At 67.6% G+C, this 56127-nt stretch carries 51 protein-coding genes and 1 other RNA gene (1 of these 52 only partly in view); 24 read left to right on the top strand and 28 right to left on the bottom strand.

Features of this window, described 5'->3' with window-relative positions; all coding sequences use genetic code 11:
* Window positions 1–283, top strand: partial view of a threonine ammonia-lyase, biosynthetic gene (gene ilvA / locus DOM67_RS00260; RefSeq protein WP_280951028.1) — the 3' portion only. Its footprint begins 1253 nt before the window's first position; only the last 283 of its 1536 coding nucleotides appear in the window; the start codon falls outside the window, past its left edge; it ends in the stop codon at window positions 281–283.
* Window positions 284–829: 546 nt separating this feature from the next.
* Here the strand turns inward: ilvA and DOM67_RS00255 are convergent.
* The 3 genes from DOM67_RS00255 to DOM67_RS00245 all read right to left on the bottom strand — a co-directional run bounded on the left by DOM67_RS00255 (window position 830) and on the right by DOM67_RS00245 (window position 2079).
* Complete coding sequence (locus DOM67_RS00255; protein WP_232825104.1) at window positions 830–1420, bottom strand: 5-formyltetrahydrofolate cyclo-ligase; 591 nt, start codon at window positions 1418–1420, stop codon at window positions 830–832.
* A 93-nt stretch (window positions 1421–1513) separates the two neighbouring features.
* Window positions 1514–1699: non-coding RNA, 6S RNA (ssrS, locus tag DOM67_RS00250), on the bottom strand.
* Window positions 1700–1761: 62 nt separating this feature from the next.
* Window positions 1762–2079: a cell division protein ZapA gene (locus DOM67_RS00245; protein ID WP_110673678.1), complete on the bottom strand. Its 318-nt coding sequence runs from the start codon at window positions 2077–2079 to the stop codon at window positions 1762–1764.
* A 224-nt stretch (window positions 2080–2303) separates the two neighbouring features.
* Between DOM67_RS00245 and DOM67_RS00240 the strand changes: the two genes are divergently transcribed.
* The 4 genes from DOM67_RS00240 to DOM67_RS00225 all read left to right on the top strand — a co-directional run bounded on the left by DOM67_RS00240 (window position 2304) and on the right by DOM67_RS00225 (window position 7045).
* Window positions 2304–2921 (top strand): UPF0149 family protein, encoded by a 618-nt coding sequence (locus DOM67_RS00240; RefSeq protein ID WP_110673677.1) that lies wholly within the window; start codon window positions 2304–2306, stop codon window positions 2919–2921.
* An 87-nt stretch (window positions 2922–3008) separates the two neighbouring features.
* Window positions 3009–4352: a Xaa-Pro aminopeptidase gene (pepP, locus tag DOM67_RS00235; RefSeq protein WP_232825078.1), complete on the top strand. Its 1344-nt coding sequence runs from the start codon at window positions 3009–3011 to the stop codon at window positions 4350–4352.
* A 46-nt stretch (window positions 4353–4398) separates the two neighbouring features.
* Complete coding sequence (gene ubiH / locus DOM67_RS00230; RefSeq protein WP_110673675.1) at window positions 4399–5628, top strand: 2-octaprenyl-6-methoxyphenyl hydroxylase; 1230 nt, start codon at window positions 4399–4401, stop codon at window positions 5626–5628.
* Window positions 5629–5800: 172 nt separating this feature from the next.
* Window positions 5801–7045, top strand: coding sequence for a UbiH/UbiF/VisC/COQ6 family ubiquinone biosynthesis hydroxylase (locus DOM67_RS00225; protein WP_110673674.1), 1245 nt, complete (start codon window positions 5801–5803; stop codon window positions 7043–7045).
* Between the two features lie 87 nt (window positions 7046–7132).
* Here DOM67_RS00225 and DOM67_RS00220 read toward each other — a convergent pair whose 3' ends face one another.
* The 3 genes from DOM67_RS00220 to gpmI all read right to left on the bottom strand — a co-directional run bounded on the left by DOM67_RS00220 (window position 7133) and on the right by gpmI (window position 11424).
* Window positions 7133–8491: a S41 family peptidase gene (locus DOM67_RS00220; RefSeq protein WP_110673673.1), complete on the bottom strand. Its 1359-nt coding sequence runs from the start codon at window positions 8489–8491 to the stop codon at window positions 7133–7135.
* 161 nt (window positions 8492–8652) lie between these two features.
* On the bottom strand, window positions 8653–9801 hold the full coding sequence (locus DOM67_RS00215) for a peptidoglycan DD-metalloendopeptidase family protein (protein ID WP_232825077.1): 1149 nt from the start codon (window positions 9799–9801) through the stop codon (window positions 8653–8655).
* A 48-nt stretch (window positions 9802–9849) separates the two neighbouring features.
* Window positions 9850–11424, bottom strand: coding sequence for a 2,3-bisphosphoglycerate-independent phosphoglycerate mutase (gpmI, locus tag DOM67_RS00210; RefSeq protein WP_110673672.1), 1575 nt, complete (start codon window positions 11422–11424; stop codon window positions 9850–9852).
* 469 nt (window positions 11425–11893) lie between these two features.
* Here gpmI and DOM67_RS00205 point away from each other — a divergent pair, with 469 nt between their 5' ends.
* The 3 genes from DOM67_RS00205 to DOM67_RS00195 all read left to right on the top strand — a co-directional run bounded on the left by DOM67_RS00205 (window position 11894) and on the right by DOM67_RS00195 (window position 13651).
* Window positions 11894–12316, top strand: a complete 423-nt coding sequence (locus DOM67_RS00205) for a rhodanese-like domain-containing protein (RefSeq protein ID WP_110673671.1) — start codon at window positions 11894–11896, stop codon at window positions 12314–12316.
* Between the two features lie 116 nt (window positions 12317–12432).
* Window positions 12433–12918, top strand: a complete 486-nt coding sequence (secB, locus tag DOM67_RS00200) for a protein-export chaperone SecB (protein WP_110673670.1) — start codon at window positions 12433–12435, stop codon at window positions 12916–12918.
* Window positions 12919–12925: 7 nt separating this feature from the next.
* A complete protein-coding gene (locus tag DOM67_RS00195) occupies window positions 12926–13651 on the top strand; it encodes a 16S rRNA (uracil(1498)-N(3))-methyltransferase (protein WP_110673669.1) in 726 nt (241 codons plus the stop codon).
* Window positions 13652–13737: 86 nt separating this feature from the next.
* Here the strand turns inward: DOM67_RS00195 and DOM67_RS00190 are convergent, their stop codons facing one another.
* The gene (locus DOM67_RS00190; protein ID WP_110673668.1) at window positions 13738–14646 is read right to left on the bottom strand and encodes an AraC family transcriptional regulator; all 909 of its coding nucleotides are present in this window, start codon (window positions 14644–14646) and stop codon (window positions 13738–13740) included.
* 195 nt (window positions 14647–14841) lie between these two features.
* On the opposite strand from DOM67_RS00190, the gene DOM67_RS00185 reads away from it, so the two are divergent.
* Window positions 14842–16335, top strand: a complete 1494-nt coding sequence (locus DOM67_RS00185; protein WP_110673667.1) for a CoA-acylating methylmalonate-semialdehyde dehydrogenase — start codon at window positions 14842–14844, stop codon at window positions 16333–16335.
* 128 nt (window positions 16336–16463) lie between these two features.
* Window positions 16464–17381 carry a 3-hydroxyisobutyrate dehydrogenase gene (gene mmsB, locus DOM67_RS00180; protein ID WP_110673666.1) on the top strand — a complete coding sequence of 306 codons (918 nt, stop codon included), beginning with the start codon at window positions 16464–16466 and terminating at the stop codon, window positions 17379–17381.
* A gap of 99 nt (window positions 17382–17480) precedes the next feature.
* Here mmsB and DOM67_RS00175 read toward each other — a convergent pair whose 3' ends face one another.
* Window positions 17481–18875 carry a GntP family permease gene (locus DOM67_RS00175; protein WP_232825076.1) on the bottom strand — a complete coding sequence of 465 codons (1395 nt, stop codon included), beginning with the start codon at window positions 18873–18875 and terminating at the stop codon, window positions 17481–17483.
* A gap of 263 nt (window positions 18876–19138) precedes the next feature.
* On the opposite strand from DOM67_RS00175, the gene DOM67_RS00170 reads away from it, so the two are divergent.
* From DOM67_RS00170 to ruvX, 5 genes are all read left to right on the top strand, one after another.
* Window positions 19139–20716 (top strand): FMN-binding glutamate synthase family protein, encoded by a 1578-nt coding sequence (locus DOM67_RS00170; protein ID WP_110673664.1) that lies wholly within the window; start codon window positions 19139–19141, stop codon window positions 20714–20716.
* A 172-nt stretch (window positions 20717–20888) separates the two neighbouring features.
* Complete coding sequence (locus DOM67_RS00165; protein ID WP_110673663.1) at window positions 20889–23039, top strand: prolyl oligopeptidase family serine peptidase; 2151 nt, start codon at window positions 20889–20891, stop codon at window positions 23037–23039.
* Window positions 23040–23143: 104 nt separating this feature from the next.
* Complete coding sequence (gshB, locus tag DOM67_RS00160; protein WP_110673662.1) at window positions 23144–24100, top strand: glutathione synthase; 957 nt, start codon at window positions 23144–23146, stop codon at window positions 24098–24100.
* Between the two features lie 190 nt (window positions 24101–24290).
* Complete coding sequence (locus DOM67_RS00155; protein ID WP_110673661.1) at window positions 24291–24848, top strand: YqgE/AlgH family protein; 558 nt, start codon at window positions 24291–24293, stop codon at window positions 24846–24848.
* The gene (ruvX, locus tag DOM67_RS00150; RefSeq protein WP_110673660.1) at window positions 24848–25303 is read left to right on the top strand and encodes a Holliday junction resolvase RuvX; all 456 of its coding nucleotides are present in this window, start codon (window positions 24848–24850) and stop codon (window positions 25301–25303) included. The genes DOM67_RS00155 and ruvX overlap by 1 nt, the downstream gene beginning before the upstream one ends.
* Window positions 25304–25501: 198 nt before the next feature.
* Here the strand turns inward: ruvX and pyrB are convergent, their stop codons facing one another.
* From pyrB to uraD, 3 genes are all read right to left on the bottom strand, one after another.
* Entirely contained in the window at window positions 25502–26542 is a 1041-nt protein-coding gene (gene pyrB, locus DOM67_RS00145) for an aspartate carbamoyltransferase (protein WP_110673659.1), read from the bottom strand.
* Window positions 26543–26653: 111 nt separating this feature from the next.
* The gene (locus DOM67_RS00140; RefSeq protein WP_232825075.1) at window positions 26654–27580 is read right to left on the bottom strand and encodes an IclR family transcriptional regulator; all 927 of its coding nucleotides are present in this window, start codon (window positions 27578–27580) and stop codon (window positions 26654–26656) included.
* A gap of 125 nt (window positions 27581–27705) precedes the next feature.
* Window positions 27706–28233 (bottom strand): 2-oxo-4-hydroxy-4-carboxy-5-ureidoimidazoline decarboxylase, encoded by a 528-nt coding sequence (gene uraD, locus DOM67_RS00135; RefSeq protein WP_110673657.1) that lies wholly within the window; start codon window positions 28231–28233, stop codon window positions 27706–27708.
* A gap of 220 nt (window positions 28234–28453) precedes the next feature.
* Between uraD and uraH the strand changes: the two genes are divergently transcribed.
* Both uraH and DOM67_RS00125 read left to right on the top strand, forming a co-directional pair.
* Complete coding sequence (gene uraH, locus DOM67_RS00130) at window positions 28454–28813, top strand: hydroxyisourate hydrolase (RefSeq protein WP_110673656.1); 360 nt, start codon at window positions 28454–28456, stop codon at window positions 28811–28813.
* A 95-nt stretch (window positions 28814–28908) separates the two neighbouring features.
* Window positions 28909–29643, top strand: a complete 735-nt coding sequence (locus tag DOM67_RS00125) for a GntR family transcriptional regulator (protein WP_110673985.1) — start codon at window positions 28909–28911, stop codon at window positions 29641–29643.
* Window positions 29644–29738: 95 nt separating this feature from the next.
* Here DOM67_RS00125 and DOM67_RS00120 read toward each other — a convergent pair whose 3' ends face one another.
* The 3 genes from DOM67_RS00120 to DOM67_RS00110 form a co-directional block, all read right to left on the bottom strand.
* Window positions 29739–31190: an NCS1 family nucleobase:cation symporter-1 gene (locus DOM67_RS00120; RefSeq protein WP_110673655.1), complete on the bottom strand. Its 1452-nt coding sequence runs from the start codon at window positions 31188–31190 to the stop codon at window positions 29739–29741.
* Window positions 31191–31297: 107 nt separating this feature from the next.
* On the bottom strand, window positions 31298–32662 hold the full coding sequence (locus DOM67_RS00115) for an NCS1 family transporter (protein ID WP_110673654.1): 1365 nt from the start codon (window positions 32660–32662) through the stop codon (window positions 31298–31300).
* 164 nt (window positions 32663–32826) lie between these two features.
* A complete protein-coding gene (locus tag DOM67_RS00110) occupies window positions 32827–33573 on the bottom strand; it encodes an aspartate/glutamate racemase family protein (RefSeq protein WP_110673653.1) in 747 nt (248 codons plus the stop codon).
* A 414-nt stretch (window positions 33574–33987) separates the two neighbouring features.
* Here DOM67_RS00110 and puuE point away from each other — a divergent pair, with 414 nt between their 5' ends.
* Both puuE and DOM67_RS00100 read left to right on the top strand, forming a co-directional pair.
* On the top strand, window positions 33988–34917 hold the full coding sequence (puuE, locus tag DOM67_RS00105) for an allantoinase PuuE (RefSeq protein WP_110673652.1): 930 nt from the start codon (window positions 33988–33990) through the stop codon (window positions 34915–34917).
* 89 nt (window positions 34918–35006) lie between these two features.
* Window positions 35007–35849, top strand: a complete 843-nt coding sequence (locus tag DOM67_RS00100) for a MurR/RpiR family transcriptional regulator (RefSeq protein WP_110673651.1) — start codon at window positions 35007–35009, stop codon at window positions 35847–35849.
* A 56-nt stretch (window positions 35850–35905) separates the two neighbouring features.
* On the opposite strand, the gene DOM67_RS00095 is transcribed toward DOM67_RS00100, so the two are convergent.
* Window positions 35906–37345, bottom strand: a complete 1440-nt coding sequence (locus DOM67_RS00095) for a TIGR00366 family protein (RefSeq protein ID WP_110673650.1) — start codon at window positions 37343–37345, stop codon at window positions 35906–35908.
* Between the two features lie 315 nt (window positions 37346–37660).
* On the opposite strand from DOM67_RS00095, the gene DOM67_RS00090 reads away from it, so the two are divergent.
* Complete coding sequence (locus DOM67_RS00090) at window positions 37661–38524, top strand: bifunctional allantoicase/(S)-ureidoglycine aminohydrolase (RefSeq protein WP_110673649.1); 864 nt, start codon at window positions 37661–37663, stop codon at window positions 38522–38524.
* A gap of 24 nt (window positions 38525–38548) precedes the next feature.
* Here the strand turns inward: DOM67_RS00090 and DOM67_RS00085 are convergent, their stop codons facing one another.
* The 3 genes from DOM67_RS00085 to DOM67_RS00075 form a co-directional block, all read right to left on the bottom strand.
* Window positions 38549–39886: an FAD-dependent oxidoreductase gene (locus DOM67_RS00085; protein WP_110673648.1), complete on the bottom strand. Its 1338-nt coding sequence runs from the start codon at window positions 39884–39886 to the stop codon at window positions 38549–38551.
* Window positions 39887–40116: 230 nt separating this feature from the next.
* On the bottom strand, window positions 40117–40779 hold the full coding sequence (locus DOM67_RS00080) for a GntR family transcriptional regulator (RefSeq protein WP_110673647.1): 663 nt from the start codon (window positions 40777–40779) through the stop codon (window positions 40117–40119).
* Between the two features lie 160 nt (window positions 40780–40939).
* A complete protein-coding gene (locus tag DOM67_RS00075) occupies window positions 40940–42112 on the bottom strand; it encodes an L-rhamnonate dehydratase (RefSeq protein WP_110673646.1) in 1173 nt (390 codons plus the stop codon).
* A gap of 265 nt (window positions 42113–42377) precedes the next feature.
* On the opposite strand from DOM67_RS00075, the gene DOM67_RS00070 reads away from it, so the two are divergent.
* Window positions 42378–43115 carry a FadR/GntR family transcriptional regulator gene (locus DOM67_RS00070; protein ID WP_110673645.1) on the top strand — a complete coding sequence of 246 codons (738 nt, stop codon included), beginning with the start codon at window positions 42378–42380 and terminating at the stop codon, window positions 43113–43115.
* A gap of 30 nt (window positions 43116–43145) precedes the next feature.
* Here DOM67_RS00070 and DOM67_RS00065 read toward each other — a convergent pair whose 3' ends face one another.
* On the bottom strand, window positions 43146–44093 hold the full coding sequence (locus DOM67_RS00065; RefSeq protein ID WP_110673644.1) for a dihydrodipicolinate synthase family protein: 948 nt from the start codon (window positions 44091–44093) through the stop codon (window positions 43146–43148).
* A 42-nt stretch (window positions 44094–44135) separates the two neighbouring features.
* The gene (locus DOM67_RS00060) at window positions 44136–45080 is read right to left on the bottom strand and encodes a 4-hydroxyproline epimerase (protein ID WP_110673643.1); all 945 of its coding nucleotides are present in this window, start codon (window positions 45078–45080) and stop codon (window positions 44136–44138) included.
* A gap of 312 nt (window positions 45081–45392) precedes the next feature.
* Here DOM67_RS00060 and DOM67_RS00055 point away from each other — a divergent pair, with 312 nt between their 5' ends.
* Complete coding sequence (locus tag DOM67_RS00055; protein ID WP_110673642.1) at window positions 45393–45878, top strand: ureidoglycolate lyase; 486 nt, start codon at window positions 45393–45395, stop codon at window positions 45876–45878.
* 65 nt (window positions 45879–45943) lie between these two features.
* Here the strand turns inward: DOM67_RS00055 and DOM67_RS00050 are convergent, their stop codons facing one another.
* From DOM67_RS00050 to DOM67_RS00015, 8 genes are all read right to left on the bottom strand, one after another.
* Window positions 45944–47434, bottom strand: a complete 1491-nt coding sequence (locus DOM67_RS00050) for a sodium:solute symporter family protein (protein WP_110673641.1) — start codon at window positions 47432–47434, stop codon at window positions 45944–45946.
* Between the two features lie 184 nt (window positions 47435–47618).
* On the bottom strand, window positions 47619–48011 hold the full coding sequence (locus DOM67_RS00045; protein WP_110650929.1) for a RidA family protein: 393 nt from the start codon (window positions 48009–48011) through the stop codon (window positions 47619–47621).
* Between the two features lie 61 nt (window positions 48012–48072).
* Window positions 48073–49551: a D-aminoacylase gene (locus tag DOM67_RS00040; RefSeq protein ID WP_110673640.1), complete on the bottom strand. Its 1479-nt coding sequence runs from the start codon at window positions 49549–49551 to the stop codon at window positions 48073–48075.
* Window positions 49552–49567: 16 nt separating this feature from the next.
* On the bottom strand, window positions 49568–50431 hold the full coding sequence (locus tag DOM67_RS00035; RefSeq protein ID WP_110673639.1) for a MurR/RpiR family transcriptional regulator: 864 nt from the start codon (window positions 50429–50431) through the stop codon (window positions 49568–49570).
* Between the two features lie 150 nt (window positions 50432–50581).
* The gene (locus DOM67_RS00030; RefSeq protein WP_110673638.1) at window positions 50582–51346 is read right to left on the bottom strand and encodes an amino acid ABC transporter ATP-binding protein; all 765 of its coding nucleotides are present in this window, start codon (window positions 51344–51346) and stop codon (window positions 50582–50584) included.
* Window positions 51343–52017, bottom strand: coding sequence for an amino acid ABC transporter permease (locus DOM67_RS00025; RefSeq protein ID WP_106420567.1), 675 nt, complete (start codon window positions 52015–52017; stop codon window positions 51343–51345). Before DOM67_RS00025 ends, DOM67_RS00030 begins: the two co-directional genes overlap by 4 nt.
* A gap of 1 nt (window position 52018) precedes the next feature.
* Complete coding sequence (locus DOM67_RS00020; protein ID WP_110673637.1) at window positions 52019–52684, bottom strand: amino acid ABC transporter permease; 666 nt, start codon at window positions 52682–52684, stop codon at window positions 52019–52021.
* 71 nt (window positions 52685–52755) lie between these two features.
* Window positions 52756–53592: a transporter substrate-binding domain-containing protein gene (locus tag DOM67_RS00015; RefSeq protein ID WP_110673636.1), complete on the bottom strand. Its 837-nt coding sequence runs from the start codon at window positions 53590–53592 to the stop codon at window positions 52756–52758.
* A 216-nt stretch (window positions 53593–53808) separates the two neighbouring features.
* Here DOM67_RS00015 and DOM67_RS00010 point away from each other — a divergent pair, with 216 nt between their 5' ends.
* Together DOM67_RS00010 and DOM67_RS00005 are read left to right on the top strand one after the other, a co-directional pair.
* On the top strand, window positions 53809–54567 hold the full coding sequence (locus DOM67_RS00010) for an IclR family transcriptional regulator (protein WP_110673635.1): 759 nt from the start codon (window positions 53809–53811) through the stop codon (window positions 54565–54567).
* Between the two features lie 70 nt (window positions 54568–54637).
* A complete protein-coding gene (locus tag DOM67_RS00005) occupies window positions 54638–55876 on the top strand; it encodes an amino acid deaminase (protein ID WP_110673634.1) in 1239 nt (412 codons plus the stop codon).
* Window positions 55877–56127: the final 251 nt, after the last annotated feature.

The raw sequence follows: 56127 nt of genomic DNA, 5'->3' as shown, positions 1-56127 counted from the left end.
CCTCGGCGGCGGCCGGCCCAAGGTCGATTTCTCGGAGGAGGTCTATCGCTTCGAGTTCCCCGAGCGTCCCGGTGCGCTGATGAACTTCCTGACCCATCTACCCGCCGACTGGAATATCTCGCTGTTCCACTACCGCAACCATGGCGCCGCCTACGGTCGCGTGCTGGTCGGGCTGCAGATGCCCAACGGTGACCGGGCCCACGCCGAGGAGCACTTCGATCGGATTGGCTACCGCTACTGGAAAGAGACCGACAATACCGCCTATCGGCTGTTCATGGCCTGAACGTCCCCGCGCGGTCCTGTTGCCTTCGCCATCTCTCACGCCGCGGGTCTCTGCATGAGGCCAGCGGCGTTTTCACGACGATGAAATAGCCTCTTTTTCGGGGTTAATTCGGGCTAAACCTTTTTCGGTAACAACCGATAATCTTCAGTAACGAAAAAGGGGGGTAGTCTGCCTGGCAAGCGTCTTGTCAAGCTTTTAGCCTAACCCTATAGTCGTGCGCGTCGCCGCGGGGGCGGAGACCGAACCGAATCTCTGGGAGTCGAAATGAAACGCAAGCCCGACCTGGTCATGGCACTGGTACTGATTTTCGGCGTGGGTGTGGTTGCGACGGGGTATGCGCAGACGCTGCTCGGCGCTTGAGGCTATATCAATACGGTAATACGGCAGGCACACCCGCGGGTCGTGCGCTCGCCGGTAGTGGCCGATAGTGGCCGGTAAGTAGATAGACCAGATCGACTCGATACGCCCGATCAGTGATCGCCCGCCGGAGGGCACTGATCGCACGACGGCCGGTAGCGACTTGCGCGCTACCGGCCGTCGCCGTTTCTACCCTTGGTGCGGCTGCGGGCGGAGCACCTCGCGGTCGCTGACGATCGCATTCAGCGGTACGTCCCAGGCGGCCACGGGCAGCGCCGTCACCCGCTGGCAGGCGTGGGCCAGGCCGATCAGTCGTGGCGCCGGGCGGCGCAGGCGGGTGAAGGCGAAGGTGCGGTCGTAGAAGCCGCCGCCCATGCCGATACGCTCACCGGCCCCATCGTATCCCACCAGTGGCATCAGCACGGTATCGAGCGCCCAGGCCGGCAGCCGTCGTTGGCGTCTGGCACCGAAGCGGGTGTGTGGCTCGGCGATGCCGAAGCGGTTGCGGCGCATGCGTGTGTCGCTGTCGTAGCGCACGAACCACAGTCGGTTCTCGACCAGCGGGCGCAGCACCGGCAGGTAGACCTCGGCGCCACGCCGTCGCAGCCAGGCGATCAGCGGGGTGGGGTCGATTTCACCATCGTTGGGCAGATAGAGCGCCACACGGCGGGCGCGCTGGAGCTCCGGCAGCCGGCGCAGGCGCCGACACAGCGCGCGCGAGGCGATGCGCTGCTGGTGCGGGCTCAGCGCCCGGCGCGCGCGGCGCAGGTCGCGCCGCAGGCGACGCCGATCGCCCGAGAGGGCAAGCGCGGTGGGTCCGTCAGCGGTGGACCCGTCATCGAGAGCGCTGGTGATCGACGTCGAAGACAAGAAGAGTTCCCCAGAGTGCCGCTGTCGTTCTGGCCCTTGAACCCATTGGTTCAAGGTGGGTGGCCGCAGGCAGGCCGTTAGGCTTTCCGTCGCGCGGACATGCACACGGGCCTGCCTAGCTATTGGCCCCCTGGGTACTGCGCATAGGCTCGAGGGACTTGTAACGACTGGCGCACACCCCAGGGAACGACTCTATCGTAGCAGAGGGGGCGGCGTTGCCCAATCGCAATCGCCGCCGGCGGGCTGGCGGCTCAACGGGAGGCGTTCGCCGTGTCGGTGCCGATACCGCTCAGGGCGCGCTCCAGGCGTTCACCCAGCTCGCTCAAGTTCTGCTCGCCGGCGCGGTTGGCATCCAGCGCGCTGAGCAGCTCGTGGGTGATGTTGAGCGCCGCCATGATTGCGATCTTCTCTGCGCCCAGCACCTTGCCGCGGGAGTGGATGCCATGCATGGCGCGATCGAGGTAGCGCGCGGCGCGCTTCAACTGCTCCTGCTCTTCCGGCGGGCAGGCGATCACGTAGGGTTTGCCCAAAAGGGTCACTTCGGTGGTCGGGCGAGACGTGTCGCTCATGGTTCGCTCCGGGGTGGGCCTTGAAGACCGATCGGGTAAAATGGGGGGATTCGCGGCGCCAGCGGCTATGCTGATGGCCGCCGGCGACGACGCTGGGGCTGCGGTCGCAGGCGCCGCTGGCCCTCGGCCGCCGCGATTGATCAGTCACTATAGAGAGCCGCCCACACCCGGTCAACGCGCTGCCGGCGCGGGCCGCAGGGCGGCCCGCCACCACGGATGCCGACATGTCGATCATCAACGAGCAACTCGATTTCTCCACCGTCGCCAATGTATTCCTGGCCCATGGCAGCCTGCAGTCACCGGCCTTCTTCGATGGTCGGCTGTGTGCCGAGCTGGCGCTCGAGGACCTGAGCGCCGAGCGCTGGCTGGAGGAGGTGAGCCTGGCGCTCAACGTCGAGCAGCCGGAGAGCCGCGAGGATGCCGACGTGCTGCTGGGCTGGCGGCGCCAGACTCTGGACGCGTTGGCTGCGGCAGAGCTCAACTTCGAGCCGCTGCTGCCCGACGAGTTGTTCTCGCTGGGCGAGCGTGCCCAGGGGCTCAAGGAGTGGGTGCAGGGCTTCACCGAAGTGGTCAACGAAGTCGATGGCGAGACCTACGAACGCTGGTCGAGCCCACTGCGAGAAGCGCTCGAGGATCTCGGCCAGCTGGCGGCGATCGAGGTCGAGATCGACGACGACCCGGAGAACGAGAACGATCTGTTCGCCCTCACCGAGCATGCGCGCATGGCAGCGATGCTGCTGTATACCGAGCAGCACCCCGGCCAGCCCCAGGTCGAGCAGAGCGAACAGGGCAGCTCGGCTGGCGCGGACACCACTGACGACGACACGCAGACGCTGCACTGAGCCGCCCGCACGATCGCCACCCTGTACGATCGCAACACCGCACATGGAGAGAGCATGCCGACAGCCGCTGGTTTGACACAAGATGCCGTGACGACAGAGGACCTGCGCCCCGGGCCCGCCCCGATCACCCAGGAGGAGTATGCCGCCCGGCGCGAGCGCCTGATGGCCGAGCTGCCGCAGGACTCGGCGGTGCTGTTGCCCGGCGCCGTGCTCAAGACCCGCAATCACGACAGCGACTACGCCTTCCGCCAGCACAGCGACTTCCACTACCTGTGCGGTTTTCCCGAGCCGGATGCCTTGCTGGTGCTGCTGCCCGGCCGCGAGGCCGGTGAGTCGCTGCTGTTCTGCCAGGAGAAGGACCCCGAGAAAGAGGCCTGGACCGGCATCCGTATCGGCCCCGAGGGTGCGGTGCGCGACTACGGCATGGATCAGGCCTTCGACAATGCCAGTCGCGGCGATCTGGCCGATCTGCTGGAGGGGCGGCGCACGCTCTACCTGCCGCTGGCGGATACCCATGCCATGGCCCTGGCCGACGGCATCCGCGCCCGGCTGCAGGCGCGCGCGCGGCGCGGCGCGGCGGCCCCGAGCGGCTTCGTCGATGTCAGTGCGCTGATCCACGAGCTGCGCCTGACCAAGAGCGAGAGTGAGCTGGCGCTGATGCGCCATGCCGCCGAGATCAGCGCCCAGGCCCACTGTCGCGCCATGCGCGACAGCCGCCCGGGGCGCTTCGAGTATCAGCTGCAGGCGTCGATCGAGCACGAGTTCGCCTGGCACGGCGCCCGCTCGCCCGCCTACGGCACCATCGTCGGCGGCGGCATCAACGCCTGTGTGCTGCACTATGTGGAGAATGACGCCCGGCTGGCCGACGGCGACCTGGTGTTGATCGATGCGGGTGCCGAGTTCGATCTCTACGCCGGCGACATCACCCGCACCTTTCCGGTCAACGGCCGCTTCAGCCAGGCCCAGCGCGCGCTCTACGACGTCGTCCTGGCGGCGGAGGCGCGCGCCGTGGCCGCGGTCGCACCGGGCACCACCCTGGACGCGATCCACGATGGCGTGGTGCGTGATCTCACCGCCGGGCTGCTGGCGCTGGGGCTGCTCGAGGGCGAACTCGACGCGTGCATCGAGACCAAGGCCTACCGACGCTTCTATCTCCACTCCACCTCGCACTGGCTGGGGCTGGATGTGCACGATGTCGGCAGCTACCGGGTCGACGGCGAGCCGCGCACACTCGAGCCGGGCATGGTGCTGACCATCGAGCCGGGGCTCTACATCCCCGACGCCGAGGATATCCCCGCGGCCTATCGCGGCATCGGCATCCGCATCGAGGATGACGTGGTGGTGACCGCCGACGGTGGCGAGGTACTGACCGCCGGCGTGCCCAAGGCGGCCGACGAGATCGAAGCGCTGATGGCGGCGGCCCGGGCGTGAACAAGATGCCGGGGATCATTGGCCGGTGCGGAGGAGACGAGTGCCCATGAGTGAAGCGACGCAACTGGCGCAGGTCGATGTGGCGATCATCGGCGGCGGCCTGGTCGGCGCCAGTCTGGCCTGCGCGCTGGGCGAGCTGGCCCGCGAGCAGGGGCTGCGCATCGCCATCGTCGAGGCCCAGCCGCTGCCCGCCACCGATGCGGATCGTCCGCAGCCGAGTTTCGACGTGCGTGCCAGCGCCATCGCCTATGGCTCACGGCGCCATTTCGAACGTCTGGCGCTGTGGTCGGCGGCGGAGGGTGAGGGCATGGCGGCGCAGGCCGCGCCGATCCGGCATATCCACATCAGCGAGCGTGGCCGGCTGGGGGTGACCCGGCTGCACGCCGAGGACGTCGGCGCCGAGGCCCTGGGCTATGTGATTCCCAACGCCTGGATGGGCCGGGTGCTGCACCGTCGGCTCGCCGAGCTGCCACTCGACTGGCACTGTCCGGCCCGGGTCGAGGCGCTCGATGCCACGTCCGCCGGCTATCGGCTGACCCTGGACGACGGTCAGGTGGTGGAAGCCGGGCTGACCGTACTCGCTGATGGTGGCCGCTCCGGCCTCAAGGAGCGCCTGGGGATCGAGAGCGAGCACCACGCCTATGGCCAGAGTGCGCTGATCGCCACTGTCGAGACCAGCCGAGCGCATCAGGGCTGGGCCTTCGAGCGCTTCAGTGCCGACGGGCCTATCGCGCTGCTGCCGCTGTCGGGGCGGCGCATGACACTGGTGTGGACCTTCGAGCAGGGCGCCGAGCAGGCCGCGCTGGCGCTCTCCGATGATGCCTTCCTGGCGCGTCTGCAGCACGCCTTCGGCGACCGGGCCGGGCGCTTCCAGCGGGTCGGCCAGCGCCACGCCTATCCGCTGTCGCTGGTCACCGCGCGCGAGACGATTCGCCCCGGCCTGGCGGTGCTCGGCAACGCCGCCCATGCGCTGCACCCGGTGGCAGGGCAGGGCTTCAACCTGGCCCTGCGCGGGGTGATGGACCTGGCTGCCGAGATCAACGATGCCCTGGCCGAAGGGCGCGCCCCGGGGGACGCCAGCGTGCTGGCGGCGTTCGAGGCGCGACGCAGCGCCGACTATCGCCAGATCGTGCGCTTCAGCGATGGTCTGATCCGGCTGTTCGGCCTGACACATCCGCTGATGGGCCAGGCGCGCGGGATCGGGCTCGGGGGGCTCAACGCCCTGGGGCCGCTCAAGCGGATGGTGGCTAGGCGGGCCATGGGCATAGAGCGATGACGACGAGCAAGGGAAACGCTGCATCAATGCCTGCGCTAGCGAATCGCTGTGTTGCGTGGTATTCGAGCACTCGCCTGACCCCCTGTCATGTTCCGTGCTCTGTGTTCCATGCGCCTTGCGCTTCATCTCGCGCGTCGATGTATTCAGCGTTTCCCAAGACGGGAGATCCGACATGACACAGCCAACCAACGACGTGTTGATCGTCGGCGGCGGGATGGTGGGCGCCACGCTGGCGCTGCTGCTGGGCGAGGCCGGCTGGCGGGTCGCGCTGTTCGATGCCGCGCCGGCCGTCGAACGGGCGACGCCGCCGGGCGAGGGCGCGCCGGCCCTGCGGGTGAGCGCGTTGACCGCCGCCTCCCAGCGCCTGTTGGCGTCGCTCGGCGTCTGGCCCTGGGTCGCCGCCCGGCGTGTCGCGCCCTATCGGCGTATGCAGGTGTGGGATGGCGAGGGCGGCGGCGAGATCCACTTCGATGCCGACGACGTCGGCGTCGAGGCGCTGGGACACATCGTCGAGAACGAACTGCTGGTCGCCGGGCTCGAGGCGCGGCTCGAAGCGCTGCCCCAGGTCACCTGCCTACGTGGCGTGCGCCTGACCGGCTACACCCGCGAGGCGGGGCAGGCGGTGGTCACGCTGGACACCGGCGAGCAGTGGCGCGCGCCGCTGGTGGTGGGGGCCGATGGGGCCCACTCGCCGCTGCGTAACCTGGCGGGTATCGCGCTGACCGCCCGCGACACCGGCCAGGCGGCGGTGGTCACCAGCGTGCGCTGCGCGCATGGTCATGCCGGCACCGCGCGTCAGGTCTTTCTGCCCAGCGGCCCGCTGGCATTTCTGCCGCTGGCGATCGAGGGGGGCGATGCTCACTGCTCGATCGTCTGGTCGACCACGCCGACGGAGGCGCGCCGGCTCACCGCTCTGGGTGAGCGCGAGGATGGGCGCGCGGCGCTGGCCGAGGCGCTCGAACGGGCCGTCGACGGGCGTCTGGGGCGGCTCGAGGTGATCGACGCCGCGCCTCATTTTCCCATCGTGCAGCGTCATGCCAGCGACTATGTCGCCGAGGGTCTGGCGCTGATCGGCGATGCCGCCCACACCCTGCATCCGCTGGCCGGGCAGGGGGTCAATCTGGGCCTGATGGACGCCGCGGTACTGGCCGAGGAGTGGGTGCGTGCGCGGCAGCGCGGGGCCGAGCCCGGCGATCCGCGCATTCTGGCGCGCTATGCGCGGCGTCGGCGGGGAGAGAACGCGGCGATGCTCGCCGCCATGCAGGGCTTTCAGCGGCTCTTCGGCAGCCGTCAGCCGGCGCTGCGGCTGGCGCGCAACTGGGGGCTCTCCGGGGTCGACCGGCTGCCGCTGCTCAAGCGGCTGTTGATCCGTCAGGCCCTGGGCGAGTATGGCGACGTGCCGCAGCGGTGCCGGTGAGCGGTCGCCGCCGCTCCGCTCGCGACTTGACGCTCCCCCTCGCCGCTCTTCTCGTACGCCCGGACCGCCGCTAGGCCGGCGGTCGGCTCATTTGGCGTTGCCGCTCTCGCTGCTGCCAGGCGTGGCCGGCACGCGGGCCGAGTGAACCACGTTGAGTGCCTTGAGCAGATTGAGCGCTTCGCTCAACTGGTAGTCGTTGGCGGCGATGGGCGTATCCGGAGCGTTGCGCTGTGCGCTCGGGTTGGCGTTCTGCAGATGGCCGCGCAGGTCGGATTCCCGCAGCTGGAAGCCCGGGGTGGCGTCGACCTCCAGCCGGCCGCGCACCACACGCACGTCCGGGGTGATGCCCTCGGCCTGGATCGAACGCCCGCTGGGGGTGTAGTAACGCGCGGTGGTCAGCTTGAGGCCGTCGCCGTTGCCCAGCGGCAGCACCTGCTGCACCGACCCCTTGCCGAAACTCTGGGTGCCCATCAGCACTGCCCGCTGCTGGTCCTGCAGCGCGCCGGCGACGATCTCCGCCGCCGAGGCGCTGCCGCCGTTGATCAGCACCACCAGCGGCACGTCCGGCGCCAGGGTGGCGGGGTGGGCGGTGAAGCGCATGTCGTCGTCGACCAGCCGGCCCTGGGTGTAGACGATCAGCCCGCTGGAGAGGAACTGGTCGGCGACCTCGGTGGCGCTGGAGAGTACGCCGCCGGGGTTGTTGCGCAGGTCCAGCACCAGCCCCCTGAGCGGGCCCTTGGCGGTGAGCGATTGGAGTGCCGCACGGGTCTGGTCGCCGGTTCGGCTCTGGAACTGGCTGATGCGTAAATAGCCGTAGCCGGGTTCGAGCTCGCGCTGAGTGACGCTCTCCGACTGGATCGCCTCGCGTTTCAAATCGAAGGTGCGTGGCGCCTGCTCGTTGTCGCGCAGGATGGTCAACTGGATCTGGCTGCCGGGCTCGCCGCGCATCAGGTCGACCGCCTCCTGCAGCGTCAGATTGTCGGTGGGCGTGCCGTCGATGGCGACGATACGGTCGCCGGGCTGGATCCCCGCCTTGGCCGCCGGGGTGTCGTCGAGGGGCGAGATCACCGTGAGCTGGTCATCGCGCAGCCCGACCTCGATGCCGACGCCGCTGAACTCGCCCTCGGTGGTTTCACGCAGCGCCTCGAAGGCGTCGGCATCCAGATACTCCGAGTGCGGATCGAGCTGGCTCAGCATGCCGTGCATGGCGTTGCGCAGCAGGGTCTTGTCGTCGACCTCCTCGACATAGGCGCGCTTGATGCGTTCGAAGACCTCGGCGAAGGTCTGCACGTCCTTGACCGGCAGGTCATCGTCGGCGGGCTGGCGTGTCGCGGCCGGCTCGGCGGCCAGCGTCGCCCCGGGCGTGGCGAAGGCCAGGCCCAGCGCGCAGGCGACAGGAGCGAGCCGCAGGCGACGGGCCAGGGTGTTCGGACGGGTGGGTGTCATGCGGTCTCCGCGACTCGAGCTGGATGAGGGGCCGCTGGCGCCGGCGGGGCCTGCCACCCGGCGCGACGTGGGTGCGGCTGGCCGGATGATGGAACGGCGTTTGATAACCCCAGCATAGCGTCTCCCGGGGCGGATGTTAACGCGCGTGAGCCGGGGTGGGCTCAGCGCTTGGCCATCCAGCGGTTGGGATTGATCGGGTCGCCGTTCTGGCGCACCTCGAAGTAGAGCGCGGGGCGGGCCTGGCCGCCGGTATCGCCCACCGCGCCCACGGTCTGGCCGTTGGCCACCTGCTGGCCGGGGTTGACCGTGAACTGCTGCAGATGGGCGTAGAGCGTGAGCACGCCATCGCCGTGGTCGAGGATCAGCAGGTTGCCGAAGCCGCGCATCCAGTTGGCGAACACCACGCGCCCGGCATGCACCGCCTTGACCGCACTGCCGGCGGCGGCACCGATCAGCACGCCGTTGCGATTGACCCCGTCGCCATCGCCATAGCCCGAGAGCAGGCGACCCTGCACCGGCCACGGCAGGTCGCCGCGGGTCTTGCGGATGGCGGTGGAGGGCGGCGGCTGCTTGAGCTTGGCCAGCTCCTCCTGCATGCGATCGAGCAGTCGCTCGACGTGGGCGCGATCCTGATTGAGATCCTCCAGCCGCGACTGCTCGCTGGCGTAGCGCGAGTCGAGCTTGTCGACCAGTGTCTGGCGCTCGCGCAGGCTGGCGGCCAGGCGTTCACGCTGCTGATCGAGATCGCGCTGCACCTGATCGAGCCGCTGGCGGCGCTGGTCGATCGCGGCGAGGTTCTGGTCGAGCTGATGGTTGAGATCGCGCAGTGTGTCGAGGCGTGCCTGGCGCGCCTGCGAGATGGCGTTGAGATAGTGCTGCAGACGGTCGACCTCGGCAGGGTCGTCCTGATTGAGCAGCAGCTTGAGCTGCGGTGTGGTGCCGAGGCGGTAGAGGGCATCGAACTGCTGGGCCAGGGCCTGGCGCTGGCGGTGGCGCTCGGCGTCCAGGGTCTGGCGCTGGGCGGTGAGCGTGGCGACCTGTTCGTCGAGGTCGTGGCGCTCGTCCTGAAGCGTGTCCATCCGCTGGTGGGTGGCGCCGATCGCGGTCTCCACCGTCTCCAGCTGGCTCTGGGCGTCGCCGCGCGCCGCCTGGGTCTGCTTGAGCTTGCCCTGCAGCGCCTCGATGTCGGTGGCCAGGCTATCGAGACGCGCGCGCGCCTCCTGCGGGTTGGCCTGCCCCCACACCTGGCCGGCCAGCAGCAGGCTGCCGGCCAGCAGGATCACCCCCAGCCGCTGACCACCGCGCGTCACGAGCGCCGGGGTCCTGCGGTGTCACGTCGCGCTGCCGCCATGCCCGCTTCAGGCCCCCTTGATCAGCACGTGGCCGGTCATCTCCTCGGGGACCGGCTGGCGCAAGAGATGCAGCAGCGTCGGTGCGAGGTCGCACAGGCGGCCATCCGCCTGCAGCTCGGCCGAGTCGTGATCCCGAGGCACGTAGACCAGCGGCACCATGAAGGTGGTGTGAGCGGTGTGCGGATTGCCGGTCTCGGGATCGGTCATCAGCTCGGCGTTACCGTGGTCGGCGGTGACCAGGCACTCGCCGCCGGCCTTCTGGATCGCCTCGACCACTCGGCCGAGACAGACGTCGACCGCTTCCACCGCCTTGGTGGCGGCGTCGAGATCGCCGGTGTGCCCGACCATGTCGCCGTTGGCGTAGTTGCAGATGATCAGGTCGTACTTGCCGCTCTCGATCGCGCCGACCAGGGTGTCGGTCAGTTCAAAGGCGCTCATCTCCGGCTTCTCGTCGTAGGTCCTGACATCCTTGGGCGAGGGGATCAGCTCGCGATCCTCGCCGTCGAACGGCTCCTCGCGGCCACCGGAGAAGAAGAAGGTGACGTGGGCGTACTTCTCGGTCTCGGCGATGCGCAGCTGCTTGAGCCCATGGCTTGCGGCCACTTCGCCCAGGGTGTTGACCAGATCCTTGGGCGGGAAGGCGACCGGGGTGTCGATGTCATCGGCGTACTGGGTCAGCATCACCAGCCCATCGCCCGCGAGGGTCAGCCGCTCGCCGCGGTCGAAACCATCGAAATCCGGATTGACGAAGGCGCGGGTCAGCTCGCGGGCGCGGTCGGCACGGAAGTTGAGGAACAGCGCGGCGTCGCCCTCGGCGATGGCGAGCTTGTCACCCTGCGGGCGCACGGCCGTGGCGCTGACGAATTCGTCGGTCTCGCCGCGGTCGTAGGCCGCTTTCAGACCCGCCTCGGCGCTCTCGGCGACCTGCTCGGCCTCGCCGAAGGCGATCAGGCGGTAGGCTTGTTCGACCCGATCCCAGCGGTTGTCGCGGTCCATGGCGTAGTAGCGGCCCACCAGTGAGGCGACGAAGCCGTTGTCGCTGCCGACCAGCTCGGCGAGCTTGGCGTTGGCGCGCTCGATCGAGGCACCGGCGCTCTTGGGCGCGGTGTCGCGGCCATCGGTGAAGGCGTGCAGGTAGATGCGCTTGGCGCCGCGGGCGGCGGCGAGCTCGGCCACCGCCAGCAGGTGATCTTCGTGGCTATGCACGCCACCCGGCGAGAGCAGGCCCATCAGGTGCACGGCACGGTCGTTGGCGACGGCGTCGTCGATCGGCGTGGTCAGGGCCGCGATCTGGCCCAGCTCGTCGTCCTCGATCGCCTTGGTGATCCGGGTGAAGTCCTGGTAGACGATGCGCCCGGCGCCGATGTTCATGTGGCCGACCTCGGAGTTGCCCATCTGCCCCTCGGGCAGACCGACATAGGGGCCATCGGTGTGGATCAGGGTGTTGGGGTAGTCGCGCTTGAGCCGATCCATTACCGGCGTCCTGGCCCTGGCGACCGCATTGGCGGTGCTATCGTCGTTCTGGCCATAGCCGTCGAGAATCAAGAGCGCCACGGGGCGCGGCGTGGATGTCTCTGTCATGACAAGCCTCGGTAAAATCGGATGAACGGAAAACACTCAGGGCGACGATACGCAGGGCGGCGGGCACGGCCACGCCCCGGCCTCGCAGCATAGCGCACCCGCGGCATCGGGTCAGCCTGCGTGCGCCTCGTCTCGGCTGCCGCCTCGTGTATAATGGCCGGCGCCCGAAAACGGGCCGTGAGGAAAGCGCTGAATAGATCGCCGAACCCGCGGAAAGGCACGGCGCACGGCACGCACAGAACGAGACATGGCACGGTGTCAGGCGAGTTCTCGCGTACCGCGCAGCGCAGCCATTCGCGCGTGCAGGCGTTTATGCAGTCATTTTTGAGTGTCAGCCAGCGTGGTGCTTTTGCCTGGGTTCAGGTGCCGCGCCAGCGCATGGCCACGCGCGCCGGGAGCCGCGCCGCCGCGTCTTGCGGCCCGGTGCTTCCGGCCCCAGCATTCCCGCTTTGAGAGTGTCGGCAGACCCATGATCGATCAGTTGTTCGAATTCGTTGAAAATCATCCGCTGCTGGTCAGCGCCTTCCTGGTCGTACTGCTCGCGTGGCTGGCGTTCGAGGCCAAGCGTGGCAGCGCCTCCGGCGTCTCCACCAGCGAAGCGACCACGCTGATCAACCGCGAAGATGGCGTCGTCATCGATATCCGCGACAGCGCCGAGTTCAAGGCCGGCCATATCGCCGGCGCCAAGAACGTGCCCCAGGCCCGGCTCAAGGAGCGCCTGGGCCAGTTGGAGAAGCACAAGGACCAACCCGTGGTGGTGGTCTGCAAGCATGGCCAGAGCTCGGCGGCCGCGGTCACCGAGCTGAGCCAGGCGGGCTTCTCGCGGGTCTACAAGCTCAAGGGCGGCATGGCCCAGTGGCAGGCCGACAGCCTGCCGGTGGTCAAGCGCTGAGCCGACCCGATACGCGCTCGTCGGCGGATGAGGGCGGCCCGTGCTAGCCAGCCGGGCCCGCTACCGACCGCGGGCCACACGCCAACCGCTCCGATCTAACCCAAAGGAAATGCACCATGGCGGAAGACAACAATCAGCAGGGCACGCAGGAACAGCCGCAGCTCCAGTTCTCCCTGCAGCGCATCTACGTGAAGGACATCTCGTTCGAGGCCCCGAACTCACCGCGCGTGTTCCAGCAGCCGTTCAAGCCCAAGGTCGGCCTCGATCTGGATACCACCAGCGAGTCGGTCGGTGAGGATCTCTACGAGGTCGTGGTCAAGGTGACGGCTCAGGTCTCCAACAACGAAGACGACGCCACCGCCTTCCTGGTCGAGGTCGAGCAGGCTGGCCTGTTCCGCATCTCGGGCCTCGACGGGGCGCAGCTCGACCACACCCTGGGCGCCTTCTGCCCCAACGTGCTCTTTCCCTATGCGCGGGAGTGCATCGATAGCCTGGTCGGGCGCGGCAGCTTCCCCCCGCTGATGCTGGCGCCGGTCAACTTCGAGGCGATGTACGCCCAGAAGCAGCAGCGCGCCGCCCAGGCCAGCGACACCACGCAGTAAGCGCGCCATGGCCATACCGCGCATTCATGTCGCCGCCGACTTCCGGGTCGGCGGCGACGTCGTTCTGCCCGAGGGCGCCGCGCGTCACGTGGCGCTGGTGCTGCGTCTGGGCGTGGGCGCCCCGCTCAAGCTTTTCGACGGTGCCGGGCTCGAGGCTCAGGCCAGCCTGATCGAAGCCGGGCGCAAGCGCGTCGTCGCGCGGATCGAGACGCTCGAACCCGGCCGCGGCGAGTCGCCGCTGGCGGTGCATCTGGGGCAGGCGATCTCCAAGGGCGACCGCATGGATTACGCGATCCAGAAAGCGGTGGAGCTGGGCGTGGCGGCGATCACCCCGCTCTACGTCGAGCGCGGCGACGTGCGCCTGAAGGGCGAACGCGAGGCCAAGAAGCTTGCCCACTGGCAGGGGGTGGCGGTCAGCGCCTGCGAACAGTGCGGGCGTGCCAGCGTACCGCCGGTGCACCCGCCGCAGCCGCTGGAGGCCTGGCTCGGTGCCCGCGACGAGCAGCTGCGCCTGGTGCTCCACCCCGCCACCGACGACAGCTGGCGCCAGACGGATGCGCTCGATAGCGCCGCGCTGCTGATCGGCCCCGAAGGCGGTCTCACCGACGCCGAGGTCGCGGCCGCACGCCATGCCGGCTTCCAGCCCCTCACCCTTGGTCCGCGCATCCTGCGCACCGAAACCGCCCCGGTGGTGGCACTGACGCTGCTGCAGCATTACTTCGGCGATCTCTAGATTCGGTCTGAACACTGGCCACCCGTGGGACAGTCGGCGGCTGGCGGTGACGCGCATCCAGGGAGCATCGCCCCGGGCCCGGAGGCTCAAGACGTGGCGTGCTCGCGGCGATAGTCCCGCGGTGCCACGCCCATCACTTTCTTGAACTGACGCGAAAAATAGTAGGGATCGTCGTAGCCCAGGTCGGCGGCGATCTGGCCCACGCTGAGCGTGGTGACATCGAGCAGGTAGCAGGCGCGGCTGATCTTGAAGTGCTGGAACGCCTGCATCGGCGTCTGCCCGGTCTGGCGCTTGTACTCGCGGATGAACTGGCAGCGCGACAGCTCGCTGGTGGCGTCGACCAGGGTGGCGAGCTCCACCCGGCGGTCGAGGTGCGCCTGCAGCCAGGTGTTGACCCGGGAGACGTCCAGCGCCGCGTGGCGTGCGTCGCGCTGGTGGCGCACCAGGGCGATGTAGGTCAGCAGCGCCTTGAGCTGATTGGCGGCGTGGATCAGCGGCAGTGTGCGAAAGCGTGTCACCACCGACAGCAGCAGCTCCCACTCGGCGACGATCCGCGGATGGTGGCCGATCTTGATGCACACCTCGTCCTGCGGCTCGGCGATGGCATCGAAATAGTCCGCCGCCGCCGTGCCGCCCAGGTGCACCCAATAGATCGTCCACGGATCGCGCGGGTTGGCACGATAGCGATGCGCCCGCTGCGGGCGCAGCAGCAGCACGTCGCCGGCGCGCACCGGAGAGAGCTTACCCGCGCACTCCACCATTCCCGAACCCGCTTCACAGTAGATCAGCAGATGATCGCGCGGTGCCGACCGCTGCATATGGTGGCCGGCCGCGTGGGGGTAGAAGCCGACCCCGTGGGGCAGGCACTCGCGGCACAGCGGGTGGGTCTCCAGCGCCGCGATCGCCGTCTGAGGGATCACCACCCGACGTCCACTCAGCGGCAGCGGCCAGGGCGAGGTCTGGGCCGACAATGGTGGCAGGGACTGGCGCAACATTGTCCATCTCCCGGCAATTTACGCCATCTTATGGCCGCCAGGGGCGTGTTACACCTTAGCCATTGATCGAAGATCCCCTGCGCGACGGGGCTCGAGATCGCCCTCGCAGACGGACCGAGCGGCGCCGGCGGTGACACGCATGCCCTCCACGCCCACCCGCGCCAGCGCGGTTCGCCAGCGCTTCAGGAGCGGACCATGACCCTACGACTACCCCAACTGATCGCGGGCGCCTTCGCCCAGAGCGACAGCGAACACTGGATGGCGGTCACCGACCCCGCCACACAGCAGGTGCTGTGCGAGGCGCCAGCGGCGACCCCGGACGAGATCGAGCGCGCCGTGACCTCGGCGCGGGCGGCCTTCGAGCGCTGGCGCGAGGTGCCGGTGAGCGAGCGGGCGCGCTTGATGATGCGCTACCAGGCGCTGCTCAAGGCCCATCAGGAGGAGATCGCCGTGGGGCTCTCGCGGGAGACCGGCAAGACCTTCGAGGATGCCAAGGGCGATGTGTGGCGCGGGATCGAGGTGGTCGAGCAGGCCGCCAACGTGCCGGCGCTGATGATGGGCGAGACGCTGGGAAATGTGGCCCGTGGCATCGATACCCATTCGTGGACCCAGCCGCTGGGCGTGTGCGCGGGGATCACCCCGTTCAACTTCCCGGCGATGATCCCGCTGTGGATGTTTCCGCTGGCGATCGCCTGCGGCAACGCCTTCGTGCTCAAGCCCTCGGAGCAGGACCCGATGACCCCCAACCGGCTGGCCGAGCTGTTTCTCGAAGCCGGCGCGCCGCCGGACCTGCTGCAGGTGATACACGGTGGCCGTGAGCAGGTCGATGCGCTGCTCACCCATCCGCAGATCGCAGCGGTCTCGTTCGTCGGCTCGGTGGCGGTGGGCCAGCACGTCTACCGCACCGCCACCGACCACCTCAAGCGCGCCCAGTGCTTCGCCGGGGCCAAGAACCATATGGTGGTGATGCCGGACGCCGACCCGAAGCAGGTGGTCAACGCGCTGGTGGGGGCCGCCTGCGGCGCCGCCGGTCAGCGCTGCATGGCGATCAGCGTGGCGGTGTTCGTCGGTAGCGCGCGGGAGTGCATCGAGCCGCTCACCGCCGCCTTCGCGGACCTGCGCCCCGGCGCCTGGGACGACCCCGACGCCGCCTATGGTCCACAGATCAGCCCCCAGGCCAAGGCGCGGATTCTCGACCTGATCGCCCGCGGCAAGGCGGAGGGCGCCACCTGCCGGCTCGATGGCAGCGACTGCCAGGTGGCCGGGCTGCCCGATGGCAACTGGGTGGGGCCGACGCTGTTCACCGAGGTCACCCCGAAGATGTCGATCTACCGCGAGGAGATCTTCGGCCCGGTGCTCTGCTGTCTCTGTGTCGACACCCTCGACGAGGCGATCGCGCTGGTCAACGAAAGTCCCTACGGCAACGGCACCTCGATATTCACCGCCAGTGGGGCGGCGGCGCGACGCTACCAGCAGCAGGTCGAGGTGGGCCAGGTGGGCGTCAACGTACCGATTCCGGTGCCGCTGCCCTTCTTCAGCTTCACCGGCTGGAAGGGGTCGTTCTATGGCGATCAGCACGCCTACGGCAAGCAGGCGGTGCGCTTCTACACCGAGACCAAGACGGTCACCAGCCGCTGGTTCGAGGAGGAAGCCGTGGCCGGGCCCAATCTTTCCATACAGCTGCAGTGAGACGTCGCCACAACGGATGAGCCCGGCCCGGGGCGGACAGGTCAGGGCCTGGGGCAGATACGTGAGAACGAGAGAGACGGGTAGGTCAGGACGAGAGACGAATACGCCATCTCAGGGGAGAGCGGACGATGAATATCGCATTTTTCGGTGTCGGCAACATGGGCGGGCCCATGGCCGCCAATCTGATCCAGGCGGGCCATACGGTACGCGTCTTCGACCTGCTGCCGGCGCTGGTCGAGGCGGCGGTGGCCAGCGGCGCGACGGCCGCGGCCTCGCCGCGTGAGGCGGTCACCGGGGCCGAGGTGGTGATCAGCATGCTGCCCTCGGCGGCGGCGGCCCAGGGGCTCTATCTGGGCGATGGCGCGGCTGATGCCGGTATTCTGGACGCGATCGACCCGGCGGCGCTGATCGTCGACTGCTCCACCATCGATGCCGCCACCTCGCGGGCGCTGGCGGCGCGTGCCGACGAACTGGGGCGGGTGCTGATCGATGCCCCGGTCTCCGGCGGCGTGGGTGGGGCCCGCGCCGGCACCCTGACCTTCATCTGCGGCGGCCCGGCGGAAGCGGTCGAGCGCGCCCGGCCGCTGCTGGAGACGATGGGGCGCAACGTCTTCCACGCCGGCGACAGCGGTGCCGGGCAGACCGCCAAGATCTGCAACAACATGCTGCTGGGCATTCTCATGGCGGGTACTGCCGAGGCGCTGCAGCTCGGTGTCGACAATGGTCTCGATCCCGCCGTGCTCTCGGCGATCATGGCCGAGAGTTCCGGCAGCAACTGGGCGCTCAAGGTCTACAACCCCTGGCCCGGGGTGATGCCCGAGGCGCCGGCCAGCCATGACTATCAGGGGGGATTCGGTGTGGCGCTGATGAACAAGGATCTACGTCTGGCCCAGGAGGCCGCGCTGAGAAGCCGCTCGACCACGCCGCTGGGGGCGCTGGCCAAGAGTCTCTACGGCTTTCACGCCGCCGCCGGTGGCGAGGGCTACGACTTCTCCAGCATTCAACGCTTCTACGCCCGCGGGCATGAGCCATCGGGCCAGGCGTGAGTCGTGCCGATATTCGCGACGATACGCAGACGCCCCGGCGCGTGGCCGGGGCGTCTGTAGGCTGCCCGTATCGGGCACTGATGATGCCTGCCGGCCGGATCAGAACAGCAGGTAGACGACGCCGGCCAGGAGGAAGCCGACCATCGACTCCAGCGCCTGCTGCACGGTCCAGGTCATCAGCGTGGTCTTGACGTCCATGCCCAACAGCCGCCCCACCAGCCAGAAGCCGGAGTCGTTGACGTGGCCGGCGAACACCGAGCCGGCGGCGGTGGCGAGGGTGATCGCGACCACCTGCATGGCGGAGAAGTCGCCGCTGGCCACCGCCGGCGCCATCAGCCCGGCGGCGGTGACCAGCGCCACCGTGGCCGAACCCTGGGCCAGGCGCATGACCACCGCGACCAGATAGGCGGCGACGATCACCGGCATGCCCAGGTTGCTCATCGAATCGGAGAGCGCATCGCCGATACCCGAGGCCTGCAGCACCCCGCCGAACATGCCGCCGGCGCCGGTGATCAGAATCACCGAGCAGATCGGCCCCAGCGAGGAGTCGACGATCTTCTCCAGCGCGCTGCCACCTTCACCGCGGCGGCTGCCCAGCACGTAGATCGCCACCAATACCGAGATCAGCAGCGCGATCGGCGTCTCACCCAGCGAGGAGAGGAACTGGAACCAGGTGGCGTCGCTGTCGGCTACGCCGGCGGCGCGGGCGAAATCGAGCCCGGTGTTGAGAAAGATCAGCGCCAGCGGCAGCAGCAGCAGCGCGATGACCGTGCCCACGCTGGGCGGATTCTCGATCGTGTCGTTGTCCTGGCCGCCGAACAGGCTGACTTCCAGCTTGAAGTCGAAGCGGCTGGCGGCGAAACGCCCCCACAGGTAACCCGAGAGGTACCACATCGGGAAGGCGATGAGGATCCCCACCAGCAGCACCAGGCCCAGGTTGGCGCCATAGAGCTCGGTGGCGGTGACCGGGCCGGGGTGGGGCGGCACGAACACGTGCATCACCGAGAAGGCCGCCGCCGCCGGCAGGGCGTAGAGCAGCACCGGGCCGCCGAGGCGCTTGGCCACCGCGAAGATGATCGGCAGCATCACGATCAGGCCGGCATCGAAGAAGATCGGAAAGCCCATGATCAGCGAGGCGATACCCAGCGCGAACGGCGCGCGGGACTCGCCGAACAGCGACACCATGCGTTCGGCCAGCACCTGGGCGCCGCCGGAGTGCTCCACCAGCTTGCCGAGCATGGCGCCGAAGCCGACCAGCAGCGCCACCGAGCCCAGCGTACCGGCGAAGCTGTCGGTCATGGTATCGACGATGGCGCCGGCGGGGATGCCGGTGGCAAAGGCGGTCAGCAGGCTGACCAGCACCAGGGTGGGGAAGGCGTGCAGATGAAAGCGAATGATCAGGACCAGTAGCAGGGCGATCGCGGCGGCGGCGATGCCGAGCAGCGGCCCGGCCGACAGGGTTTGCGTCCAGCCATCCATTAGAGATACCTCCATGATGTGAAGCTTCAAAGTGGCACGAAGCGGGCAAGGACGACAGTCGACGATGGTCTTTATGTCAGATATTGAGTGATTAATGTCGGACAAATGCGCGTATCGAAGGGCGAACACAGCGGTCGAGGATCGAACAGCGAAGGAGAAGGCGCCTCGGGTAGGCGGAGGGTGACGGACACACCGTGACGAATGCGAGGTTACCGATTTGAACAATCGGTCACCGCGACCAACACTGAAGGTCCGACTCCTCGGATGGACACCACGACATGTACCGTCGACTCTTTTACCTCCTCGTCCCCGTGACGCTGGCGCTGATTCTCGCCGTCGGCGTGGTCTGGCACCCCTGGCTCTGGCTGCTGCTGCTGTGGGTGCCGCTGGCGCTGATTGGCTGGCGCGATCTGCGCTCCACCGCCAACGTGCTCTACAACTACCCGCTGATCGGGCATCTGCGCTACATGCTCGAGTTCGTGCGCCCCGAGCTGCGGCAGTACTTCTTCGAATCCGAGACCAGCGGGCGGCCCTTCTCCCGCGAACAGCGCAACCTGATCAACGCCCGCGCCGATGGCACCGGCGATACCTCGCCCTTCGGCACCATCCGTGACGTCGATGCCGCCGGCTACAACTTCTCCTTCCACTCGATGGCGCCGCGCAAAGTGGCCGACGAGCAGCGCTTCATCACCATCGGCGGCCCCCATTGCACGCGGCCCTACCGCTCGTCGCGCCTCAACATCTCGGCGATGAGCTTCGGCTCGCTCTCGGGCAACGCCATCGAGGCGATGAACCTGGGGGCCAAGCAGGGCGGCTTTGCCCACGATACCGGGGAGGGGGCGATCAGCCCCTACCATGAGAAGCACGGCGGCGACCTGATCTGGGAGCTGGGGACCGCCTACTTCGGCTGCCGCCACAAGAATGGCCGCTTCGATGCCGAGACCTTCCGCGACAAGGCGCGCCTCGAGCAGGTCAAGATGGTCGAGATCAAGATCTCCCAGGGGGCCAAGCCCTCTCACGGTGGGCTGCTGCCGGGGGCCAAGGTCAATCAGGAGATCGCCAGCACCCGCCAGATCGAGGCCGGCCAGGATTGTGCCTCGCCCCCCGGGCATCCGGAGTTCTCCAACCCGCGTGAACTGATGGCGTTCGTCGCCCAGCTGCGCGAGCTCTGCGATGGCAAGCCGGTGGGCATCAAACTGTGTCTCGGCGTGCGCCACGAGTTTCTGGGTATCTGCAAGGCGATGATCGAGACCGGCACGCTGGTCGATTTCATCGTCATCGATGGCGCCGAGGGCGGCACCGGTGCGGCGCCCCAGGAGTTCTCGGACCGCCTCGGTGTCTTCATCGACGAGGCGTTGCCGTTCGTCGACAACGCCCTGCGCGGCGCCGGGCTGCGTGACAAGATCCGCCTCGTCGCCAGCGGTAAGGTCGCCCTGGGCTACGACATGGTGGTCAAGACCGCGCTCGGCGCCGATATGTGCAACGCCGCGCGCCCGTTCATGTTTGCGGTCGGCTGTATCCAGGCCCGGCGCTGCCACACCAACAAGTGCCCCACGGGCGTGGCAACCCAGGACCCCAAGCGGGCGCGGGCGATCAACGTGCCGGAGAAGGCGGAGCGGGTGGCGCGCTACCACCGCGCAACCCTGGATGGCTTCGCCGCGATCACCGGTGCCATGGGGCTCGAGCGCTTCGATGCGCTGACTCCGGACCATATCCGCCACCGCAGCAGCTATGCGCCAGCGCGTGGCTATGCGGCGTTCGAGCTGCCGCGGCTGCAAGATGGCCAACTGCTGGGGGATGAGATTCCCGAGGCGTGGCAGGCCGACTGGCGCGCCGCCGCCGTCGACCACTTCTGAGCCAGCGTCACGGTAAGCACGTGGGGGCTATTGTGAAGGTCTCGGCGCGCAGGTCCTGGTGAACGGATCCTGGTGAGAAAGTTCTTGGCGCGAAGATCGGTACTCGGTGGAACTCTGGCTGTGGCGTAGGCTCTGAGGCTCGACCCCCACGATGACAAGCAGGAGACTCTCGATGCGGCGCTTTCCCGGATTTGCCTATCTTGCCGAGACGCCCGATGCAGCGGGCGCAGGCTCGAGCGCCGAGGCCGACGCGCACCGCTGGCTGGAGGCGATCGACGACCCCGAGGCGCTGGCCTGGGTCGAGGCGCACAATCGCGATACCCTCGACGCCCTGGGCGGCCCTGAGCTCGATCACCTGACCGCCGAGCTGCGCGAGATCCTCGATGCCGACGATCGTATCCCCTTCGTGGTCAAGCGCGGCGAGCACTACTACAACTTCTGGCAGGATGCCGATCACCCCCGCGGGGTGTGGCGGCGGACCCACTGGACCTCCTACTGCCAGGCCAAGCCCGAGTGGGAAGTGCTGATCGATGTCGACGCCCTCAACGCTGCCGAGGGCGAGAGCTGGGTGTGGCATGGCGCGCGCTGCCTCGAGCCCGAGGCGCCGGCGGGCGTCTGGGAACGGGCGCTGGTGGCGCTCTCCCCGGGTGGCACCGATGCCGACGTGACCCGCGAGTTCGATCTCATCAACAAGCGCTGGGTCGAGGAGGGTTTTCAGCGGCCCGCGGCCAAGGGCGGTCTGAGCTGGATCGACCGTGACAGTGTCTACGTCTATACCGATTTCGGCCCCGATGCCGCGGGGCAGAGCGCGCTCACCAGCTCGGGGTATCCGCGCCGCGTCAAACGCTGGCGGCGGGGGCAGCCGCTGGCCGAGGCGGAGACGCTGTTCGAGGCGGCGGAGAGTGATCTGATGGCGGTCGCCTTTCGCGATCGCACCCGCGGCTTCGAGCGCGACTTCATCCACCACGCCCTGGCGTTCTACGAGCAGCGCTTGATCGAGCGGCTGCCCGATGGCACCCAGGTCCCGCTCGACCTGCCGCTTTCGGCCCAGGCCAGCGTGCACCGCGAGTGGCTGCTGGTGCTGCTGCGCGATGACTGGGCCCCGGCGGCGACGTGCTATCCCGGCGGGGCGCTGCTGGCGATCGACTACGCCGCGTTCAAGGCCGGTGCCCGTGATTTCCGCGTGCTCTTCACGCCGGATGCCCGGCGCTCGCTGGAGGGGTTCGAGTGGACCCGGCACTATCTGGTGCTGGATATTCTCGAAGACGTCAAACACCGCTTCGTGCGCCTCGAGCCTCGCGCCGGGGCTGCGTGGGCAGGCCTGGCGCTCGACACCCTACCGCCCACTGGCGAGGTGGGGCTCTCGGCGTTGGACGACGAGACCAGCGACGAGGTTTTCGTCGTGGTCACCGACTATCTGACGCCGACCACGCTGTCGCGCCTCGACCTGGCCCAGGCCGAGACTGCCACCGCGGGACCCAGCCCGATCAAGCAGGCACCGGCCCTCTTCGACGCCAGCGGCATGCGGGTCGAGCAGCGTTTCGCCACCAGCGCCGATGGTACCCGCGTGCCCTATTTCCTGGTGCTGCCGGCGGGCATCGACGACGTTTCACGTGAAACAGCGCTGCCCACGCTGCTCTACGGCTATGGCGGGTTCGAGATTTCGCTCACGCCGCACTATGCCCCCGATGTGGGGCGCTGCTGGCTCGCCCGTGGCGGTGCCTATGCGGTGGCCAACATCCGGGGCGGCGGTGAATATGGCCCGCGCTGGCACCGTGCCGCGCTCAAGGCGGATCGCCACAAGGCGTTCGAGGATTTCGCCGCGGTGGCCGCGGACCTGGTCGCCAGCGGCGTGACCACACCGCGCCAGCTGGGCATCCAAGGCGGCTCCAACGGCGGCCTGCTGGTGGGCAACATGATCACCCGCTACCCGGATCACTTCGCCGCCGCGGTATGTGAAGTGCCGCTGCTCGACATGCGCCGCTACCACCAGCTGCTCGCCGGCGCTTCATGGATGGCCGAGTACGGCGATCCGGATAGCGACGACTGGGAACGCTTCCTGAAGGACTACTCGCCCTATCACAACCTGCGCGAGGGCGTGGACTACCCGGCGGTACTATTCACCACCTCGACCCGCGACGACCGCGTGCACCCCGGGCATGCGCGCAAGATGATGGCGAAGATGGAAGCGATGAACGTAGGCGATATCCACTACTACGAGAACACCGAAGGCGGCCACGGTGGCGCTGCGGACAGCGCCCAACGGGCGCGGTTGAGCGCGCTGGCCTGGCGTTTTCTGTGGCAGCGGCTGGGGGCGGACTAGGGCGCCGGTGTCTTGGTGCTGCGCGTGGCGCTCGGGCATACTGAGCGCCACGCTTCTCCCGTCCGGCCTGCCGGCGGGACACACCGACATGGAAGACCTCACCGATGAGTCAGAACACCGTCAAGCTGGGCGTGGTGATGGATCCCATCGCCGATATCGCCTACAAGAAGGACACCACCCTGGCACTGCTGTGGGCGGCGAAGGCCAAGGGCTGGTCGCTCTACTATCTCGAGCAGGAGGATCTCTACCTCTACGAGGGGCGCGCCATGGGCAGCGTGCGCACGCTCGATGTGCACCACGATCCGGATCACTGGTTCGACCTCGGCGAGCGCGAGGCGATGCCGCTGGGTGAGCTCGACGTGATCCTGATGCGCAAGGATCCGCCGGTGGACGGACACTTCCTCAACGCCGTGCACCTGCTGGCGTTCGCCGAGCGCGAGGGAACCCTGGTGGTCAACCCGACCCGGGCGCTGTTCGAGTGCAACGAGAAGCTGTTCGCCCAGCAGTTCACCCACTGCATCCCGCCCAGTGTGGTCTCCGCCAATGCGGCGGTGCTGCGGGCCTTCCAGGCCGAGCATGGCGATACCATCTTCAAGCCGCTCGACGGCATGGGGGGCACCGGGATCTTTCATATCGGCCCCGAGGGGCGCAACCTCGGCGCGGTGATCGAGCAGCTCACCGAGCGCGGCCAGCGCCAGATCATGGCCCAGCGCTATCTGCCGGAGATCAAGGACGGCGACACCCGCATTCTGCTGGTCGACGGCGAGCCGGTGCCCTTTGGCCTGGCGCGCATTCCGAGTGCCGGCGAGACCCGCGGCAACCTGGCCGCCGGCGGTCGCGGGGTCTCCCGCGAGCTGACCGAGCGCGACTACTGGCTGGTGGAGCAGGTCAAGCCGGCGATCCGCGAGCGCGGGCTGCTGTTCGTCGGGCTCGACGTGATCGGCGACTACATCACCGAGATCAATGTCACCAGCCCGACCTGCGTCCGCGAGATCGACGACCAGCGCGGTACCGACATCCCCGGGCTGCTGATGGCCGCGATCGAGAAGCGTCTGGCTTGATTCCGCCGCGACACGACCCCATCTCGGCGTGTCCTGTCACGCCGCGTGGCCGCGAGCGACGCGCGGCTCCCGGTGCCGCTGCGACATCCGTCGCCCCGACGACAACGTCGGGATACGCGGGTGTTACACTGCAAGCTGACCTCAGGCGTGCCGGCAGGCCGGCGGCGCGCTGCGATTTCGACGGAGTCTCATGCAAAGCCTGAAACACTACTTCCTGATGGCGATGCCGCACCTGGAAGATCCCAATTTCGCCGGCACCCTGACCTATCTGTGCGATCACGATGACGATGGCACCCTGGGGGTGATCGTCAACCGGCCCTCCGAACTCACCCTCCAGGGGCTGTTCGAGCAGCTCGACATCGAGTCCGAGCCGGGGCCGCACAACGAGATCCTGGTCTACGACGGTGGCCCGACCTATCGCGACCGCGGGTTCATCCTGCATCGCGGCAGCGCCGACGAGTGGGACTCCAGCATCCAGGTGGCCGAGGACATCGCTCTGACGACCTCGATGGACATGCTCCAGGCGATCGCCCAGCGGCGTGGCCCCGAGCACTATCTGGTCACCCTGGGCTGCGCCGGCTGGAAGGCTGGCCAGCTCGAGGACGAGCTCAAGCAGAACACCTGGCTGACGGTCGAAGGCGACGGCGACATCCTGTTCCGGCAACCGCCGGAGCAGCGCCTGGCGGCTGCCGCCGGGCGTCTCGGGGTCGACCTCAACCTGATGACCCGCGACGCCGGACATGCCTGATGACCTGCCTCGGCGGTAGCGCCAGCGACAAGCTCGGCCAACGTCTGGTGATGGCCTTCGACTACGGTACCCGGCGGATCGGTGTGGCGGTGGGCAACGAGATGCTGGGCTCGGCGAGCGGGCTCGACCCGCTGCCGGCGCGGGACGGCATTCCCGACTGGGCGCAGATCGAGCGACTGCTGGCGGAGTGGCAGCCGGACCTGCTGGTGGTGGGGCTACCGATCCATGACGACGGCAGCGAGTCCGAGATGAGCGTGCGGGCGCGCAAGTTCGGCAACCGCCTGCACGGGCGCTTCGGCAAGCCGGTGGCGATGTTCGACGAGCGTGGCACCACCCAGGCGGCCAAGCAGATCGCTGCCCAGGGTGGCCACCGCGGCAACTACCGCGACCGCGGTGTCGACGGCATCGCCGCGCAGCTCATCCTGGAGAACTGGTTCACCCGCGGGCAGGCGTGACACTGCATCCGGGTGTCACGCCTGCCGCTCGATCCCGCCTGTCTTAGAAGACCTTTCACAACCGCCAGACCACGTGGGCAGGGCGTCGCGAGGGCGCTGTGCCCCCCTCCCTGGGCGCTACCTTTGCCATCCCTGGCAAAGGACCCTCGCTTTGTCCTGCCCCCGGCGCCCAGTGTCGGAAGGTTTGGACATGCGCTCTTATTGGGCCTTCAGCGTGCGATCGTCGACGCCGAAGGTCTCCGGCACGAACCAGCGCACTTCGCGCAGGTCGCGGGCGATCTCCTCTTCCACCTTGAGCAGATGGGCGAAGATTGCCATGCGCATGGGGATGCCGTTGTCGGTCTGGCGAAAGATCGCCAGGCGCGGGTCGCCATTGAGATCGGTGGAGAGGTCGTTGGCACCGGGGCGGCTGTCCCGCGGCAGCGGGTGCATGACCACGGTGGTGGGGGAGCAGCGGCGGTCGAGGAAGCCGCGGTCGACCACGAAGTCGGCGGTCAGCTCGGTGAAGCTCTCGGTCATCTCGGCGGTGAAGCGCTCGCGCTGGATGCGCGTGGCGTAGATCACGTCGACATCGGCGAAATCCTCGGCCAGGCTGGGCCGGGTCTCGATCCGGTGCCCGCGGGAAGCCACCAGGTCGACCAGATGCTGCGGCATCTCCAGCCCCGGCGGCGACACCAGGGTGATGCGCAGGGGGGCGTAGAGAGAGAGCAGCTTGATCAGCGAGTGCACCGTGCGCCCATACTTGAGATCCCCGGTCAGCAGCAGATGCGCCCCCGCCAGCGGCTTGCCCAGCCGCGCGAACTCCTTGCTGATGGTATAGACGTCGAGCAGCGCCTGGCTGGGGTGCTCGCCGGGGCCGTCGCCACCGTTGATCACCGGCACCCGGGTCGCCTCGGCGAATTCCGCCACCGAGCCCTGCTCCGGGTGGCGCATGACGATGGCATCGACATAGCCGCCCATCACCCGGCTGGTGTCGTAGAGCGACTCGCCCTTGGCCATCGAGGAGAAGGTGAAGCCGGTGGTGTCGCAGACGCTGCCGCCGAGGCGACAGAAGGCGGCGTTGAAGCTGATTCGCGTGCGCGTGCTGGCCTCGAAGAAGAGGTTGCCGAGCACCGCCCCCTCCAGCACCCGCGTCACCTGGCGCCGCTGAGCGATCGGTTCCATGCGCTCGGCGAGGCGGATCAGATGATCCACGGCGTCGCGATTGAGAGAGTCGACGGAGAGCAGGTGCGGGGACATGGCGGACCTCACTGGCGGGTGGCGGTATCGGGGCCGGTCTGGCCGGGCGATAGTGTAGCGCCGAGGCTCTCCGGGATCATCCGTCGCGCGTCGCGGTGCCCGCCCCGCGCCTCAGGCCGGTGGTTCGCTGGGCGTCTTGCCGCCGAGTCTGGCGGTGATCTCGCGGGCGGTATCGGCGACCAGCGCGGCCAGCTCGGGCAGGCGCGAGTCGTCGATCCGTGCCACCGGGCCGGAGACCGAGATCGCCGCCAGCGGCAGGCCGCTCTCGTCGTGCAGGGTGGCGGCGACACAGTTGAGACCGATGGCGTGCTCCTCGCGGTCGACCGCATAGCCCTGGCGCCGGATCGTCTCCAACTGGGCGCGCAGCGTCTCCAGATCGGTGAGGGTGTTGGGGGTCTCGCCTTCGAGGACGCGCCCCCCCATGACGCGCTCGAACTCCTGCTCGGGCATCCACGCCAGCAGCGCCTTGCCCACGCCCGAGGCGTGTAGCGGCGCGCGCGAGCCCAGGCGGGTGATCATGCGCATCATCTGTTGCGACTCGCTCTGGGCCAGATAGACCACCATGCCGTCGTCACGAATGCCCAGGTTGGCGGTCTCGCCGCTGAGTGCGGTGAGCCGGCGCAGGAAGGGGCGTGCGGTGGCGACGAAATCGCGCGCCTCGAGGAAGCTGTTGCCGATACGGAAGGTCTTGACGTCGATCCGCCACAGGCCGTTGGTGCCATCCTGGGTGATGAAGCCCTGCTGGTGCAGCGCCTGCAGCAGCCGGTGGGCGGTGGAAGGGGCGAGGCCGAGGGCATCGGCGACCTCCGAGAGCGCGAGCCCGTTGGGCGCGGCGGCCAGCGCTTCGAGGATGGTCAGACCGCGCACCAGCGACTGGCTGTGGCCGCCGGCGCTCTTGCCACCGGCGGCCGGGCGGCCGACCGCCCGGCGCTTCTCGCCGCTGCCGCCGGTAGCCCGTCGCTGGGCTGTCTCCGGCTCCTGCTGCTGGGTCGTGTCTTGCGCCGTGTCGCTCGCCCGCTGCCGCTTTTGTTCCGTCACCCGCTGCCGCTCTCGTGGTTGAGATTCGTGGTTGAGAAAGAGACCCGGCGCGTGCCATGGGGCAGCGCCGGGCATTGTTCAGGATAACCCGATCGATGGTGAGCTGTCTTTGCCGGCGGCTGGCGTCATGCGCTGATGCTGCGTGCCTCCAGGCGCAGCAGGGCGATCCGGTGGATCTGTGCGATGGCGGTATGGCGCTCCGCTTCCGGGGTCTGTTCCAGGCGCTGTGCGAAGGCGTCGAGAATGGCGTGGCGGTCGAGACCGCGTACGGCGATCACGAAGGGAAAGCCGAAGCGCTCGCGATAGGCGGCGTTGAGCTGCTCGAAGCGGGCAAACTCCTCCGGGGTACACTGGTCGAGCCCGGCACCGGCCTGTTCGCGGCGGGAATCCGCGGTCAGGGTCGCGGCTACGGCGGCCTTGGCGGCCAGATCCGGGTGGGCCCGGATCAGTGCCAGCTGGGCCTCGGGGGAGGCGGCGTCGACCGGCTCGCGCAGCCGCGCGGCGAGTCCCGCGGGAGTGTCGTGGCGGTCATCGAGGCCGCTGTCCCAGGCGGCGGCGGCGATCCACGCCGAGTGTTCGTAGATATCGCCGTAGGTGGCGATGAAATCCTCGCGCGTGAGCTGGCTCGGGCGCGGGTGCAGACGATCCGGCATATGGGCTTTCCCTTGAATCTTGTATACGAACCGCTTTGAATGAAGTCACTGACAACGGGGCATATTCTGGTGGTCGTCTGACACGTCGACGAGCGCCGTACGGGTCAGATAGTGCCAAAGCTACCGCCAAGTGTCCGCGTCGATCCAGCCTTTCCCCTGCGATGGGCGGTGGGCGCGCGCTGGTGGCTCCCTTTTCTCCGCTCCCGATCGCGAGGCGTGCATGAGCGATACCGACTCTGGTTACCTGACCACCCACGTGCTGGACACCGCCCGTGGCTGCCCGGCCGCCGATCTGTGCATCGAGCTCTACCGACTCGAGGGCGAGCGTCGCACCCGGCTGGCCAGGCTGAGGACCAATGCCGATGGGCGCAGTGATGCGCCCCTGCTGGCCGGCGCCGAGTTCCGCGCCGGCTGCTACGAGCTGATCTTCCAGGCCGGCGACTATCTCGCCGCCAGCGGTGCGCCCGGAGGCTTTCTCGGCGATATCCCGATCCGCTTCACGGTCGATGCCCCCGACGAGCACTATCACGTGCCGCTGCTGCTGTCGCCGTTCGGCTACTCGACCTACCGCGGCAGCTGAGTAGCCGCGACGTGGGCATCCCACCGCCCGGCCGATACAATCGCAAGGACGCACTCAGGGAGTCTGACAGCATGGGGAAACGCGCCGATGCCACCATGGCGGCGGGCCAGCCGCCTGCGGCCACGCCTGCGCGTCGTCGCAGGGCGGGCAAGGACGGCGATGGCGCGGAGCGCCACGAGGTCATCTACCAGTCGATCAGCGACGCCATCATCGAGCATCGCCTGAGGCCGGGGGCCCGACTCCGGGAGGATGCCCTGGCCGATGTCTTCGACATCAGCCGTACCGGTATCCGCAAGATTCTGCAGCGTCTCGCCCTCGAGGAGCTGGTGACCCTGACGCCGCGTCGCGGGGCCAGCGTGACGCGCCCCTCCGCCGATGAGGCCAAGGACGTCTTCGATGCCCGGCAGATGATCGAGTGCGGCCTGATGCCCGAGATCACCCGGCGTATCACCCGCGAGGATATCCGGGCCCTGCGCGACATGGCGACCCGCGAGCGCGAGGCGCTGCGCGCCGGCGAACAGAGTACGGCCATCAAGCTCTCGGCGGCCTTTCATGGCCATCTGGCGCGCCTGTCCGGCAATGCCACCCTGGCGGCTTTCGTCGAGCGCCTGTGCTCACGCTCTTCGCTGATTCTCGCCGTCTATGGCAATGCGGGCCATCTGGGCTGCGAGTCCCATGATCACGATGATCTGGTGGGCTATCTGGAAAAGGGTAACGGCGAACGCGCCCAGGCCTTCATGGGGCGCCACCTCAAGGCTATCGAGGCTTCGCTCTCCCTCCATGGCGAAGAGGATGAGACGCCGGATCTCTACACGATATTTTCGCGCTGACAGGCGATCTGCCGAGAGCGTCATCAACACGCCTCAAGATGCACAGCCCCCGCCGATGGCGGGGGCTTTTTTGTGGCGGGGGAGAGATGGTCCGGTCAGGTGGTGACCGCGTTCCGGTCGCTCTGTTTCCTCATCAGCAGATAGTAGATGCCTCCGCCCAGGGCGGCGCCAATCAGCCAGGCGTAGCCGCCCAGTACGTCCAGCGCCGGTACCCACACCGAGGAAATGGAGAACAGCGCGGCCAGGCCAAACGCCACCAGGGCTCGCCGGTTCCAGCCCTTCACATAATGATAGGCGCCGTCGGGGTCGCTGGAGAACATGTCCTGAATATCCAGCCGCTGGTGTCTCACCAGGTAGTAGTCGGCCACGATGATGCCGTAGAAGGGGGCGATCACCGCGCCGAGGGCATTGACGAAGCCGGGGATGCCGATATGGCTGATCACGGCGATCCACAGAGCGCCGACGAAGAAGGCGATCACTGCGGTGATCAGCCCGCCGATGCGAAAGCTGATCCGTCGGGGGAAGAGGTTGGCCAGGTCATAGGCCGGCGGAATGAAGTTGGCCACCAGGTTGATGCCAATGGTCGCGGCGAAGAAGGTGACCGCGGCCAGCAGCGTCAGCGGCAGCGAGTCGACCTGCTCGATGATCGCAGAGGGGTTGGTCAGCGGCTCGCCGAACAGCACCAGGGTGCCGGCGGTGATGATCAGGGCGATGAAGGAGAAGATGGCCACATTGAGCGGCAGGCCCAGCAGGTTGCCCAGCTTCATGTCGCGCTCGCTTTTGACGAAGCGCGAGAAGTCGCCGAAGTTGATCACTACCGCGGCGAAGTAGGCGATCATGGTGCCGGTGATGGTCAGGAAGGCGCCGATTGCGCTGCCCTGATAGTCGCTGCTGGTGCTGAAGACAGTGCTGATGGCGGGCAGCAGGTCGCTACCGGCTTGATACCAGACGATGATCATCAGCAGGACCATGACGGCATAGACCAGCGGTCCTGCCCAGTTGAGGAAGTGCTTGATCTTGTCGACACCCTGCCAGAACAGGGCGATCTGAAAGAGCCAGACGACCACGAACGATAGCCAGCCGATGGCCGACATGCCCAGCCATTGGCCACCCGGGTCGCCGAACAGCGCCGTCAGCAGCAGGGTCAGCGCCGTCGAGGCGAAGTAGGTCTGCACCCCGTACCAGAAGATGCCGATGATGGCGCGCAGCATGGCCGGCAGGTTGGCACCTCGGACGCCCATGCTGGCGCGGATCATCACCGGAAAGGGGATGCCGTATTTGACGCTGGGTCTGCCGCTCAGGTTGACCAGCCACATCACCACGAAGCCGGACAGAATGATCGCCGCCATCACGGCCCAGCCGTTGAGGCCATAGGAGATGAACAGCGAGGCGGCCAGGGTATAGCCGAACAGACTCTGGATGTCGTTCGCCCAGACATTGAAGATCTCGAACCAGCCCCAGCTGCGCCTGCTCTTCGCCAGGGGGGCCAGGTCGTCGTTGTATAGCGTCCGGTCGATATGCCGGATGTTCAATTCTTGATCGGTCATGATGAAGGCCCGTTGTCATTGTGATTCATGCCAGGCCCTGCGTTGCGGCGAGCCCGCTCCAGGAGGGCAACCTCACCCTCCCTGTCTTTAACCTTGATGTCGTGGCCTCAGCTGCAGAAGCGCTGGCATGGAGACCAGTACTTCATCAGCAGGAAGTAGGTCAGCCCAGCCGGAATCAGGCTGGCGTACCAGGAGACGGTGGAGAGACTGAAGGCCGCGATCACGCCTACCAGGGTAGCGATCACCGCTCCGAGGTTGACGCCGCGGTAGGGCCCGCTTTCGTCGTACAACTTGCCGAGATCCAGGGTGCGGCGGCGGATCAGATAGTAGTCGACCACCAGGATGGCGAAGATAGGGCCGAGAAAGGCGGAGTAGGTCTGCACGAACACCTGCAGGCCGGCGGCGGACTCATCCTTGACCAGTTCCCAGGGGAAAGTGGCAAAGGCCAGCAGACCGACGACCACCGTGGCCGTGCGGTACTTCAGCTTGAAGGTATCCATCAGCACATAGGTCGGCGGCACCACGTTGTTGAGCACGTTGGTGGTGACCTGGGCGAAGGCGATGAACAGCAGGGTGGTCATCAAAAGCGGCGTGTTGTCGACCGCATTGGCGAACACCTTGATGGGATCGGCGACGCCGGTGGCTTCGGAGACCATATAGCCGATCAGCCCCATGAACAGGGTGCAGGGCAGGATCGACATGGCGTAGAGGGTGGTCAGAAGGCCCGGGCCGCTACCCTCCTTGTGCTCGCGGGAGTAGTCGCTGACGTTGAGCATCATGGTGCTGTAGATGCCCAGGAACAGCATGGTGGCACCCCAGAACGGCATGCCCCAGGAGCCGTCCATGGTCAGCATGCTGGTCGAGAGCTGGTCGCCGTAGCGCTGCACGGTGCTGTAGAACATGTAGACCAGCGAGGCCAGGATGAAGGCGCTGCCGATGTTCTCCAGCCATTTGATGCCCTGGAAGCCCGTCACCGACAGGGCGATCTGCAGGAACTGGAAGGCGATGAAGTAGAAGATCAGGTTGTCGAAGCCGAACAGGGTCGCCGAGACCATGTTCAGGGCGCCGGCACCGATCCAGCTCTGGAAGCCGTACCAGACGATGGCGGGCACGGCGCGTACCAGCCCCGGTAGCCGGGTGCCACTGAAGCCGAAGGCGCTGCGTGCCTGGACCATGAAGGGAATGCCGTACTTGTAACCGGCGGCACCGTTCAACGCCAGGGCGATGCCGATCACGAAGCAGCCGATGGCGATGGCCAGCGTCGCCTGCACCAGGTTCAGCGTGCCGACCACGCTGGAGCCCATGGTGAAGGTACCGATCGACACGCAGCCGCCGAACCAGGCCAGCAGATAGGAGGTACGACCCATGATGCGGGTCTGCTGTGGGGCCAGCGATTCCTGGCCGGCGGCCTTGGTGGCCGTGTCGGATAGCCCGGCCGATAGAGTCTGGGCCGGGTTGGGGTCATGGCTCATGCTGTCGTCCTCGCAAGAAGGGGATCACTGTTGTTGTTGTCCCGGTCGGGAGCCGGGAGGACTCTTGCGGCGTGCTACTCGGGTTTTAGTTTTTGCTGTGGCGCTATTTTTCGTGCTGACGGTGCGGCCCGGGGCGCGTTATGGATCGGCCCTCATGGCGTGTGTCACTCGCTCGGGGTCATGTGAGACAGGTGCTCGAAGCGCCCGGTGAAGGCCTTGGAGCGCGGAAAGGCCAGGTCACCGAACTTGCTGGTGCCGAGCCCGAGTCCCACCAGGGCCTCGCTGAGCTTGACCGCAGCGGTCACGCCCTCGACCACCGGCAGGCCGACGGCGTCGCTGATCTCAGCGGTCAGGTCGGCCATGCCGCCGCAGCCCAGTACGATAGCGCCGATACCATCTTCGTCACGGGCGCGGCGACACTCCGTGATGATGCGGTTGAGCGCCGCCTCGCCGTCATGCTCCAGGTCCAGCACCGGGATCTCGGCCGCGCGCACGCGGCGACAGTGGTGACGAAAGCCATACTGGTCGAGCAGGTGCTCGGCGATGATGCCGGTGCGGCCCAGGGTGGTGACGATGGAAAAGCGGGTGCTGATCAGCGAGGCCATGTGAAAGGCCGCCTCGGCGATGCCGATGACCGGTGCTCGGGTCAGCTCGCGGGCGGCCAGCAGGCCCGGGTCGCCGAAACAGGCGATGATGTAGGCATCCACGCCCTCGCGCTCGCCGGCCATCACCTCCTCCAGCACGCCGACGGCGCTGATGGCCTCATCGAAGTGGCTCTCGATGGAGACCGGGCCACTCTTGGGGGTCGTCGCCACGATCTCGCTGCCCGGCGAAGCGATACGCGAAGCCGCTTCGCCGATGGTCGTGGTCATGCTGGCCGTGGTGTTGGGATTGATGACGCGAATCCGCATCGTGGCGTGACTCCTGAACGGGGCTCGACGGAGCAGCAGGGCATCGAGGCCTGGCGCATGGGCGGCAAGCTATAGTCTTTGTATACAAAAAATCTATGGGAGATTTTTTCGGAATGCAAGCAGGATAGGCTCGCCAATGGGTGCTAACGACACCTCTGTGGCGCCGAAAAGACTGTTTTTTAGGCCATGTCAGCAGGTTGGCGTTGTACTACAGACGATGCCCGGATGGTTTTTTCGTATACAGCGCCTGATGCAGTATCTGACAGCGAGGCAACAGGTTCGCATCAGTGCCTCATGGAGCAGGCTTGCAGAGTGAATGGATACAATTCATGTTGTTATTGTATTCATGGATATTCGTGTCGCCGACCACGCACCGGCATTGGACACGGGCACGAGAACAACAGGAATCCTGCAATGAATTCTCCCGCGCATGATGGCTATCCCCGCGATCTGATCGGCTACGGCCGCAACCCGCCCCAGGCCAACTGGCCCGGCCAGGCCCGCGTCGCGGTGCAGTTCGTGCTCAACTACGAAGAGGGCGCGGAGAACTGCGTGCTGCACGGCGATGCGCACTCCGAGCAGTTCCTCTCCGAGATCGCCGGGGCCGAGGCCTATCCCGATCGCCACCTGAGCATGGAGTCGATCTACGAGTACGGCTCTCGGGCCGGCGTATGGCGGGTGCTCAAGGAGTTCGAACGCCGCGGTCTGCCGCTGACGGTGTTCGGCGTGGCGATGGCGCTGGAGCGCAATCCGGAAGCCGCCCAGGCGTTCCGCGAGCTGGGCCACGAGGTGGCCTGCCACGGCTATCGCTGGATCCACTACCAGCATGTGCCGGAGGCAGTGGAGCGGGCGCACCTGCAGCGCGCGCTGGCGATCTTCGAGTCGCTCTACGGCGAGCGCCCGCTGGGCTGGTACACCGGCCGCGATAGCCCCAATACCCGGCGGCTGCTGGTGGACGAGGGTGGCTTCCTCTACGACAGCGACTACTACGGCGACGATCTACCGTTCTGGAGCGATGTCGACGACAGCCAGGGGCGCAGCCAGCGCCATCTGATCGTGCCCTACACCCTGGACAGCAACGACATGCGCTTCGCCTCGCCCACCGGCTTCGATCACGGCGAGCCGTTCTTCCAGTATCTGCGTGACGCCTTCGACGTGCTCTATGCGGAGGGGGCCGAGACGCCCAAGATGCTCTCGATCGGCCTGCACTGCCGACTGATCGGGCGTCCCGGGCGCTTCCGCGCGCTGCAGCGCTTCCTCGATCATCTCGAGGCCCACGACCGGGTGTGGATAACCCGACGTGTGGATATCGCCCGCCACTGGGCCAGCCACCACCCGGCCTGAGCGCAGAGCGGGAGAGATCGTCGAGGGCAGCGTCTGGGGCGCTGGCATCGGTGATAGAGTGGCCGCAGCCATCGTCAGGGAACGCATGTATGCAGGGCCATATCGGGCGTCAGCTCCAGCAGCGCTTCGGCGAGCTGGCGCCGCAGGAGCGGCGCGTCGCCAGCTTCATTCTGGATCACTTCGAGGATCTCGCGATCTACAGCGCCGCCGACCTGGCGCGCCTCTCGGGGGTCTCCAAGGCCACCGTGACGCGGCTGTTCCGGCGTCTGGGCTACGCCGACTTCAAGGCGGTCAAGGCCCACGCCCGCGAGCTGCGCCATTTCGGTGTGCCGCTGGCAGCGGGCAGCGATGCCCTGGGTGAGGGTGCCGAGCGCTGTGCCCGGCACCTGGCCCGCGAGCAGGAGAATCTACAGCACTGCTTCGAGGGGCTCTCGGCGGCCAGCTTCGAAGCGGTGATCGGTGCGCTCGACAGCGCGCCGCGGCTGGCGGTGGTGGGGTATCGCAACAGCTATCCGCTGGCGCTGCATCTGCGCCAGCAGCTGCTGCAGTGCCGCCCCGGTGTGGCGCTGTGGCCGGCGCCCAACCAGTCGCTGGCCGAGGAGCTCGCCGAGCTCGATGCCGATGCGCTGGTGGTACTGTTCGGCTTTCGTCGCCGGCCGCGGGTGTTCGACGCCCTGGTCGAGACCCTGGCGGCGCGCGGACAACCCTGCCTGCTGATCGGCGATGCCACCACCGCGCGCTACGCCGAGCGTGTCACCTGGCGGTTGGCGTGTCCGCTGGACAGCGTCTCGGCCTTCGACAGCTACGCCGCGCCGATGAGCCTGATCTGCCTGCTGGCCAACGCCCTGCTGCACCGCCGGCTGGCATCGGGGCGGGCGCGGATCGATGGCATCACCGACCTCTATGAGTCACTCGACGAGCTGGCCCCCTGAAGGGCTGCCCGAACCCTGCGCCCGACTCACGAGCGCAGGCCGCTCTCGTATAGCGCCTAGCCCTGCCAGCCGGTGGCCTGGGCAAACAGCAGCAGGGCCACGGCGATCGCCACCCAGGCACCGAACAGCGGCAGGAAGAAGCGCACCCAGCGCTGCCACGGCACGCCGGCCAGCGCCAGGGTGGCCATGAAGTAGCCGGAGGTGGGGTAGAGAATGTTGCCGATACCGTCACCCAACTGATAGGCGAGGACCGCGGTCTGGCGGGTCACCCCGAGGAGATCCGAGAGCGGCGCCATGATCGGCATGGTCACCAGCGCCTGGCCGCTGCCGGAGGGCACCACGAAGTTGAAGCCGAGCTGGGCGAGATACATGCCCAGCGCCGAGAACAGCGTGGGCAGGCCGCCCACCGCGACCCCGAGGCCGTGGACCATGGTGTCGAGCACCTGGCCATCTTCCAGCACCACGGCCACGGCGCGCGCGATACCGGCGATCATGGCGCCGACCATGACGTCGCGGAAGCCCTCGTTGAAGCCTTCGCAGATGGCGTCGACCTTGAGCCCGGCGATCAGGCCGACGGCGATCCCCATGATGATGAACAGCCCCGCCATCTCGAGCATGAACCAGCCCTGCCCGAGCACGCCGTAGACCAGGATGGCGAAGAAGCCGAAGGCGGCCAGGATGGCGGCTTTCTGACGCCCGCTGGCGCGCGGCTTGTCGGCCTCCAGCGCGTGCTGGTAGTGGTGACGTTTGTCGTGCTCGCCGGTGTCGTCAGCGAGCAGACTGGCGCTGGCATCGTCACGCACCCGGCGGGCGTAGCGCAGCACCCACACCACGGCCACCGCGAGCATGGCGATGAGCGCCACCAGGCGCAGACCGAAGCCCGAATAGAGCGGCAGGTGGGAGAGCTGCTGGCCGAGCCCGGTGTTGATCGGATTGAGCACCCCGGCGGTGAAGCCGACAGTGGTGGCACATAGCGCGACCGCGGCAGCCACTACCGAGTCGAAGCGCAGCGCGATCATCAGCGGCAGGATCACCGGCACATAGACCAGCGACAGCTCCTGGGTGCCGATCAGCGTGGCGATGACGGCGAACAGGGTCATCAGCACCGGAATCACCCACAGGCTGCGGCCGGCAAAGTGGCGCGTCAGGTTATCCACACCCAGTTCGATGATGCCGGTACGCCGCAGCACCGCGAACATGCCACCGATGATCAGGGTGAAGAACACCACCTGACCGGCACTCATCAGGCCGTTGGGGATCGCCAGCAGAAAATCGGTCAGCCCGGTCGGCGTGGCGGGCACGTAGTGGAACGAGGCCGGGTCGATGGTGGTGCGTCCCGCTGGCCCCGGCACGCGCTCGTAGACGCCGGCGGGGATCAGGTAGGTGGCGATGGCCGCGAGGACGATGAAGAGGAAAAGGATGGCGTAGATATGCGGGATGTGAAACGATCGTTTCTTGTGCGAACGGTCAAGATCCGCCTCGGATGATGGGCTCATGGACGCTTCGTCTTCTCTGTCGTGTTGATGTTGTGATTGCCGGCCGAGCCGGCGGAGAGCGCGTGTCTGCGGGGTGTGATGCCGTCCCCGTATTATCCTTGTGGTGATCCCTTGGGCCTGCGTGGGTCGCGGAGGCGCTCGGGTTCGATCGATAGTTTCACAACTCGATGACCGCGAAAAGCCCTCTTCCGTTACGCTGGTTTCATTGCCGTTTCATCCGCGTTTCATTGATGTTTCATTGGCGTGTGCTGGCCCGGGTATCGCGCCCGAGCGCGACCCATTCGGGCGGCGCCGTGACTTCACCGAGGAGAACCCATGTCGCAACCTGACGCCCCCCGCAGCGCCCAGCCGCCACGCCGCTACTACGCCCCCCATGGCGGCTTGCCGCCGCAGAGCCAGCTGATCCATGACCGCGCGGTGTTCACCGAGGCCTATGCGGTGATCCCCAAGGGGGTGATGAGCGATATCGTCGTGAGCTACCTGCCGCATTGGGAGAAGACCCGCCTGTGGGTGTTGGCACGCCCGCTCTCCGGCTTCGCCGAAACCTTCTCCCAGAGCATCATGGAGGTCGCCCCCGGCGGCGGCAGCCAGCGCCCCGAGCTGGACCCGGAGGCCGAGGGGGTGCTGTTCGTGGTCGAAGGGGAGATGACCCTGACCCTGGCCGGCCAGGCGCATGTCATGACGCCGGGGGGCTACGCCTACCTGCCGCCGGGGTGCGACTGGCAGCTTCACAACCACGCCGCCGAGGCGGTGCGCTTTCACTGGATCCGCAAGGCCTACGAGGTGGTCGAGGGAATCGAGGTGCCGCCGGCCTTCGTCACCAACGAGCAGGAGATCGCACCGACGCCGATGCCGGATACCGACGGCCGCTGGGCGACCACGCGTTTCGTCGACCCCGCCGATCTGCGCCACGACATGCACGTCACCATCGTCACCTTCCAGCCGGGCGGGGTGATTCCGTTCGATGAGACCCATGTGATGGAGCACGGCCTCTACGTGCTGGAGGGGCGTGCGGTCTATCACCTCAATCAGGAGTGGGTCGAGGTCGAGGCCGGCGACTTCATGTGGCTACGCGCCTTCTGCCCGCAGTCCTGCTACGCCGGCGGGCCGGGGCCGTTCCGCTATCTGCTCTACAAGGACGTCAATCGGCAGATGCCGCTGCGGCTATCGCGCCGCTGAGCCCAAGGCCCGGCGTCCATCACTTCAGCGCTCGCGGCCGAAGCGCGTCAGGCGGTAGGGCGCGAACGCCGGCAGGTCGTGCGCGGGTGATGCGGCGCTCGAGCTCGAGGTGGCGCTGGTGTCATCGCCTGAGCGTGCCAGGGCGGCGATCATCTCGGCGCTGATCGCCGCCTGGGTCAGCCCCAGGTGCTGGTGGCCGAACGCCAGCAGCACACGACCGCCGCGGGCGCGATCGATGATCGGCAGGGAGTCCGGCAGCGAGGGGCGAAAGCCCATCCAGGCGCTGGCATCGGTGATGTCGAGTTGATGCGTGAACAGCCCCTTGCTGAGGCGGTGTAGCTGCCAGGCACGCTCCAGGTTGGGCGGGCGTTCGAGCCCGGCGAACTCCACCGTGCCGGCCAGGCGCAGGCCGTCGGGCAGCGGTGTCATGATGAAGCGGCGCTCGAAGGCGGTGACCGCGAACGGCAGCTGCGCCTGCTCGCGGGGTAGCATCAGATGGTAGCCGCGCTCGGTGTCCAGCGGCACGCGGATGCCGGTCAGTGCCGCGGTGAGCGGCGCCGAGTGGGCGCCGCAGGCGATCAGCACGCGGGCGACCCGCAGCGTGCGCTGCGTGGTGGTCAGCGTCACGCCCTCCGTTGTGGTGTGGCCGTCGCTCACCCGCTCGCGGAGAAAACGCACGCCTTCGCGCCGGGCCGCCTCGGCCAGGGTTTCCACCACCCGCAGCGGATTGAGGAAGTGTCCGGTGGCGGGAAAGAAGAGCCCGCCCCGCAGGCGCGGCGAGAGCTCCGGTGCGGCGGCGTGAAGCGCAGCGGCATCCCAGCTCTCCACCGGCACCCCCTGGGCTCGGGTGCGCTTGGCCAGCGCCTCCAGCAGCGGCAGCGATGCCGGCTTCTCGTAGGCCAGGACCGACCCCTGCTGGTGCAGCAGCGTGCCGGCATCCACCGAGGCCAGCAGGCGCTGCCAGGCGTCCAGGCTGGCGCCGTTGAGCGCGCTCAGTCCGGCCACGCTGGCGCGGTAGGGGGCCGGACGCAGGTTCCACAGCAGGCGCGCAAACCACGGCAGCCCGCGCGGCAGGTGGCGCCAGTCCAGGCGCAGCGGCCCCAGCGGGTCGAGCAGCATGCATGGCAGGCGCTTGAGGATGCTGGCATCGGCGATGGGGAAGACCTGCTCGGTGGCCAGGTGACCGGCGTTGCCGAAGGAGGCGCCCATGCCCGGCGGCTGGGGGTCGAGCACCAGCACACGCTGGCCCTGGCGCGCCAGGGCCAGCGCACAGCAGACGCCGACGACGCCCGCGCCGATCACGGCGATATCGGCATCCGACGATACCGGGGCATCCAGCGAGTCGGAGGCGGTAGTGGGCATGGGCAGGCTTCTCGCGGTGGGTAGTTCGCCGACGGCTCGTCCTGGCGAGCATCACGATGATGGTTTTGTAGATTGTATAAAATCAATATGCCCGACGTCTCGGCGCTTGTCGATCTCTCCCGCTGGGCATGGGTAAGCTAGCGCCCAGGGCCGCGGAAGGCGGGTGGCAGCGGGCGGTTGCCGGGAAAATGACGTCGCAGGGCACAGCCCGGTGTCCTGGCGTTAGGCGTTCATGCCTGGCTGGCCAGATTGCGCTCCAGCACCGCCACGATACCCTCGCAGGCGTCGAGGATATGCCGTTCGAGTACGCGACAGGCGCCCTTGACGTCACCCTGGCGGGCGAGATCGAGCAGCGCGTGGTGCTCGCGCTCGGCCTTTTCGATCTGGCGGGTGTAGAGCAGCTGCATGCGGATGTAGCGATCCGACTTGGTATTGAGCTGGCCGATCATCGCCAGCGCCTCGGGCAGCTCGGCGGGGGCGTAGAGGGCGCGATGAAAGGCGAAGTTGAAATCGCTCCAGTTGTCGATCTGGCTTCCGGCGTCCAGGGCGGCGTCGTAGTCGCTCAGGATCGCCTCGGCCTGGGCCAGGTCCGCCGGGGTCAGCCGCGGGATGGCGCGCTCGAGCACGTAGCCCTCGACCAGTACGCGCAGATCGAACAGCTCGCGGATCTTGGCCACCGAGAGCTCGGTGGTGAAGGCGCCGCGGTGGGCGTGGAACTCGACCAGCCCCTCCGCTTCCAGGGTCAGCAGCGCCTCGCGCACCGGAATCCGGCTGACGCCGTAATCCTTGGCCAGGCCATCCTGCCGCAGCTGGGTACCGCCGGTGAACTCGCCGCCGAGAATGCGTCGCCGCAGGTCGTCGGCGACGTACTGGGCCCGGGTCTTGAATGGCATGATGTGAGGACTGTGTGGGGATTTTGCATATTGTGTACAAATGCCCCGATGGCGTCCATCCGCCGGCGGCGCTCGGGGGCGAAGGCCCGCGCTAGCGCGGGCCAAGGGGGCGGTCAGAGAGGGCCTTGGCACGGCAGATGATCGCGCCGTTCGCTCGAACTCACTCGATGATATGGAACTGCTCGAGATAGTGCTGATTGAGTGTCAGCCCCAGGCCAGGGGTGGCGTCGTCCAGATCGAGCAGGCCATCGACCGGTGCCGGGTCGCCCTCGAACAGGTAGTAGAACAGCTCGTTGCCGATCTCGACATCGTGGACCGGGAAGAACTCCGCCATCGGTGAGGCCAGCGAGGCCATGGTCAGGTGATAGTTGTGCATCTGGCCGGCGTGGGGGATGACCGGCACGCAGAACGCCTCGGCCAGGGCGTTGATCTTGCGCGCCGCGGTGATGCCACCGACCCGGTTGGTGTCGTACTGGATTACCGCCACTGCGCGCTTCTCCAGCAGCTGGCGGAAGCCGTAGTGGGTGAATTCGTGCTCGCCGCCGGAGATCGGGATGCTGGTGAGCCGATTGAGTTCGGCGTAGCCGTCGATATCGTCGGCGATCACCGGCTCTTCGACCCAGCGTGGCTGGAAGCGCTCGAGCCGCGGCAGCATGCGCTTGGCGTAGTCCAGGTTCCAGCCCATGTAGCAGTCGATCATCAGATCGACCTCCTCGCCGATCACCTCGCGCACCGCGGCTACCCGGTCGAGATTGGCGCGCATGCCCTCGGGGCCGTCGTTGGGGCCGTAGCCGCAGCGCATCTTCATCGCCTTGAAACCCTGGTCCAGATAGGACTGCGCCTCCTGCTGCATGCTGGCGAGATCGCGGCTGTAGAGCTTGGAGGCGTAGCAGGGGATCTTCTCCTTGGTACGCCCGCCGAGCAGTTTGAACACCGGCTGACCGCTCGCCTTGCCCATCAGGTCCCAGAGCGCGATATCGACCCCGGAGATCGCCGCCATGCCGATGCCCTTGCGCCCCCAGGCGAGGGTGGCGCGGTACATGCGCTGCCACAGGTACTCGTAGTCGAACGGGTCCTGGCCGATCACCAGCGGCGCCAGATAGTGATCGATGATCGTCTTGGCCACCCTGGGTGCCAGAGCGACGTTGCCCAGCCCCACCAGGCCGCTGTCGGTCTCCACCTCCACCGCGGTCCAGCCGTGGAAGCGGAAGGTGTCCATGGAGTCGCCCTTGTCCCACAGCTCGTCCATGGCGTTGGTGCAGAAGTGCGGCATGGGCGGCACGGTCTCGCCTTTCCATTCGAAGACGCGGGCGCGGACACGGGTGATTTTCATGGCGGCTCCTTAGGGGATGTCGAAAGGGGGTGTCGACAGGGGATGTCGAATATCTGGTACGCTGGTAGGCTTTCCAGACCAGTAGGGCGACAGTAAGCCGTGTTGCTGGGCCGCATCAAGCGCCGGCACGATGGTGCTAGACCTATGTCTAGTCCGTCCGGGCTCAGGCTATGCCGGGGCGGGCCCGATGCAGACACGGCCTGGAGCGGTGCAAGGCCGTGAGGCGTCGCGCTACGATGTCACGCCTGTTTCAGAGACGAGTTCGATGCCCAACCCCGCTTTCGCCCATGAGAAGACGCTTCAGAGCAAGACCAAGAAAGCGCTCCTCGCCGACAAGCTGATCGACATGATCCTCACCGGATTGCTGCGGGATGGCGACGAGCTGCCCGGGGAGCGCGCGCTGTCGCAGCTATTCGGGGTCAGTCGCGAGACGGTGCGCGGCGCCATGGCGCGGCTCGAGGCCGTCGGGCTGATCGCCGTCGCCCATGGCAGCAAGACGCGGATCGTTGCCGGCGAGGCAGAGCTCGCGCGCTTTCGTGACGCGGCCCCGGCACAGCGTGCGGGCGAGTTCGACCCGCTCGACCTCGACAGCGTGTTCGAGAGCCGGGCGGTGGTGGAAGCGGCGATCGCCCGGCTGGCGGCGCGCCATATCGATGCCGAGGGTGTTGCCCTGCTCCGGCGGCTGCTCGAAGCGCAGCGTGAACTGTTCGCCTCGCCGGTGCACTTCCAGCTCTCGGATCAGCGCTTCCACAAGCTGATCTCGGCGCAGGCCCGCAACCCGATCCTGGCGCGCTACGCCGAAGAGCTCTACGCTTTCGGCCTGCCCCTGCGGCGTCAGGTGATGAACGAGCCGGCGGCCATTGCCCAGAGCTATCGCGAACACGGCGCGATCGTCGCGGCGCTCGCCGAAGGCGACCCCGAGGCGGCCGAGCGCGCCATGCTCACCCATCTGGAGAGCGTGCACCGCACCACGCGGGAGCAGCTCTCCGGCCGCCGCGACTGAGCCGTGCCGGCCCGGCGCCGGTTCAGTGCTTCAGGCGGTGCCCAGGGCAGCCGACCAGCGTGCATACCAGGCACGGAACTGGGCGTACTGGGTCTCGGCGTAGCGCTGCTGGGCCGGGGTGAGGGCGTCGCTCTCATTGAAGTGCAGGCGGTACTCGCTATCGCCGTTGAGCACCATCAGATGCTTGTAGTAGAGCACCAGATCGGCGCCCTCGTCGAACGAGGAGAGCACGGCCAGCGCGCGCTCCAGCTCCAGTGCCAGGCGCCGCGCCTCGGGGTCACCGGTGGCGGCCTGGCGGCTGAGCTCGACCAGCTTGAGAACCTCCCGTGGCAGCGCGTTGCCGACCCCGGTGATGGCGCCGCTGGCGTTGCAGTCGACGAAGCCGTGCACTACCTGGGTGTCGACCCCCACCATCAGGCTGACGTCATCGTCCTGGGAGGTGATGTGCTCGGCGGCGTAACGCAGGTCCTCGGCGCCGCCGAACTCCTTGAAGCCGACCAGGTTGGGAAACGCCTCGCGCAGCGCGAAGAACAGCTCGGCGCGGGTGGCGAAGCCGTAGTAGGGGCTGTTGTAGATCACCGCCGGCAGCTCGGGGGCGGCGGCCAGGATCGCCGAGAAGTGCGCGCGCTGGGCGCTGCTGGAGGTGCCGCGGGAGAGCACCCGGGGAATCACCATCAACCCTTGCGCACCGACCTTGGCCGCATGCGCGGCGTGGGAGACCGCCTCCTTCGAATTGACCGCGCCGGTGCCGACGATGACGGGCACGCCGGCGGCGACCAGCCGCGCCACGCCCTCCTGGCGCTGGGCCTCGCTGAGCAGCGGCCAGTCGCCCATGGAGCCGCAGTAGACCACCGCGCGCATGCCGAGATCGACCAGCTCGCGCCCCTTGGCGACCAGGGCGTCATAGTCGGGTGTGCGCTGTGCGGTGCACGGGGTCATCAGCGCGGGGATGCAGCCGCTGAAAATGGAATCGCTCATGGTTGTCCTCTGGGATGTCGGTCAGGGGTGGTGCGTGGGCACCTAGGAGGCGGTGATGCCCCAGGCGAACGGATCGCTATCGTCGATCAGCAGGGTGGCATCGGCGGTGACATAGGCGTTGCCGGTGATGAAGGGCAGGATGCGATCGCCCCGCCATTCGTAGCGCCCTTCGAAGCGGCTGCCGGTGATGCTGGCCTGGACCCAGGTCTCGCCGGGGGCCAGCTTGCCGTCCGCCGCCAGGCAGGCCAGCTTGGCGCTGGTCCCGGTACCGCATGGGGAGCGGTCGTAGGCCTTGCCGGGGCAGAGCACGAAGTTGCGGCTGTCGGCCGGCGGGTTGCCGTGGGTGTCCGCGGCGAACAGCTCGATATGGTCGATGTGGCCACCGTTCTCGCCGGTGATGGCCTGTGCGTCCAGCGCCTGGCGGATCGCCCAGGTAAAGGCCGTCAGCGCCTCCTCGTTGGCCAGCGTCAGCGCCTGGTCGTGCTCCCCCACCAGGAAGAACCAGTTGCCGCCCCAGGCGATATCGCCATGCACCACGCCGTAGCCCGGCACCTCGACCGGTACGCGCTGGCGATAGCGGTAGGCGGGCACGTTGCCCACGGTGACCGCACCGTCGTCGTGGAGGATGGCGCTGACCTGCCCCACTGGGGTATCGATGCGACGGGTGCCCGGACTCAGCTTGCCGAGATGGTAAAGCGACGCCACCAGCCCGATGGTGCCGTGGCCGCACATGCCCAGGTAGCCTGTGTTGTTGAAGAAGATCACCCCGCAGCTGGCCTCCGGCGAGACCGGCTCGCAGTAGAGCGCCCCCACCAGCACGTCGTTGCCCCGCGGTTCGAGTAGACAGGCCCGCCGCCATTGATCGTGGTGCTCGCGCAGCAGATCGCGCTGGGCGGCCATGTCGCCGGTCAGCGCCGGGAAGCCCGACATCACCAGCCGGGTCGGCTCGCCGCCGGTGTGGGAGTCGATGACGTGGATACGCTGCATGGGGGCTCCCGTGCCGAGAGGGCGGTGGTGGATGGGGCAAGGTCTGGATGATTTTATATTTTATACAATCCTCGGGAAGATAAGGGAAGGGGATGGTAGCTCTAGGTCGTCAGGTCGTGGCAAGAACCGGCGGGGAGCCAGGCGCCGAGATGGGATCGGGAGGCGACTGCCATCGTCGGTAACGTGTCCCGGTGGCACGCTCAGAGGGTGTTGCTTTAGACGATAACTTGGGAAACCGGCGCGACGCGCGCGGCCTCATGGGGTAAAACCGGAGGCGGAACACGATCGTGAGTGATGACAGGAGCAGAGCAGATGCAGGAACTCAACGCGCAGCCGCTGACCGCGGCGGCCTTCGCGCCCTTCGGTGAGGTGATCGATGCCCGCGTCGGCGAGTCGTTCGCGATCAACGGGGGGCGTACCCAGCGCCACCATGCGCTGGCCAAGGTCGATATTCGTGACGCTGCGACGCCGCCGCTGATCAGTATCTTCGTCAGCCAGCCAGTGACGCTGCCGCTGGAGGTCGCACTGCTCGAGCGTCATCCGCTGGGCAGCCAGGCGTTCATGCCGCTGCACGAGGAGCGCTTCGTGGTCGTGGTGGCGCCACCGGGCGATGATATCGATCCGAGCGCGATTCGCGCCTTTGTCACCGACGGCCGCCAGGGGGTCAACTATCGGGCTGGCACCTGGCATGCGATCCACTCGGTGCTGGAGCGCGAAGGGGAGTTTCTGGTCGTCGATCGTGGCGGCGCCGACAATCTCGACGAGCGGGAGATGAACATTCGGGTCGTGGTGCCGTGACGAGTCGGTCGCAGGCGATGAGCTAGGGTGCCCGTCAGGGGCACCCCAGCGCGTTGGCGTTGGCGTCAGACCGGTTTGCCGCCAACCGCCTTGGCCGGCATGTCGTCCTGCTCCATGCGTTCGCGTTCGTCGTCGATGATCTTGAGCGCCTGTTCCGGTGTCACCTTCGAGGCGGGCGTGACCAGGCTGACGACGACACCCACGATCAGCGCGACCAGCACGGCGGGGATGCTGGGATTGCCCCAGAACGCCGTCCAGCTGTCGACATTGATCACCGACAGCGAGGTCGCCGAGGCCGCCACCAGGGTAGCGATGGCCCCCTGCCAGGTGTAGCGCGGCCAGAAGCGTCCGAGCACGCCGCAGACGAACATCCCCGCCATCACCGTGGCGATCATGCTGGTGATATAGCTGATGACGTTGTTGGAGGTGAGCGCGAACAGCAGCGCCAGGCCGATGGTGACGACCAGCGCCAGCCGGGAGAGCCCCACGACCTTGCGCGCCGACGGCGTGTGGCCGGTGAACAGCACGTAGATATCGCGCAGCAGGATCGAGACCCCGGCGATGGCATCGGAGCTGGCGCTCGACATGGTCGCCGAAAGCCCCGCCACCAGCAGCAGCAGGCCCAGCCACAGCGGCAGGATCTCGGTGGCGAGGAACGGGAAGGCGAAGTTGCTGTTGTCCAGGTTCGGATTGAGCGCGTGGGTCGCCATGCCGATGATCGCCGGAATGACCGAGAAGAACAGATAGAGCACGCCGGTGATCACGAACGACTTGCGCACCGAGGCCACCGAGTTGCCGGAGTAGATGCGCTGGCGGTAGGAGGGTGTCGCCAGCACACCGACGGCGATGACGGCGGCGAGCGAGATGGCCGGTACCAGGCCGATCTTGCCTATCCCGAGGAAGGTGGTGGCGCTGGCATCCATGTGGGTGCCGAGGCCGGAGAAGCCGCCGACCTCGACCAGGGCGATGATCGCCATCACGATGAAGCCGACGAACAGCACCACCGCCTGTACGGTGTCGGTCCAGACCACCGCCATGTAGCCGCCGATCACGCAGTAGATGCCGAAGCCCAGCGCGACCAGGATGCGCGCCGTGGTCAGGTCGATCCCCGCCATCCACGACAGGTAGAGGCCGCCGCCGAGAATATGCGCGCCGAGCCAGCCGATGCAGGCGATATAGATCAGCACCGCGACGACGTTGCGCACCAGGCGATTGGCGCCGACATAGTAGGAGAGCTCCTCGCTCATGGTCATGAAGCGCAGGCGTCTCACCGGGGCGAACCAGAACGCCAGCAGCAGCACGCCGATCGCCCCGCCGATACCGTAGAGGGCCCCGGCCCAACCGTTGGCGTAGCCGAAGCCGACCGCCCCCATGCTCGAACCGGTGCCGACCATGGTCGCCACGGTGGTGCCGATGGTCAGGAAGAGCGGCAGGCTGCGCCCGCCGAGCAGAAAGTCGTCACCGCTACCGCGGCTGTGGCGGGAAACCCAGCAGCCGAATGCGATCATCACGATCACGTAAGCGACGAAGGTGCCGAGGAAGACTTGGCTGTTCATGGCTACCTCTTATAATTGTCGTCCCGGTCGTTGCCGCGACCGGAGCAGTGTGAAATGTCATGTCCTGTGGGGTTTTTCACTGCGGTCGCGCCCTTGCCGGGGCGCGACCACCTTTCGTTACCGCTTTCTCATGTCTTTGCAGTGCCGGGAGGCTTGCCCAGAGAGGCCTCCGCTTGGGCGCTCGTCAGGCGCGGTCGGCGCGATAGCACTTGATATCCACCTCTACCTTGCAGTCGACCACCAGGTCCTGGACGCTGCAGATCCGCGCCGGCGGGTGGTCGCCGAAAACTTCCTTGAACACCTTGTTGAACGAGCTGAAGTAGCGCGCGTCGGTGAGCACGGCGGTGACGTGGACCACGTCTTCCACGCCGTAACCGGCCTCCTCGGCGATCTTCAGACAGTTGGCGAAGGCCAGCCGCGACTGCTCGACGATGCTGCCTTCGACCACTTCGCCGTCGGTCATCGGCGTCTGGCCGGAGACGAACAGCCAGCCACCCGCTTCGGTGGCGCGGGCGAAGGGCAGCTTCTGGCCGCCGGTGCCGACGCCGCCTTCGACGCCATAACGCTTGATGCTCATGGAAAATCTCCTCTCTGGGTCAGGGAAGACCCCGCGCGGCGCGCGGGGCCGATACGGGATATCAGGCGGTGGTGGGGCGCGAGGGGCGCGGCGATAGCTGCACCTCGCGTCGCAGCAGGCGTCCGGCGCGGGTGGCGCTGGCCTGGCCGTGGCGATAGCCGATCACGCCATTGACCACCACCAGCTCGATGCCGCTGGCCTTGGCGATCGGCGCGCTGTAGGTGGCGGTGTCCTCGAGCTTGTCGAGGTCGAGCAGCACCAGGTCGGCGAAGGCGCCGACACGAATCTCACCGCGGTCGGTCAGGCCGAAGTTGGCGGCGGAGAGCCCGGTCATCTTGCGAACCGCCTCTGTCAGCGGCAGCAGTTTCAGGTCGCGACTGTAGTGGGCGAGCACCCGCGGGAAGGCACCCCATAGCCGCGGGTGCGGATGCGGATCGTTGGGCAGCCCGTCGGAGCCCACCATCGATAGCGGATGCGCCAGCACCTGGCGCATATCCGCCTCGCTCATGTTGTGGTAGACCGCCCCGGCCGGCTGCAGCCGCCGGGCGGCCTCCAGCAGCGACAGTTCCCACTGCGCGGCGATCGTCTTCAGCGGCTGGCGCGCCATCTCGGGATGGGAGTCGGACCAGGTGATGAAGATCTCGATCTCGTCGGTGACCTGGCCCAGATCCAGCGTCGAGGAGCCGGCGGTGTAGGGGTAGCAGTCGCAGTGCACGCCGTGGCTGTGTGCCGCGGCATCCAGTTTGGCCAGCGCCAGGGGCGCGTTGCCCCAGTTGCCGGCACCGGCGCACTTGAGATGCGAGATCACCAGTGGGGCGCGGCCGTGGGCGGCGGTGGCGAAGGCTTCGTCCATCGCCGCCGGCAGCCCGGCGAACTCGTCGCGCAGATGCGTGGTGTAGACCCCGCCGGCGCGCCCCACCGCGGCGACCAGCGCATTCATCTCCGCGCTGGGGGCGTGGAAGGCGTTGCGGTAGGCGAGCCCCGAGGAGAGCCCCAGCGCGCCCTCGGCCAGGGCGGTCTCGAGCTGGGCGCGCATGGCCGCGATCTCGGCCGGGCTGGCGGGGCGGTCGAAGCGATCCATCACCTGGCTGCGCAGGCTGGTGTGGCCGATCAGCGCGGCTACGTTGACGCTGGGACGCGCCGTGGCCACCGCCTCGGCGTAGGCGGCGAAGGTGGGGTAGCGGAAATCCTCGGCGCGCCCGAGCAGGTTCATCGGGTCCGGTACCTCGCCGTCGAGGCTGACCGGGCTGGCGCTGATGCCGCAGTTGCCGACCACCACCGTGGTCACCCCCTGGGAGAGCTTGGGCAGCATCTCCGGGGTGCGGATGACATTGGTGTCGTCGTGGGTGTGGACGTCGATGAAGCCGGGGGTCAGGGTCAGCCCCGCAGCCGCGATCTCCTCGCGGCCGCGGGCCTCGGCCAGGTCGCCCACGGCGACGATACGCTCGCCGTCGACGGCGACATCGGCGACGAAGGCATCGCGGCCGCTGCCATCGATGAGAGTGGCGCGGCGGATCAGCAGGTCGTGCTGGTGTGACATGGTCGCTCCTGGCGGCTCAGTCGCCGAGCGGCTGGCGATTGTCGCCACCGCGATGGGCATCGAGGGTGATCTTGAGTCGCCGCAGCTTGTCGCGGGTCCGCGCCCGGTGGCGCAGCGCCAGGCCCAGCGCCAGCATGTCCACGGCGGCCATCATGGCGTAGCGTGACGACGACGGAAAATAGATGAAGTCGGTCTCCCGCGAGGCCAGCGGCAGCGCCAGGTCGGCGATGCCGGCCAGCGGCGAGGCCACCGCGGTGATCGCGATCACGCGTGCACCGTATTCGCGGGCCAGCTCGGTGGCATCGTTGATCTCGGGGGTGTAGCCGCTGGCCGAGAGCGCCACCACCACGTCTTCCGGCTCCAGGGTGGCGGCGACCATGCGCGGCAGCAGCGCCTGGGGATAGGCGCTGATCGCATAGCCCAGCCGCACCAGCCGGAACTGCAGCTCCTGGGCCATCACCGTGGAGCCGCCGCCAGCGCCGAAGACCAGAATCTGACGCGCGCCATCGAGCATCTCCACCGCGCCCTCGACGTCGGCCTGCTCCATCAGCGTGCGGTTGAGCGCCAGGGTCTGGGTGGCGCTGTCGTAGATCACGCCGAGGCCATCCTCCTCGTTCGCCTCCTGGATGAAGCGACGGCCGGCGGCCAGGGCGCGGGTCAGGCGGGTCTTGAGGTCGCGCACGTTACGGCACTCCACCGCCCGGGCGAAGCGGGTCACCGTGGCGTCGCTGACCCCGGCGCGGGCGGCGATCTCGCCGATGCTCGCCTCGGCGACGAAATCGATATCGTCGAAGATCAGCCCGGCGACCTTGCGCTCGGCGGCGCGCAGGCTGGGAAGACGGGCGGTGATCAACGACAGGATGTCGACCTGCTGGCTCACGAAGCTCTCCTCTGGCGGGGGCCGGTCTCGGGCGGGAAATGCATGCCTGTTAGTTTCTATCCTAATTTCTGAATTCGTGAAAGTTATTTTCTTTTAACCTTCGTCGACAGCCAGCACCGGCCCCGTCCCGCCGGGGCGAAGCGCTCGCGGTCACAGTGACGAGGTCTTGAGAAACGCCTGCAGCCGCGCTGACTCTGGGGTCGAGAACAGCGTCGCCGGCGGGCCCTGCTCGGCGATGCGGCCGCCATCCATGAACACCACCTTGTCGGAGACATCGCGGGCGAAGCGCATCTCATGGGTGACCAGCACCATGGTCATGCCCTCCTGGGCGAGGCTGCGAATGGTCTCGAGCACCTCGCCGACCCGCTCCGGATCGAGCGCCGAGGTCGCCTCGTCGAACAGCATCACGCGGGGATTCATGGCGATGGCGCGGGCGATCGCGACCCGCTGCTGCTGGCCGCCGGAGAGCTGGGCGGGGCGATGATCGCGGCGCTCCCGCATGCCCACCCGCTCCAGCCAGTGGTCGGCCAGCTCCACCGCCTGGCGCCGGGACATGCCACGCACCCGGGTGAGGCCGAGGGTGACGTTGTCCAGCGCGCTCATGTGCGGAAACAGGTTGAACGCCTGGAACACCATGCCGGTCATCGCCCGCTGGCCGGCGATCTCGCGCTCGCTGGCGCGCACGCGCTGGCCGTTGCGCTGGCGATAGCCGATGCTCTCGCCGCCGATCCGCACCTCGCCCTGGTGGAACTCCTCGAGCAGATTGAGGCAGCGCAGCAGGGTGGTCTTGCCCGAACCGCTGGAGCCGATGATGGAGACTACCTCGCCCTCGTTCACCACGAGGTCGATGCCTTTGAGCACCTCGAGTTCGCCGAAGCGTTTGTGCAGCGCGCGCACTTCCACGATGGGAGTCATGTCGTTCTCCTGGCGGGGCGGTCGAGGCGCCGGCCGACGTAGCGTCCGACCTGCTCGATGGCGAAGTCGATCAGGAAATAGATCAGCCCCGCGAGCAGGTAGAACTGCATGTTGAGAAAATTGTTGCTGATGATCTGCTGGGTGGTGAGCAGCAGCTCGGCGACGCCGATCACGGAGAGCAGCGTGGACGCCTTGACCATCTCCACCGCGGCGGTGATCCAGGTCGGCAGCGCATAGCGCAGCGCCTGGGGGAACAGGATGTGGCGGAAGATGCCGCCGAAGGTGAGGCCGATGGCGCGGCCGGCTTCGATCTGCCCGCGCGGCAGCGCCTGCAGGGCGCCGCGCAGGATCTCGCCGACATGCGAGGCGCAGAACAGCGTCAGCGCCAGCACCCCGGCCTGGAAGGCGCCCAGATCGAGGCCCACGGCGGACGAGATATAGAAGGTAGCGAGCACCAGGACCAGCACCGGGGTACCACGGATGATGTCGATGTAGGCGCGCGCCGGCCAGCGCAGCGGCTTGATGCCGTAGGTCACGGCGACCCCGATCGCGATGCCCAGCAGGGTGCCCGCGACGATGGCCGAGAGTGAGACGCCGATGGTGACCGCGGTGCCCTGCAGCAGCGCATCCCGGTGGCTGAGCACCTGGTCGAAGAAGTAGTCCCACTGCATCTCAGTTCGCCTCCAGGACCAGGCGCTTTTCCAGCGCCCGCAGAATCAGCGTGATGGCGTAGCAGCAGACGATGTAGAGCAACGAAGCGACCAGCCAGACCTCGATCACGCGGAAGGTCTCGGAGTTGATCTTGCGCGCATAGTAGGTCAGCTCCGGCACCGCGATGGTGGCGGCCAGCGAAGTGTCCTTGAACAGCGAGACGAAGTTGTTGCCGAACGCCGGCAGCGCGTTGCGGAACATGATCGGCAGCACGATATCGCGCTGAATGCGGGACCGGGTCAGGCCGATCGCCTGGCCCGCCTCGATCAGACCCGGTGGCACGCTCAGCAGCCCGGCACGGAAGACTTCGGCCATGTAGGCGCTGGTATAGAGCGACAGCGCGAGGATGAAGCTGTTGATCTTGTCCAGCGACAGCCCCAGCTGGGGCATGCCGAAGAACAGAAACAGCACGATCACCAGAATCGGCAGATTGCGCAGGGTCGAGATCCAGGCGAAGGCGAGGCCCGCGAGCCAGCGGCTCGGTGCCCGGGTGGCAAAGGCGACGACCAGACCCAGCAGCGAGCCGATCGCGATGGAGACCAGCGCCAGCAGCAGGCCCAGCCCGATACCGCTCAACAGCAGCGGCCACTGCGCCAGGATCGGGGCGAAGTTGAAGTGATAGCTCATGGCAGTTCATTCACCGGCGGTGATTCGAGGACCGGCCGCCGCGCCAGATGCCGGCGCGGCGGCCCCGGGGCTCAGCGCATCTCGCTGGGGAAACCGGTCTCGGGTGCCGGCGGACGCTCGCCGAACCACTGTTCGAAGGCCGCGGCATAACGCTCGAACTCGACCCCGTTCATCGCCTGCTCGAGGGTGGTGTTGACGAACTGCAGCCAGCGGGCGTCGTCCGGCGAGACCGCGCAGGCGTAGGACTGCGGGTTCCAGGCGTAGCCGGCGTCGGTATAGCGGCCGCTGTTGTTCTTCATGTACCACTTCAGCGTGGAGAGATCGGTGGCCACGGCGTCGGCGCGGTGGGAGTTGAGCGCCTGATAGATCAGGTTCTGGCTCTCGTACTGGTCCACCTTCGCCTCGGGCAGGGCCTGATGCACCATCTGCTCGGCGTAGACGTTCTGCAGCACCGCCACCGTGATGTCGCTGCCGGCCGCCTTGAGCGCGGGGTAGTCGGCGTAGTCTCCGCCGTCGAGCATCAGCAGGCCGACCCCTTCGCGGTAGTAGGGCACGGTGAACGCGACCTGCTGGGCCCGCGCCGCGGTCACGGTCATCGCCTGGCAGGAGATATCGACCTTGTTGGTCAGCAGGTTGGGAATGCGCGCATCGGAAGATTGATTGACGAAGCGCACCTTGCTGGGGTCGTTGAACAGCCCCTGGGCCAGGATATGACCGATATCGGCATCGAAGCCCACGGTCTGGCCATCCTGGGTGAAGTGCCAGGGCGGATTGGCGCTGCCGGTACCGACGATCAGCTCGCCGCGCGCCAGTACGTCCTGCAGGGTGTCGGCGTGCACGTCGGCGACGCTCAGGGAGGAGAGGGCGAATACCGAGATGGCGCCCAGCATCTTGTGGATCGTGGTCATGGGTAGGCTCACCTGTTGTTGATGTTGTTTGCGGCTGCTGGTGTGCGGCTGCGATCCGGTGTCCCTATTCGTTGTTGTCCGATATATCGGACGGTTGTCTGGTTTACCGGATAAATCTATACTGCGCGCATTCCCGTCCGCCGCGCAAGAGGGGCGTATCCAGGCGATCACCGCCTGGATACCATGGCCTCTCATGCCGGCCAGCCATGAGGCGATATGCGTCAATCCACGACATCGACGTCCCGGGCGCGCGGCGTCGACCGCGTCATCTCGCTGTGCGAGCAGCTCCATCTGCATCGCGAACCGATGACGCCCAAGGAGCTGATGGCGGCCACCGGTGCGCCACGCTCCAGCGTCTATGAGCTGATCAATCTGCTCAGCGAGGCCGGCTGGCTGGAGACCGGCAGCGACGGGCGTATCTTCTTCGGCCGTGCGATGCACTACTTCGGCCTCGACTACGCTGACCACAACGATCTGCTGCGCCGGGCGCGGCCGGTGATGCGCCAACTCTCGGCGCGCTTCGACGAGACCACGCAGCTGTGCATGCTCGACGGTGACAAGTACACCGTCATGCTCAACGAGAACGGTGCGCGGCCGTTTCGGATCAGTTCCGAGGTCGGGGTCAAGGTGCCGATCCCCTGGACCGCCTCGGGGCGCGTGCTATTGGGCGGCATGCCGCGGGAGGTGATCCTGGGGCTGGTGCCGGAGACCGATTTCGTGCTGCCCAGCGGTGAGCAGATCGATATCGATGCCTTCCTCGCCGAGATCGAACACACGCGCCAGCGCGGCTATGCGCTCACCGAAGGGCTGGTGGACAGCTTCGCCTGCTGCATGGCGGTACCCATTCACGAGGGCGATACCGTCGCCCGCGCAACGCTCTGCTTCACCGTGGGGCGCAATGCCGATCAGGCACGCCGCGAGACCCTCGTCGAGGCTCTGCGCGAGGCCGCGGCGACGCTCTCCCACGGCGACTGAGCATGGCCCTGGCGCTGCGTGTTCCCTTCTCCTGCGTTGTCATCTTTCGCTCTGCCCCTGGAGGCCCGTCATGCACCACCCGCTCACTCCTGTTTCCGTGATCAACAGTGTCCCCGTGATCGAGAAGGGCACGCCGTACTGCGCGTCGACGCCGGCCAAGCTGCTGCGCGACGTGCCGCTGCCGGCGGCGGCGGTGCTGGCGCCGGCGCTGGCCCACAACATCGCCTGGATGCAGCGCTTTGCCGCCGACCATGGCGCCGAACTGGCACCCCACGGCAAGACCACCATGACGCCTGAGCTATTCAAGCGTCAGCTGGCGGCGGGGGCCTGGGGCATTACCCTGGCCACCGCGGTACAGACGGCGGCAGCCCACGCCCACGGCATCGAGCGCGTGCTGATGGTCAATCAGCTGATCGGCGAGCCCAACATGGCACTGGTGGCGGATGCCATCGCCGCAGGGCTGGACTACTACTGCGTGGTGGATGGGGTCGACAACGTACGCGCGCTGGGGGCTTTCTTCGCCGCCCGCGGCCTTCGTCTGCAGGTTCTGGTGGAGCTGGGTGTCGCCGGTGGGCGCTGCGGCTGTCGCGACGCCGATCAGGTCGCGGCGGTGGTGGCGGCGATCGCCGCCGAGCCGGCGCTGGCGCTGGTGGGGGTCGAGGGCTACGAAGGGCTGATCCACGGCGGCGACGAGGTCGCGGCGGTACGCGCCTACGCCGCGCGGCTGGTGGAGACGGTGCGCAGCCTGCGCGAGAGCGGGGCGCTGGCGCGCGAGGCACCGATCGTCACCGCCTCGGGCTCCAAGTGGTTCGATCTGATCGCCGAGGGTTTCGACCGCGCCGAGCTGCGCCAGCACTACACGCCGGTGCTGCGCCCCGGCTGCTACGTGGTCCACGACCACAAGCTCTACGCCGGCGCCATGGCCGAGATCAAGTCACGCCATCCGCAGCTCGCCGGCGAGCTGCAGCCGGCGCTGGAGGTGTTCGCCCAGGTGCAGTCGCTGCCCGAGCCGGGGCGCGCGATCGTCGCCCTGGGCAAGCGCGACATCGGTCATGAGCCGGATCTGCCCATCGTCCTGCGCCGCTATCCGCAGGGGCAGGCGACGCCGTGCGCGGTCGACGGCTGGCGCAGCGTGCACATCATGGACCAGCACCTGTTCCTCGAGCTGCCCGCCGGTACCGAGGTCGCGGTGGGTGACGTGATCGCCTTCGGCACCTCGCACCCCTGTCTGACCTTCGACAAGTGGCGTCGCCTGCTGCTGGTGGATGCCGACCTGAACGTCGAGGAGACCCTGGAAACCTGCTTCTGATGCTGCCCTGACATGCCGCATCACAAAATTGGAAATCCTTTCCATAAATATTGACGCCAGCATCCCGCTCGCTTAACTTGGCACCGGCGAGCGATGCCGGTGCCCTGTGCCCGACGTCGACGCCTCTCTACTTGCGGGCCATGACTGCCGATTGCGGCGGTGGTGGCCCACCCGAGCGCTCTTCCGTCGGGTAAGAGACCTTATTCACAGACGGAAGCTTGGCGAGCCATTGGCTCGCTTTTTTTTGGTTC

The sequence above is a fragment of the Salinicola sp. RZ23 genome (assembly GCF_003206675.1).
GTDB lineage: Bacteria > Pseudomonadota > Gammaproteobacteria > Pseudomonadales > Halomonadaceae > Salinicola > Salinicola endophyticus.
Note: the sequence above shows the minus strand (reverse complement) of the source record. Positions and strands in the feature narration are given on the sequence as shown.

Bases quoted from the DNA above. Each gene is read 5' to 3' on its own strand.
- DOM67_RS00185 (WP_110673667.1), top strand. From the start codon at position 14,842: ATGACCCTACGACTACCCCAACTGATCGCGGGCGCCTTCGCCCAGAGC.
- DOM67_RS00165 (WP_110673663.1), top strand. From the start codon at position 20,889: ATGCGGCGCTTTCCCGGATTTGCCTATCTTGCCGAGACGCCCGATGCA.
- secB (WP_110673670.1), top strand. From the start codon at position 12,433: ATGGCGGAAGACAACAATCAGCAGGGCACGCAGGAACAGCCGCAGCTC.
- DOM67_RS00195 (WP_110673669.1), top strand. From the start codon at position 12,926: ATGGCCATACCGCGCATTCATGTCGCCGCCGACTTCCGGGTCGGCGGC.
- DOM67_RS00240 (WP_110673677.1), top strand. From the start codon at position 2,304: ATGTCGATCATCAACGAGCAACTCGATTTCTCCACCGTCGCCAATGTA.
- pyrB (WP_110673659.1), bottom strand. From the start codon at position 26,542: ATGTCCCCGCACCTGCTCTCCGTCGACTCTCTCAATCGCGACGCCGTG.
- DOM67_RS00085 (WP_110673648.1), bottom strand. From the start codon at position 39,886: ATGCCCACTACCGCCTCCGACTCGCTGGATGCCCCGGTATCGTCGGAT.
- DOM67_RS00030 (WP_110673638.1), bottom strand. From the start codon at position 51,346: ATGACTCCCATCGTGGAAGTGCGCGCGCTGCACAAACGCTTCGGCGAA.
- DOM67_RS00005 (WP_110673634.1), top strand. From the start codon at position 54,638: ATGCACCACCCGCTCACTCCTGTTTCCGTGATCAACAGTGTCCCCGTG.
- DOM67_RS00125 (WP_110673985.1), top strand. From the start codon at position 28,909: ATGGCGGCGGGCCAGCCGCCTGCGGCCACGCCTGCGCGTCGTCGCAGG.
- DOM67_RS00170 (WP_110673664.1), top strand. From the start codon at position 19,139: ATGTACCGTCGACTCTTTTACCTCCTCGTCCCCGTGACGCTGGCGCTG.
- DOM67_RS00190 (WP_110673668.1), bottom strand. From the start codon at position 14,646: ATGTTGCGCCAGTCCCTGCCACCATTGTCGGCCCAGACCTCGCCCTGG.
- DOM67_RS00115 (WP_110673654.1), bottom strand. From the start codon at position 32,662: ATGAGCCATGACCCCAACCCGGCCCAGACTCTATCGGCCGGGCTATCC.
- DOM67_RS00045 (WP_110650929.1), bottom strand. From the start codon at position 48,011: ATGAGCATCAAGCGTTATGGCGTCGAAGGCGGCGTCGGCACCGGCGGC.
- DOM67_RS00220 (WP_110673673.1), bottom strand. From the start codon at position 8,491: ATGACACCCACCCGTCCGAACACCCTGGCCCGTCGCCTGCGGCTCGCT.
- DOM67_RS00205 (WP_110673671.1), top strand. From the start codon at position 11,894: ATGATCGATCAGTTGTTCGAATTCGTTGAAAATCATCCGCTGCTGGTC.
- DOM67_RS00040 (WP_110673640.1), bottom strand. From the start codon at position 49,551: ATGTCACACCAGCACGACCTGCTGATCCGCCGCGCCACTCTCATCGAT.
- uraD (WP_110673657.1), bottom strand. From the start codon at position 28,233: ATGCCGGATCGTCTGCACCCGCGCCCGAGCCAGCTCACGCGCGAGGAT.
- DOM67_RS00075 (WP_110673646.1), bottom strand. From the start codon at position 42,112: ATGAAAATCACCCGTGTCCGCGCCCGCGTCTTCGAATGGAAAGGCGAG.
- DOM67_RS00070 (WP_110673645.1), top strand. From the start codon at position 42,378: ATGCCCAACCCCGCTTTCGCCCATGAGAAGACGCTTCAGAGCAAGACC.
- DOM67_RS00100 (WP_110673651.1), top strand. From the start codon at position 35,007: ATGCAGGGCCATATCGGGCGTCAGCTCCAGCAGCGCTTCGGCGAGCTG.
- DOM67_RS00080 (WP_110673647.1), bottom strand. From the start codon at position 40,779: ATGCCATTCAAGACCCGGGCCCAGTACGTCGCCGACGACCTGCGGCGA.
- mmsB (WP_110673666.1), top strand. From the start codon at position 16,464: ATGAATATCGCATTTTTCGGTGTCGGCAACATGGGCGGGCCCATGGCC.
- ubiH (WP_110673675.1), top strand. From the start codon at position 4,399: ATGAGTGAAGCGACGCAACTGGCGCAGGTCGATGTGGCGATCATCGGC.
- gpmI (WP_110673672.1), bottom strand. From the start codon at position 11,424: ATGACAGAGACATCCACGCCGCGCCCCGTGGCGCTCTTGATTCTCGAC.
- DOM67_RS00050 (WP_110673641.1), bottom strand. From the start codon at position 47,434: ATGAACAGCCAAGTCTTCCTCGGCACCTTCGTCGCTTACGTGATCGTG.
- DOM67_RS00015 (WP_110673636.1), bottom strand. From the start codon at position 53,592: ATGACCACGATCCACAAGATGCTGGGCGCCATCTCGGTATTCGCCCTC.
- DOM67_RS00020 (WP_110673637.1), bottom strand. From the start codon at position 52,684: ATGAGCTATCACTTCAACTTCGCCCCGATCCTGGCGCAGTGGCCGCTG.
- DOM67_RS00245 (WP_110673678.1), bottom strand. From the start codon at position 2,079: ATGAGCGACACGTCTCGCCCGACCACCGAAGTGACCCTTTTGGGCAAA.
- DOM67_RS00225 (WP_110673674.1), top strand. From the start codon at position 5,801: ATGACACAGCCAACCAACGACGTGTTGATCGTCGGCGGCGGGATGGTG.
- DOM67_RS00055 (WP_110673642.1), top strand. From the start codon at position 45,393: ATGCAGGAACTCAACGCGCAGCCGCTGACCGCGGCGGCCTTCGCGCCC.
- DOM67_RS00175 (WP_232825076.1), bottom strand. From the start codon at position 18,875: ATGGAGGTATCTCTAATGGATGGCTGGACGCAAACCCTGTCGGCCGGG.
- DOM67_RS00110 (WP_110673653.1), bottom strand. From the start codon at position 33,573: ATGCGGATTCGCGTCATCAATCCCAACACCACGGCCAGCATGACCACG.
- puuE (WP_110673652.1), top strand. From the start codon at position 33,988: ATGAATTCTCCCGCGCATGATGGCTATCCCCGCGATCTGATCGGCTAC.
- DOM67_RS00065 (WP_110673644.1), bottom strand. From the start codon at position 44,093: ATGAGCGATTCCATTTTCAGCGGCTGCATCCCCGCGCTGATGACCCCG.
- uraH (WP_110673656.1), top strand. From the start codon at position 28,454: ATGAGCGATACCGACTCTGGTTACCTGACCACCCACGTGCTGGACACC.
- DOM67_RS00155 (WP_110673661.1), top strand. From the start codon at position 24,291: ATGCAAAGCCTGAAACACTACTTCCTGATGGCGATGCCGCACCTGGAA.
- DOM67_RS00025 (WP_106420567.1), bottom strand. From the start codon at position 52,017: ATGCAGTGGGACTACTTCTTCGACCAGGTGCTCAGCCACCGGGATGCG.
- DOM67_RS00095 (WP_110673650.1), bottom strand. From the start codon at position 37,345: ATGAGCCCATCATCCGAGGCGGATCTTGACCGTTCGCACAAGAAACGA.
- DOM67_RS00010 (WP_110673635.1), top strand. From the start codon at position 53,809: ATGCGTCAATCCACGACATCGACGTCCCGGGCGCGCGGCGTCGACCGC.
- ruvX (WP_110673660.1), top strand. From the start codon at position 24,848: ATGACCTGCCTCGGCGGTAGCGCCAGCGACAAGCTCGGCCAACGTCTG.
- DOM67_RS00060 (WP_110673643.1), bottom strand. From the start codon at position 45,080: ATGCAGCGTATCCACGTCATCGACTCCCACACCGGCGGCGAGCCGACC.
- DOM67_RS00090 (WP_110673649.1), top strand. From the start codon at position 37,661: ATGTCGCAACCTGACGCCCCCCGCAGCGCCCAGCCGCCACGCCGCTAC.
- gshB (WP_110673662.1), top strand. From the start codon at position 23,144: ATGAGTCAGAACACCGTCAAGCTGGGCGTGGTGATGGATCCCATCGCC.
- DOM67_RS00120 (WP_110673655.1), bottom strand. From the start codon at position 31,190: ATGACCGATCAAGAATTGAACATCCGGCATATCGACCGGACGCTATAC.